A 55,271-nucleotide genomic window follows, 5' to 3' on the forward strand; every position below is an offset into this window, starting at 1 on the left:
GCGCAGTCCCTTACGGCCACCGGCAGGCTTGGACGAAAGCTTAAGCATCAAAATGATTCCCTTGGTATGGACAGCGCCACCCCCCGCCCGGCGGTCTTTCGACCCCGCATTGCGATGCGTTGCTGCCTTTGAACTGACCCGCACACTGCCAGAAGCCAGAGGCTTTGGCGAGTTACGGTTTTTTCACCTACGTTTTTCTTTCGTCCTCAGACCAGAGCCTGCGTCGGCACAGAGGCGCCGCTTCATGGCTTTCCTTTTTTGTAAGGCCTTATATTTTTCAAAAAACAGAGCGCCCTTTTCCGCATGAGGCTCGAAAAAAGGGCTGCGGTTGAGTACCGCAGCCCTTTGAAATTCGGGTCAGAACCGGAACGGCCTCAGAAAACGAAGGCCGGGGCCTTGGTAAATCCGGGCAGGACGGCGGTGGCGGCATTGAAGACAAAGGCTTCCGAAACGCCGCTTTTCAGGCGGGTATAGACGCGGGCCTCACCGAGAGCCCCATTGCGCACCACGACACCCAGACGGCCATGCAGTTTCAGGGCGGCGAACCATTCGGCCGGAATGTCCTCTACGGCGCCTTCGCTGACGACGATGTCGTATTCCCCGGCGACCGGGGTCTTGAGGTCCTGCACGACCAGCGAGATGCCGAGCATTTTGAGATAGGGCTCGACCACGGTCTGGACGCGGGCATCGGCTTCCTGCACCGTGACATTGAGGCCGGCGTGCCTGAGAACGGCGGCGGCATAGGGCGCGCCGATGGCCAGCACCGTCTGCCCAGCCACGGGCTTGAGCGCGTGCAGCAGCTTGGCGAGGTCGCGCGGCAGCATCAGGGCGCGGCCCGGCGCGATCTGCGGCTCAACATCGCCGTAGGCGGCGAAGCCCTGCCCCGGCGCAACCAGACGCTCGCGCTCAATATGCCGCATGGCCTTTTGCAGCGCAGGATCGGTGACGTCGTTCACCCGCACCTGAGATTCAACCATGTTCTGACGGGCGGCGAAGTAATCCATCTGAGCCTCGAAGCATATAGACGACAGGAGTCGTGTCCTTATCCCGCGCTTATAGGCGTTTGCGCGACGCGCTTCAATGCACCGCACACCCCGGTTTTGCATTTTTCAGGAAAAGTGACAGCGTTCGCGGCCGGGGCGCGCCGACCGCAAGCCCTGCGCAACCCTTGCGGTCCCAAATCCAAAAATTCTGTATATAAACCGTGACAATCCCATTGCAGCCGCAAGGCCGATCTGATAGCTGACCCTACCGCTATTTTAGTGAGGCCTGATGGCGGAGCGGTTACGCAGCGGATTGCAAATCCGTGTAGGCCGGTTCGACTCCGGCTCAGGCCTCCAAATCTCCCCAAAATCAAACTACGCCGCGCGCAGTGAGCGGATAAAGGCTTCGATTTCGCCCTTCAGGTCGCCCGCCACCGCCTGAACCGAGCGCGATTCGAGCGATACCGTGCCCGCCGCCTGATCCGTGGCGGCGGCGACGTGGCGCACGGCGACGATATCGCGGCCCACGCTCTGCGCGCCGGAGGCCAGGGCATCGACCGTGCTGGCGATGTCGCGGGTGGCCGATTGCTGGGCGCTGACCGCCTCGGCAATGCCGTCGGCCGAAGCGCGCAGTTCCTGAATGACGCCGACGATATGGCCGATGGCCTCGACGGCCTGAGAGGTGTCCGACTGGATGTGCGTCACCTTGTCCGTGATGTCACGGGTAGCCTTTTCGGTCTGCTGCGCCAGCGTCTTGACCTCGGAGGCGACGACCGCGAAGCCCGCCCCCGCTTCACCGGCGCGCGCCGCTTCGATGGTGGCATTGAGCGCCAGCAGGTTGGTCTGACGCGCAATGCCCGAAATAATGTCCACCACGGCGCTGATTTCCTCGGCGCTGCGATTGAGTCGCCCCATGATCTCGGAGGTTGCTTCGCTTTGGCCCACGGCCTGCGCCGACACTTCGGACGAGGCGACGGCGGCCTGAGCGATGTCTGAGGCGCTGATCGACAGGCTTTGCACGGTTTCTGCGACGTGGTGCGCCTGCCGCGAGGTCGCCTCGGCGGTGGCGGTGACGTTTTCAATACGCGACACAGCCCCTCTGGCCTGCGCGCTCATGGTTTCCGCCGAATCGGTCATGGCCTCGGACGAGCGGCCCAGGCCCTCGATCAGCGCCGACACCTGCACGTGCAGGCGTTCGCCCATGTCCTGAAGCGCCTTCTGACGCGCCTGCGCCAGCACCTCGGCGCGGCGGGCGTTTTCGGCCTCCAGCGCGATCAGTTCGAGGCCATTGCCCCGGAAGATTTGTAAGGCCCGCGCCATGGCCCCGATTTCGTCGGAACGCTGCGTCCCTTCGACCTCGGCTGCGAAATCGCGCTCGGCAAAGCGCGACATCAGGCGGCTCATGCGCTCCAGCGCGCTGAACACTTCGCGGTCGAAATAGATGGCGGCGATCAGGCCGGCCACGCCGATGGCGATGGCCACGCCCCAGATACCGGCGCGGAAGGCCTCTGCGGTCGCCAGCAATGGCTGCAATTGCGCCTGCCCTTGAGGGGCGGTGCCTATGGCCGCCTCAAGGCCGCGGATAACCGCCTCCTGATGCCCGAGGGTGAGCGCCGTCAGCGAAGCCAGCACCAGCAGAAACAGGGCGAAAAGGCCGCGGATACGGGCCTTGATGGGCGGCAGGGTCACGGCAATGACTTTCAACGCAAAGGGGAGATGGCGCCATGCAAGCGGATAGCGGTTAACAAGCCGTTGCGAACCGGGGGAAAAACCGCCAAAATCGGCATAACGCGAGTCTTTATATTAACCCTTCATTAAGGCAAATCGGGTCATCTCAGTCTGTCTTTGCTTTTTTGAAGACACCCACCATCACCAAACTTTTCAACCCGGTCTTCTGGCCGGGTTTTTTCTTGGCGTCAGCCGGGCGCAAGACATAAAGAAGGCCCTGCGCGCGGGGCGGCAGGGCCTTGTCTTTTTAGCTGGCTCCCCGGGCAGGATTCGAACCTGCGACCAATCGATTAACAGTCGATTGCTCTACCGCTGAGCTACCGAGGAATGTTTCACCAGCGAGGAGGCGGCGTATAGCAAGGCTTTGGGGACAATGGCAAGCCTAAAGCTGAAATTTATCCACGACATTGCGCAATAACCGCTGTGGCGGCTCAGGCGGCACGCAGGATCACGCGGTTGCGCCCGGCCTGCTTGGCCTCATAGACGGCTTCGTCGGCGCGTTTGATAAAGGCTTCCAGCGTGTCGCCAAGCCCCAGCAGGGACGACACCCCGACCGACACCGTGACATCCAGCGTGCGGCCGTCGGGCAGGTCAAAGGGGGCTTCGGCGACCGCCTGACGCACCCGCTCGGCTATGGTCTGGGCCGCCTCACCGGTCGTGTCGGGCATCAGCACCACGAACTCTTCGCCCCCCAGACGGCAGGGCATGTCGATGGCCCGGACATTCTGGCTGACGCGGCGGGCAAATTCCTTCAGCACCTCGTCGCCGGCATCGTGACCAAAGCCGTCATTGACGCGCTTGAAGTGGTCGATATCAAGCAGGAGCAGCGAGACCGGGTCTTCGCTTTTCAGATGGCGGCGCATCAGTTGCGTCAGTTGCAGGTCCATAAAGCGGCGATTGTTCAGGCCGGTTAGCGGATCCGTGACCGCCAGTTCCAGCGAGCGGTCCAGACTGGCGCGCAGAAAATCCGCATAGCGTTTGCGGCGGATCTGCCCCCTCGCCCGCGCCAGCAGTTCCTGCAGGTCCACCGGTCGCGGCAGGACATCGCTGACGCCCAGTTCCAGCCCCTTGAGCAGGGTTGGGCGTTCGTCCGGATTGAACAGACCCAGCACCGGCAATGGGCGCGTCAGTTCGGAGGAGCGCAAATGCGCCACGAACCGTAAGGGGTCAAATTCGCGCGCCGCCAGGTTCAGCACCAGCAGGTCCACGCGCCCCGAGGCGATTTTAAGGGCCGCCTTGGGATCCGTCTCATAGGCGCAACGGTGCTGTTCCCCCAGCGCCACCATCAGGCGTTCGGCCTGACGCACCTGATCGTCCAGAATCAGCACATTGCCGGGGGCCGCCATCTGACGCTGCAACTGGGTTGCGTCGATCAGGCCCATACGGCGCGACGACTGCTCGCGCTGACGCAGTTCGTCAGACAGGTGTTTGAGCCGCACCAGCGCCTTCAGACGCGCAAACAGGATGACGTCTTCGACGGGCTTGGTCAGAAAATCATCGGCCCCGGCTTCGAGCCCGGACAGGCGATCATCACGTCCATCCAGTGCGGTGATCAGGATGATAGGGATATGGCGCGTTTCCGCCAGTTCTTTAAGCTGACGGGTGACTTCGTAGCCATCGACACCCGGCATCATAACGTCGAGCAGGATGATGTCCGGCTGTTCCAAAATGGCCATGTCAATGGCTTCGGCCCCCGAATGGGCGGTCACCACATCGTAATAGTCGGCTTCCAGCTTGGCCTGCAACAGGCGGACATTGGCCGGAATATCATCAACGACCAGAACCTTGGCTGTCATGCCGCCTATCCCAGATAGCGGCGGACGGTGTCGAGAAAGTGCGAAACCGAGATGGGCTTCGAGATATAGGCCTCGCAGCCGCCTTCGCGAATACGCTCCTCATCGCCCTTCATGGCAAAGGCCGTCACGGCCACGACCGGAATATGCGACAGCTCATCGTCTTCCTTTAGCCACTTGGTGACTTCGAGGCCGGAAATCTCAGGCAACTGAATATCCATCAGGATCAGGTCCGGACGGTGCTTGCGTGCCAGCGACAGGGCCGACAGCCCTTCACCGGTTTGCAGCGTCTCATAGCCCTGCGCATCGAGCAGGTCATGAAACAGCTTCATATTCAGTTCGTTGTCCTCGACGATGAGAACCTTTTTCGCACTCATAAATCTTGTTCCCGTCTGTGGGTCACGATTCGCGGCCCCCGCCGTGGTCTGAGTACGGAGCCTAGCTCAACTGTCTTAAGCCGAGGTGAAAGGGATGGAAACAAAGTGTAAATGCCACCTATCGACGCCTCGCGCCGGAATGCCTATAAGCGAGGCCTTATACGCAGGGTCATTGAAAATGACTCTGGGTATGCCTTTCGAGACTGTCTCATGTCGCTGATACACCTAAGCCAGTCTCGTGTCTTCAACGGCCGGATGCGGTCAGCATCTTCGGCCGTTGGTATTATTTTGCAGGAGACCGAATCCATGTCGAAGATCGAAGCCCGCCTCCAGGAACTGGGGATCACCCTGCCCGTCCCGGCTGCCCCTGTCGCCAACTACGTGCCCTTCGTGCGCAGCGGCAACCTGATCCACATTTCGGGTCAGATTTCCAACGACGGCACCGGCCGCTACAAGGGCACGGTCGGCGTGGATGTCTCGCTGGAGGAAGCCACCGAAGCGGCGCGCGTCTGCGGCATCAACCTGCTGGCCCAGATGAAGGCCGCCGTGGGTGACCTCGACACTGTGGTACGCGTGGTCAAGCTGGGGGCCTTTGTGCAAGCCGGTCCGGACTTTTATGACGTGCCGCAGGTGGTCAATGGCTGCTCGAACCTGATGGTCGAGGTGCTGGGCGAAGCCGGCAAGCACGCCCGCTCGGCGGTTGGTGTGTACAAGATTCCGCTGGGCTTTGCCGTCGAAGTCGATGCCGTGATCGAAGTGGCGGATCGTCTATAAAGGATTTCACCACGAACGGCACGAACCACACGAACGCTACACTTCATCGGTTCGTGTGGTTCGTGCCGTTCGTGGTTTTAAGTGACTTGCCTGCGGCTTTTCCTACGTCGTAAGGTGAAAACCATGCCCGTGCCCGCCCTGACCGCTGCCCTGCACCGCTCGATCAGCGAGATCGACCCCGCCGTCTGGGATGGATTAAAGGGCGACGATAACCCGTTAAACAGCCATGCCTTTCTGGAAACGCTCGAACAGACGGGCTGCGTCGGCGAAGACAGCGGCTGGGTGCCGCATCACCTTAGCCTGAGCGATGAGGCGGGCGCGGTCCGCGGCGTGATGCCGCTTTATCTCAAATACCATTCGATGGGCGAATACGTCTTCGACCATAGCTGGGCGCAGGCCTATGAACGCGCGGGCGGGCGCTACTATCCCAAACTCCTGTCGGCCTCCCCCTTTACGCCGGTGACGGGGACTCGGCTGTTGTCGCCGGCCCCCGAGGTGCGCGCGGCTTTGATCCGTACGGCGGTGCAACTCTGCGATACCAACGGCCTGTCGTCGTTTCACGTCAACTTCCCCACATCGGATGAATGGAGGCTGATGGGCGAAAACGGCCTATTGCTGCGGCAGGATCAGCAATTCTGGTGGACCAATGCGGGTTATCAGAGCTTTGACGATTTCCTCACCGCCCTGTCGGCCAATCGCCGCAAGGTTATCCGCCGGGAACGCCGCGATGTACAGGCGGCGCTGACGCTGAAAATCCACAGCGGTAGCGACATCACCGAAGCGCACCTCGATTATCTGCACGCCTTTATCGAGGATACCTACGACCGCAAATGGGGCTCGCCCTATCTGACGCGCGACTTCTTTTCAGTGATTGCCGAGCGGATGCGCGATCAGATCGTTTTGGTGTTCGCCTATGACGGCGATCAGCCGGTGGCCGGGGCCATCAATTATCGCGGCGGCGACACCCTCTATGGCCGTCAGTGGGGCGCACGCGTCGATGTCCCCTTCCTGCATTTCGAAGTCTGCTATTATCAGGCCATCGACTACGCCATCACACACGGGCTGAGCCGCGTCGAGGCCGGCACGCAGGGCGAGCACAAGATTTCGCGCGGCTACCTGCCCCACCCCGTCTATTCGGCCCACCATATCCGCGACCGTGCCCTGCGCGAACCCGTAGCCCGCTTTCTGACGCAGGAACGTGCGGCCGTCGCAGCGCAGATGGCTGAGTACGAGGCGGAACTGTCGCCATTCCGCAAACGCGATCAGGCATGAAAAAACCGCCGGTGAGAATACCGGCGGTGTTTTTTAGATAGGCGTGTCGCAGACGATCAGGCGATCGGCAGGCGGTGGGCACGGGCCCAGGCGACAACCAGTTGCGACGCAAAATTTACCAGGAATTTCATAGGGGTACTCTCTTTAGTTCGACGCCGAGCCGGGGGCGAAACCCAGGGCCAGAAGGGCATTCATAAAGCGTTCGATCAGCTTTTCCATTGTCAGTCCTCACACACAAAAAGTTATGACAGCGCTGTCATTAGCACTTTTTGCACCTGCGAACAAGAGGCCTGTCGTCACATTTGAAATTAAGGTCTGTAACGCTTCGTGTGAGAGGCGAAAATGAGATATAATGCTCATAAAACAGACAGGGAAACACAGACAGGGCCGTATCTCATGGCGCGTTACACCAGCTATTCAGCCTTTTTCGACTTCTATCTGAGCGAACATAGCCAGCCCCGCACGCGCGCCCTGCACTATATCGGCTCCAGCCTTGGCATAGCGGCGCTGATCATGGCCGTGGCCCAGCGCCAGCCCCTGTGGCTGCTGGCGGGTGTGATAGCCGGTTATGGCTGCGCGTGGATCGGGCATTTCTTTGTAGAAAAGAACCGCCCGGCGACCTTCACCTACCCCCTGTGGTCGTTTGTGGGCGACTATCACATGTTCACCCTGTGGCTTGGCGGACGGCTGGCCAAACGGCGGGCAGCGGCAGAGCAACGCCTCACAAGGCCCTGAACCACGCCTCCAGATGCGTCAGATCATGACGCATGGCCGCCTCACGCTTCATCGCTTCGGCGTCATCGCCCCAGGTTTCTTTCTGGAAGGTTTCGCCAACACGCGATGCGGCAAAGGCCTCTTCGGCGCTCAGACGGCCCTTGTACAGCGCCAGAGCCAGCGCCACCGATCCCAGCAGCGGAATGGCGGCCATCAGACCGGCACGTGCATAGATCGACGCTGTGCTGAGGAGCGTTTTGACGCCTGCGATCGTCGCCACCGGCTGTCCGCGCGCCATGATCGAGGTCTGCGGCACGAATTCAAGCGCCAGCTCGCTTTTTAGCCAGTCGATGACCGGACCCCACGCCGCCTGTTCGCGGGCAATCAGGGCCTGCGGATAGTCGGACGGGTAGCAGACGAGATCGGTTTCGGCAAAACGCGCCGCTTCGGCCAGCGCGGCTTCAAGGCCGCTGTCCATGTGGTCGAGCGCCGCAAACCCCAGCCGCGTCAGGGGCATGGCGGTGAAATCAACCGTCTCTTCGACCGCTTCCCACTCGCGCCCGACCCGCGCCGCCAGCGCGAAATTGGGCAGCACCAGCGTGGCGCCCTTCGGCGTTTTCACCGCACGGCCGTCCAGAGTCACGCCGTAGCCCGGTCCGTCGGCCTTGATCTCGACGATCTTCCAGAAGCGTTTCGGCTTTGAGCCGATCTGATCACTGCGCTTTGACGGCGCTTCGGCCTTGTAGGTCATATGTAGCCTCTAAGCATACTCGCTTGAAATAAGGGAGGATGTTTTACATCAACTCCGGTACGAACCGGTCAAGAACCGCGCCCAGTTCGCTGAAATCGTGGACAATCTGCTGCGCGCCGGCGGCCTCAAGCTCATCGACCGTGTGGAAGCCCCACGACACGCCAATGGCCTGCACCTGTGCGGCGCGCGCCATGCGCATATCGTGCGTTGCGTCGCCGATCATCACCGCCTGATGCGTACCGACGCCCAGCGCCGTCAGATTGCACTGAAGCATGTGCGGATGCGGCTTGGACGGGCCGTCATCGGCGCAGAAGGTGACGTCAAACAGGTCGCCCCAGCCGTGCTTTTCGACAATCCGCGTCACGCCACGCCGCGAATTGCCCGTCGCCATGCCGATCAGCCAGTTGTCGTTTTTCAGCCGCTCCAGCGTTTCCTGCGCCCCCAGATACAGGGCCTCGCTAAAGTCCGGATCGGCATGGAAGGTCAGAAAGGCGTTCTGAAACTCGCGCATATAGGCGGCCACGGTTTCCGGATCGAGGTCCGGGCGCATCGCCTGCAAGGCTTCGAACAGCGACATCCCGACAATGGCACGCACCTCATCATAGGTGGGCGGGGTGAGGTTCAGCACCTTGGCCGCCTCGACCGCCGCACGATGGATCGAGGCGCGGCTGTCGATCAGGGTGCCATCGACATCGAATACAGCGAGTCTCATCTTACCGTCTGGAGGCGCGGGTGGCTTTGCGGAAGGGTTCGGGGCTGGCCTCGTGCTCATCGAAGCCATAGCGGTCGAAACCGGCCTGAATGACCGGGTCAAGCGGCGCTTCGACGATCAGCGTCCCGTGCGTCGGGTGTGGGATTTCGATGCGCCGGTGGTGCAACTGAAGCCCCAAACCCTCTGACAGGGCTATGGATTTTTCATCCTTGTACTTGGGATCGCCCAGGATGCAGTGCCCGATGGCCTGCATGTGGGCACGTAGCTGGTGCGTGCGGCCCGTATGCGGGCGCAGCGCCATCCACGCCAGACGGTGCGCGGCGCGGGATATGGTCACATATTCGGTTTCCGCCGCCTCGGCACCCGGCTCCTTGGGGTCAGCGGGCATGACCATCTCACGGTCATTGATGCCCTTCTTGACCAGAGGCACGTCGATCACCCCCTCCTTGGGGTCGGGCGTTCCGGCGACGAGCGCCCAGTAGGTCTTATAGGCCTTGCGCTTGGCAAAGGCCCCGGCCAGACGCGCCGCCGCCGACGGCGACTTGCCCAGCAGCAGCACGCCGGAGGTGTCGCGGTCGAGGCGGTGAACCAGACGCGGCCGCTCCAGCCCCTCGCCCCAGGCCGACAACAGCCGGTCGATATGGTTTTTTGTCTTGGTGCCGCCCTGCACGGCCAGACCTGAGGGCTTGTTGATGGCGATGACGTCCTCGTCCTCATAGAGGACCAGCGACTTGGCGTAACGCACCTCCTGCGGGCTCAGCTCGGCGCGCTCGCGCTTTTGCTGTTCCTCGGACGGCGCGTCGGGCAGTGGCGGCACGCGCACGCTCTGACCGGTGCTCAGCCGCGTGTCGGCCTTGGCGCGCGCACCATCGACGCGCACCTGTCCCGACCGCAGCAGCTTGTTGAGCTGAATATGGTTGAGGTGCGGCCAGCGCCGCTTGAAAAACTTGTCGATACGCACCCCGTCTTCGCCCTCGGCGACATACAGGATCTTCACTTCCCTACTCATCCGGCCACTTTCCGAAACACAAACAGACCGATCATGACGGCCAAAATCGCCAGCGCGGCCGAGGACACGGCATAAAGCCCCGCCAGCCCGTAGTCTCGCCGCTCCAGCATATGCACCACTTCCAGCGAATAGGTGGAAAAGGTCGTAAAGCCGCCCAGAACGCCGACGCCCAGCAGAAGCCTCAGGCGCTCATCGCCCCCCCTGGCCAGCAACCACCCGGCCAGAAGCCCCATCATGAGCCCCCCCAGCAGGTTGGCCACAAAGGTGCCGATGGGCCAACCGAAGGGCATGGCCGCCGCCGGCCACAGACGGGCCAGTCCATAGCGCGCCGCGGAACCGAGGGCTCCACCGATCATGACCAGCATTAAATTGAACATAGCAGGGCTCATACCCCTCTTGGCCCTCAAATCATAGTGTTTTAAGGATGGGACCGGACAAATACCAGCAAGGGACCATGCCATGAGCCTGTACGGGGACTACGATCCCAAGAACATCTTCGCCAGGATTCTGGCCGGAGACATCCCCTGCGCCAAGGTCTATGAGGACGCGCGGGTCTTAAGCTTCATGGACGCCTTCCCGCAGACGAGGGGCCATACGCTGGTCATCCCCAAGGTGGCGGCGCGTAACCTGTTCGACATTTCGTCCGAGCACCTGCAAAACCTCATCCACCACACGCAACGCATCGGCCGCGCCGTGCGCGACGCGCTGGAACCGGAGGGCGTGCGCATCGCGCAGTTCAATGGCGAGGTCGGCGGCCAGACGGTGTTTCACCTGCATTTTCACATCATCCCCTGCTACGCCAATGGAGCGGTGAAGCACCATGCGTCGGGTCAGATGGCCGATCTGAAAGATCTTCAGGACATGGCGGCGCGTATCAAGGCCAAGCTGTAATGGTCTTCGGTCTTCGCCATGGCCAAACCGACTGGCCCGTCCCGGCAGCGTAGCGACGGGACAAAACTAAAGAAACGGATACGCACCCTGATGTTCTTTGTTCTTCGCCATGGCCAAACCGACTGGAACGCCCAGATGCGGCTTCAGGGCTCGACCGACATCCCGCTCAACGACACCGGGCGTGAGCAGGCGCGCGTCGCCGCCCGCTTTCTGGCCGATCAGGGCATTACGCGCATTGTCGCCAGTCCGCTGATCCGCGCCTATGAAACCGCCAATATCGTCGGGCGGGCACTGGATTTGCCCGTCATCACCGACGGGCGGCTGACCGAGCGGCATTTCGGCATCTTTGAGGGCCTGACCATTGATGAGGTCGAAGGCCACCGGCGTGAGATGCTGGCGCACATGAACCCCGACCTCGACATCGACGGCAAGCATTACCCGCACAATGCCGAGCGCCTGCCCGCCGTCATCGAGCGTGTGCGCGCCGCCGTTGAAGACCATGCGTCCGGCGAGACCATCCCCCTCTTCGTCTGCCATGGCATCCCCTTCCGCGCCATCGCCCGCGTCTATCTGGGGGAGATGTATTCCAGCCCCAATGCCTGCCCGGTGCGTTATGCGCGTCAGGGCGACACCTGGACCATGACCGGCCTCGACCCCGACAATCCGCCGCTGCACGGGGCCTTCTTCAAGGGGCCGACGACCATGGGCCGCATTTGAGGCCAACCATAACGACGTTCCAAATTTTGTCATAATAGTCACGTTTCATCTGTGAACGGACATAAGTATAGCGCAAGTATATTTTTTCACCTGTTAAACCGAAATTCAGACACCTTCCCTATTATGTGACAAAACGCCCAGAAAAGGCGTGTGAGTTGAGTTTTGTGAAGGTTTTATGACGAACTGGACCTCGGTTATGCAGAAAGCAGCACACGTTTCGGATATTACGGACCAGGTAGCCCCCGTCTCACCGCAGACGACCAATTCGCAGGTCTATGACGCCTTCCGCGACAATTCCGAACTGCTGGTGCTGGCCGTGGTCGATACGTGCGGTTGCGTCCTGGGCCTGATCGAACGCCACAGCTTCAACCTCAAAATGGCCTCGGAATACGGTCGCGCCCTGTTCGGCAACAAATCGGTGACCACCATGATGGACACCCGCCCTCTGACCGTCGAAGCCGAGACCCCGCTGCGCGACTTCATGCAGGCGACCCTGGCCGAACGCGCTTCGGAATTGCTGCGCGGCTTTATCGTCACGCGCTGCGGGGCCTATGCCGGGGTCGGCACCACCCTGTCGATCCTGAAAGCCATGAATGACGACCTTCAGGACAGTCTGCTGCAACAGCGCGAAATGGTGACCGACCTGATCCGCCTCAGCGCCGAGTCGCAGCGCCAGCAGTCCTTCCTCAATACCATTATCGACAATATTCCGGCCATGGTGCTGGTCAAGGACGCCCATTCGCGCGTCAGGCTGATCAATCCGGCGGGCGAAGACATGCTGGGTATCAAGCGCAGCGAAGTCGTCGGCAAGACCAGCCACGACATCTTCCCGACCGAGCAGGCCGACATCTTCGCGCGCTCCGACCGCCGCGTTCTGGCCAGCGGCGAAGCGGTGATGATCGAGGAAGAAGCCATCTATAATGGCGAGCGCCAGCGCACCGTGCAGCTCAAAAAGACCGTGCTGCGCGGCCCGGATGGTTCCCCCGACAGCATATTGACTCTGGGTATAGACCTGACCGAGCAGAAGGCGGCCGAGGCGCGCATTGCGCAACTGGCGCATTATGATCCGCTGACGGGCCTGGGCAACCGCACCCTCTATACCCACGAAATCGAGCAGGCCCTCAGCCGCGTGCAGCGTCATGGCCACCATATCGCCCTGCATTGTCTGGACCTTGACCGCTTCAAGACGGTCAACGATTCCTTCGGCCATCTTGCGGGGGACGCCCTGCTCAGTCAGGTGGGCGAACGCCTGCGGCTGTGCGTGCGCAAAGGGGACTTCATTGCGCGCATGGGCGGTGACGAATTTGCCATCATCCAGAACATCGAACGCCCCGAAGACGCTCGCTGTCTGGCCGAGCGCGTCATCGAGATCATGAAGACGCCCTTCGACATCAGCGGCATCCGCCTCGAAGCGGGCGTCAGCGTCGGGATCGCGCTGGCCCCCGAAGACGCCAGCGATGCCAACAACCTTTTGTCGCGCGCCGATCTGGCGCTTTATCGCGTCAAATCCGAAGGCCGCAACGACTGGTGCTTTTATCACGCTGAAATGGATGCTGTGGTGCAGCAGCGCCTCGAAATGGAGCACGAGCTGCGCTCCGCCCTGGCCGACCAGCAGTTCGAGCTGCATTTTCAGCCCCTGCTCAATCTCGACAGCGGCGAGGTGGTGTCGTTTGAGGCGCTCCTGCGCTGGAAACACCCGCATCGCGGCATGGTTTCCCCCGGTGAGTTCATCCCGGTGGCCGAAGACAGCGGCCTGATCGGCCCGATCGGCGACTGGGTGCTGCGCGAAGCCTGCCGTCAGGCGGCGCAGTGGCCGTCGCCGTGGCGTGTCGCCGTCAATATCTCGCCGCTGCAATTCCGCCACGGCTCGCTGCCGCGACTGGTCAAGGAGGCGCTGAAGGCTACCGGCCTCGACCCGCGCCGTCTGGAGCTGGAAATCACCGAAAGCGTGCTGCTGGCCGATGAAAAGCACAATCTGAAGGTGCTCAACACCTTGCGCGACATGGGCGTGCGTATCGCCATGGACGATTTCGGCACCGGCTATTCCTCGCTGAGCTATCTGCGCGCCTTCCCCTTCGACAAGATCAAGATAGATCAGTCGTTCGTGCGCGACCTGCCGCACGATCAGAACGCCCTGTCGATCATCCGCGCCATCACCGACATGGCCGAGGCGCTGGGCGTACATATCACCGCCGAAGGCGTCGAGACCGAAGCCCAGATGGACGCGCTGAAAGCCATGAACTGCCGCGAGGCGCAGGGCTATCTGATCGGCCGTCCCGCCGCCGCCATCGAAGCCTATGCCGAACCGAAGGCCGCCCGAGCCCGCGCCTGATACTAAGGGTCATTGAAAATGACGCTTGATATGCCTTTCGATACGGTCTCATGTCGCTGATACAAGTGAGACCGTATCGACTATTCAACGGCCGGATGCAGTCAGCATCTTCGGCCGCTGGTATAACGTCTTTATTTTTCAGCAGCCAAGCGGACATTCAAACCTGAGCCGTGCGCAGACATGATGTTTCCATAGCGAGGGAACTAACCCTCACGCTGAAAAGGAAACCCGCATGTCCCTTCTGTCTCTGGTCGCTGTCCTGATCGTCGTCGGTGTGCTCTTGTGGCTCGTCAACACCTACATTCCCATGGACCCCAAGATCAAAAACATCCTCAACGCCGTGGTGGTGATCGGCGTGGTGATCTGGCTGCTTCAGGTGTTTGGCCTGCTGGGCTCGCTCAGCAACATCCGCGTGGGCTAGCAGGGTCGCAGACCCTGCACCCGTAAATTGGAGCGCGGTTCAACGCTTGCGCTTACTTGTCCGCATTATCGCCTCTCCTCCCCATTCCATGGGGAGGTGGCTGTGAGCGCAAGTGAACTGACGGAGGGGTATGCCCCTGCCCCCTAACCCGCCGGCTCCCACAACTCAATCGCATTACCCTCCAGATCGTGAATACGCGCAAAGCGCCCCACCCCCGGCATATCCCAATCCGGCTGAGTGATCACCTCAATCCCTGCCGCGCGAAGGGCCGCACACAGATCATCCAGCCCTTCGACCCGCAGATTGAGCATCCACTGACGATCCGCTGCGAAATAGTCGGTATCCGCCGCAAAGGGCGAAAAGACGCTCGGCCCGGCCTGCGTATCCCAATGGCCGTAAGGCCCGGCCCCGACCCCCAGATGCTCGGCATACCACGCCGCCAGGGCCTTCGGGTCCTTGGCCCGGAAGAAGAAACCGCCGATTCCCGTCACACCCATAGCCGCCTCCTGCTTAATGCGTTAAGCCGTATCAGGCTGCCCGTGCGTGCACAAGTTAACTCACACGCTGCATCAGCGACGACTGGCTGAAGATCTCAACCGAGCGCAGGCGCGCTTCAATATCGTGGATCGGCATGGAGATAATCAGCTCATCGGCCTCGGTCGCCGCCAGGAAGTTTTCCAGCTTGCGCTCTATGGTCTGTGGTGAGCCGACCACAGCATATTGCAGCATATGATCAACCATCTGCGTCTCTTCGGGACTGAGCTGAAGCCCGCGCACCGGGGCGGGGAACGGCTTGCGCTCATTACGCCTCAGCGCCGCAAAGGCCTGCCGCATCGAGGTGAACAGATAGTGCGCCTCTTCGTCCGTATCGGCGGCCACGCCCATAATGCCGACCATGGCCTTCGGGTGCGGATGATCAACCGAGGGGCGGTACTGCTGACGATAAAGACGCAGCGCCTGATGCAGCAGATCGGGCGCAAAGTGCGAGGCGAAGGCATAGGGCAGGCCCATCTGCGCCGCCAGTTGCGCGCCATAGGTGCTCGACCCCAGCACCCAGATCGGCACCTTGGCCCCAAAGCCCGGTACGGCCAGGATCGGCTCAGTGCCATCCGGATCGTCCATCAGCCGGCGCAGCTCCGCCACATCATAGGGGAAGCTGTCCACCCCGCTGTCCATATTCCGCCGCAGCGCCCGCGCCGTGCGCATATCCGTACCCGGCGCGCGCCCCAGTCCCAGATCGACCCGCCCCGGAAACAGCGCTTCGAGCGTCCCGAACTGCTCGGCAATCACCAACGGCGCATGATTAGGCAGCATGATGCCGCCCGAACCGATACGGATGGTCGAGGTATGATGCCCGACATGGGCAATCGCCACCGCCGTCGCCGATGAGGCCACGCCGGGCATCCCGTGGTGCTCGGCCAGCCAGTAGCGATGATAGCCCAGCGCCTCCGCCTGACGCGCCATGCGCGCCGTATTGGCAAAGGCATCGGCCACGCGGCTCCCTTCCCCGACCTGCGACAAATCCAGAATGGAAAAGGGGATCATTTCGCGCTTTCCGAAAAGTGGAACGCACTTTTCCGATGAAAAAGCGCGTTGAACAAAAATTTAGAGCGCAATTTCGCTTTCGTGAACGAAATGCGCTCTTTCGCCTCATAGAGCGTGCTGAGGGCTTATGTAGGTGGTCCGGTTACGATTACCAGAGGGCGTGCCTCGGCAGAGATGTCAGGGCCGACATAAAACGCCTGCGCCGTGTAACAAAAATATGACTAGCCCGACAGGCGAGCCCTGTGGACGGACTGCGTCTCTTATGACAACACTGTCAAAACAACAAAAAAGTACAGGTAAAGTGGAAAGCGTAATGATAACTCTCATCGTGGCCGGCATCGGCCTTTACGGCGTCGCCGTCATTCTTTCGGTCATCGCCAGCGAATTCTGGGGACATAATTGACATAAGTGTCAATTATCGGATTTCGCTCGGAAAGCCCTCTCAAAAGCAAACGACCTGTTCACCCGGCGTCCTGTGGCGTCCGGGTGAACAGGTGTTGCCGGAGGATGACGATGGGATTGGCTGCGCTGCGCTCCGCCGAAACCTACGCTTCGCTCCGGTTTTCGAACCCAGGGTTCGAAGTCCCGGACACCGGCCACTAAAAAAGCCAGCCCTTTTGGGCTGGCTTTTTTAGTGGCGGAGACGATGGGATTCGAACCCATGGTACCCTTTTAGGGGTACGCTCATTTAGCAAACGAGTGCCTTCAGCCTCTCGGCCACGTCTCCGCACTAAGGGTTCACTTAGCCTGACTTGTCCCAAATGGCAACGGGCAATCAAAGCCCGCCTCCCGAAAAGTGTGAACATCACGCCCGGCGGCAAAAATCGCGATTTGCCTTATAGAAAAAGGGCTTGCGTTAACGGTTATATAAACGCCGTGTGGCAGGGTGTCGGCGAAACCGCCCCAGACGATCCAGAACGCCTCCCCCTCTTACCTCATGACAAACGCACGCCAAGGCGCCCCCACCCCCGTCCGCACCCCCGATGCTGCGCCCGAAGGGATGGCTGAGGCGCCGGCCTTGCGCGCACAGGGTCTGAGCCGGGGACGCCCCGCGGAGAGCCCCGGTCCGGCCGACCATCGCCGCGGCCCCTTCCGCCCCGAACGTCTGGTGTCGCTGCGCGAACGCCGCGCCAACGAAGCCTACGCCTACCTCTTCCGGTTCAGCGACCTGTGGCTGATCGCGGGCGTCAGCCTGTTCGTGGCGCAGGGTCTGTCACCGCGCGGCTGGCAAGGCGCGCTGGCCGCCGATATCCTGCCGCTGCTGGTCGCCGCCATCACTCTAGCCTGGAGCCTCAAAAGTTTTGACCTTTATGTCTACCGCCGTCAGGAGCGGCTGAGCGGGCACCTGCTGCGCGTCTTCGCCGCCGTGGCCCTGAGCGGCGTGGCCGGTCTGGCCGTCGCCGGGCTCAGCGGTCGCGCCGATGTGCTGCCCCCCGTGTTCGGCCTGTGGGCAACCGGTGTCCTTCTGGGTCTGGAGGCGCTGCACGGTGCCGCCTTCGCTCTGGTGGCCCGCTGGCGGCGCAAAGGGCTTCTGACCCCCAATATCGTGATCGTGGGGGCGACCCGTGATGCCGAAACCCTGATCGCAGCCGCGTTGCAACGCCGCAATGTCAATATTCTGGGCATTTTCGATGACCGCCTGTCGCGCGCGCCCCACGCCGTAAGTGGCGTGCCGGTGCTGGGCGATACCGAAGCCCTGCTGACGCACAAGATCACCCCCTATGTGGATCGCGTCATCGTCGCCGTCGATCCGGCGGCGCGGGCCCGCGTCGAAGGCCTGATCCGCCGCCTGAGCCTCTTGCCCAACGCTGTCTCGCTGCTGGTCGATGTCGATAGCGAGGCCGGTCGCGAAGCCGCCCTGTCGCGCCTGTCGGAACAGCCGCTCACCCGCGCCAATCCCTCGCCCTCGGACGCACAGCGGGCGTTGCAAAAGCGCGTTCAGGACCTGATTATCGGTACGGTGGCCCTCATCATCTTTGCGCCGGTTATGGCCGTGGTGGCCCTGATGATCCGCCTCGACAGCCCCGGCCCGGTCTTTTTCCGTCAGCGCCGCCATGGCCTGAACAACGAAGCCATCCATGTGTGGAAGTTCCGTTCGATGCGCGCCGAAGCCGCCGATGCCACCGCCGCGCGTCAGGTGTCGCGCGACGACGACCGCGTGACCCGCGTCGGCCGCTTTATCCGCAAGACCAGTCTGGATGAGCTGCCGCAACTGTTCAACGTGCTGAAAGGCGACATGTCGCTGGTCGGGCCGCGACCGCACGCTATCGGCATGAAGACCGGCGACGAAGATTCCGCCAAGCTGGTGGCCGAATACGCCTGGCGGCACCGCATGAAGCCCGGCATGACCGGCTGGGCGGCCATCAAGGGCTCACGCGGGGCGCTGGTCACCGCAGAGGACGTGCGCCGCCGCGTCCAGCTCGATATCGACTATATCGAGCGTCAGTCCTTCTGGCTCGATCTCTACATCATGGCCATGACGGTGGCCTGCATCCTTGGCGACCGCCACGCCATCCGGTAAGATCGCAGGGCGCAGGGACAGACGCTGATGTTCTGGAAAGGGCTATGGGGGTATCTCCCCGCCAATGTGTTGCAGGGGCTGATCGGGTTCGCAACCCTGATCACCTTTACCCGCCTCCTGTCGCCGGACGACTATGGCCGCTACGCGCTGGCCTTCGGCGTGTCGAGTCTGGCCCAGACCCTGTGCTTTACGTGGATCGAAGCGGCGATGGCGCGCTTCTATCCGTCGGAGTCGCGCGAAGACCGCGAAGCCCTGACGCTCTATGGCACCCTCTATCGCCTGTTTGCCGCGGTGACGGTCGTATTTGCGGTCGTCTGCGCCGCCGGTCTGTGGCTGTGGCCCGCGCCGGATGCCCACACGCAGGCGCTCAAACTGGCCATCGGCTGCGGGCTGGGCGTCGTCGTCTTCCGCAGTCTGATCAAGATGGTGCAGGAACAACGCCGCTCCGAAGGGCGCGTCGGCACCGCCTCGACGCTGGACATGATCCAGACCGCCGGCGGGTTTGGTCTGGGGGCGCTCCTGGCCTGGGCCGGCTTAGGGGGCGGCGCGCCGCTGCTGGCCGCCGGACTCGTGGCGGCCGCCTGCCTGCCCTTCGTGGCCCGCGAAGACTGGGGCCGCGCCCTGAAAGGCCGCTTTGACGCAACGCGCGCCCGGCAGTATGCCCATTACGGCCTGCCCGTCTCGGCCAGCCTTATCCTCACCCTGGCTCTTTATACGGTGGATCGCTTTCTGATCGCGGGCTTTCTGTCCGAAGCCGATGCCGGGGCCTATCATGCGGGCTACAGCCTCGCCTCGCGCATCCTCGACGTGTTGTTTTTGTGGTTCGGCGCGGCGGGGGGGCCGGCTCTGGTCCACGCGCTGGAAAGCGGCGGGACCGAGGCGCTGAAAGCCCACGCCCGCGATCAGTTCCGCGTCATGGCGCTGGTGCTGTTTCCAGCGGTGGGCGGGCTGATCGCCGTCGAAGCGCCATTGGCTCAACTGTTGATTGGCGAAGGCCTGCGCGCGCAGGCGCTGAGCGTCACCGCCCTGATCAGCGTCGGTGCCCTGCTGTCGGGCTTTAACACCTATTATTTCCTTCAGGCCTTTACCCTGTCGAAAAAAACCAGGCTGCTGACCGTGGCCATGGCCATTCCGGCTATCGCCAATGTCGGGCTGAACCTGTGGCTGATCCCGCTCTATGGCCTGTGGGGGGCGGGTCTGGCGACGGCGCTGAGCTTTGCCATCGGTCTGATCGGCTCGTGGATACTGGGCCGTCAGGCCCTCCCTTTGCCCGTTCCGTGGCGTGATCTGGGGCTAACCGCCCTCGCAACCCTGATCATGGTCGCCGTCGTGTGTCTGATACCGCCGCTGGGCGGTGTCATCGAGCTGGCGCTGAAAGGCGTTGCGGGCGTCCTCGTCTATGCCGCTCTGGCTCTGGCCCTGAACCTCAATGAGGTGCGCGCCCATGGCCAACGCTTCCTTAAGCGCCTGGGTGTAGGGTCTGCCGCATGACCGCCCCTGCCGCCCCGCCTTCCGTCATCACCAATGCCGCCCATGACGGTGCCCCAAAGCCACGTCTGTCGGTGCTGATCCCCTTCTACAAGGAAAGCCCGTCCACCCTGCTGCGCGCTCTGAGGCCGGTCGCAGGCGTGGAGGTCGTGGTGCTGGACGACGGCTCGAACCAGAGCGAGCTGACGCAGGACGTGTTATCAACGATTGATGCTATTGCCCTGCCCGTTACCTTCATCAGCCTTTCGCGCAATGAAGGCCGCGCGCGCGGACGCAACCGCCTGACTCAGGCGGCACGTGGCGACTATTTCCTGTGTCTCGATGCCGACATGCTGCCCGACGCGCCCGACTTCCTGACGCGCTGGCTGGCGGTAATGGACAGCGATCCGGCCGTCGTCTTCGGCGGCTTTTCGCTGCAACAGGCCCCGACCGACAAACGCTTTGCCATTCACCGCCTGATGGCCGCCAAAAGCGATTGCCTCGACGCCGCAACGCGCCGCCAGACTCCGGAAAAATACGTCTTCACTTCGAACCTGCTGATCCGCCGCGACGTCTTCGCGGCGCAGGATTTCGACGGCACCTTTACCGGCTGGGGCTGGGAAGACGTCGAATGGGCGATGCGGGTAGCGCAAACCTTCGGCGTGCAGCATATCGACAATACCGCCACCCATCTGGGGCTCGATCCGGCAGACATCCTGATCCGCAAGTACGAGCAGTCGGTCGGCAACTTCGCCCGCGTGGTGCAGAAGCATCCGGAGGTGGTCGCCACCTACCCCAGCTACCGCGTCGCGCGCCTGATCCGCAAACTGCCCCTGCGCGGAGCCTTGCGCACGGCTTTGCGCACGGTGGTGCGCAGCGAGGCCGCCCCGGTCCGTGCCCGCGCCTTTGCCTTGCGCCTTTATCGCGCCGCCCTTTATTCTGAGGTCGTCTGATGAGCTATGCCGAAGCCTATGCCGCCGATCGCTCCCTGTATGGCAAGCTGCGCCGCCGGGCCTCAAAACTGCTGTTTCGCAAACCGGCACAGTTGCGGGGGCTGACGAAGCCCCTGCTGACCTTTTCGTTCGATGACGCCCCGCAGTCGGCGGCCATTGCGGGGGCGGGCATACTGGAGCGCCACGGCTTTCACGCCACCTATTTCATCTCCGCCGGCCTGATGGGGCAGGACAGCCATTTCGGCCCCTACACTACCGCCGCCCAGATCGCCGCCCTGAATGCGCGCGGTCATGAGATCGCCTGCCACACCCTGATGCATATCGACTGCGGTCAGGCCAAGGCGGCGGACATTGCTTTAAGCGTGGACGAAAACCAGACGCTTATTCAATCGCTTGGCGTACCCACTTCAACCACCTTCGCCTATCCCTATGGCGATGTATCCCCTCAGGCCAAGGCCGTGCTGGGCGACCGCTACCGCTCCTCGCGCGCCCTGCACCACGGCCTGATCCGCACCGGCACCGACCTCAATCAGGCCCCGGCCATCGGTATCGAAGGCGACGGCGGTGAGCGGCTGGCGCTGCAATGGATGGCGCAGGCGATCCGCACGCCACAGTGCTGGCTGGTCCTGTACACCCACGATGTGCGTGAAAACCCGTCGCCGTGGGGCTGCACGCCGGAGACGCTGGAAACCCTGGCGACCGCCGCCCGGACCTTCGGTTTCGACGTCGTCACCTATGCCGAAGGGGCCCGCCGCGCGGGCGGTTGAGGCGTTCCACGAATGCCTCTTTTGATGATAAGTTTCGGAAAACCACAGATTACACAGATGGCACAGATTTGGCGCTTCGCGCCCTTGGGTTATGCGCCTGCGGAACATGTAGGGGCTGGAGTATAATCTGTGTAATCTGTGGTTGCTCTTCAAACGCCGACCACACAAAGAAATCCGGTTTGTGATTTGGGCAATCTTAATCGTACAGCCCGCGCCGTGATCTGACCGGACCGACCGCAGCCGCGACCACCGGCCCGTCGCCCGGCAGGGCCAGCTTGACGACGATCAGCACGATCAGGCACCAGCGGATGTCATTCCACCCGATCGCGATACTTTCGGTCAGGCTCATCAGCGAATAGACAGTGATAAACGGCAGGGCGAAATAGCCCCCATCGCCGCGATAGGTGCGGTAAAAGGCCTTAAGCCACGTCTCGATAAACAGGATCGCCCACACGGTCAGGCCGACATAGCCGAGCGCCAGCCACACCTCGTACCAGCAGGAATGGGCGTGATAGGCGCGAAAGCCCGCCACCTCGGTGATCCAGCGCAGCGGGGTCCAGTCGCCTTCGGTGGACCACACGACGCCATACCCGTAGCCGGTCATCGGGTGTTTGCGCATCACGTGGTCGATCCCGGCCCAGATATTGGTGCGCCCGGTCAGGGTCGCGTCCTTGCCCAGGAGATGAAACAGCGCCTCCGGCATCAGCAGGACCACGCTGCCGACCGCCAGCAGCACGCACACCGCCAGCCAGGTGAGGACCACCCCCAGTATCGGCCCGCGCCGTGACAGCCATACGAAGGCCATCATGCCTGCCCCCAGAATGAGCGCCAGAAGCGACGTCTTGGAGGTGGACATCAGGACCAGAAACGCCGCCCCGGCCGCCGCCGCAAACCACAGCCAGCGGCGTTTGGGCACCTGAATCCCGGCCGCCAGACAGGCCAGAAAGCCGACATCCATCACCGCGCCCAGATTGTTCTTTTCGGCAAAGACCCCGCGCCAGGCCCCGACGAACAGCTCGGTCATTCGCCCCTTGTCCGGAAACAGCAGGGCCATGACAAACGATCCGGCGATGAGGATCAGATAGGTGACGGCGATGACCTCGATCAGGCGGCGCCACGAAAAGCGGGCGGCGATGACATAGCCGGCCAGACAGGTCATGGCGAAGGCGACGAAGCGGCGCAGCGTGGCCGAGGGGTCGATCGACCACACATAGGAGACGGCGCACAAAAGGATCAGGACCAGCAGCACGGGCGTGCGGATCACCCCGGCCAGCACCTGTTTCCACGTCAGGAACAAAAGGGCAAGCGCGCCGAGATAGACGGGGTAATAGATGTTGCGGATAATGGCCCCGGCCATGGGCGACTGTTCGGTCGAATAGCCGAAGATGGGCGACAGCCAGCCCTGCGAGAACATGAACAGGATGCCGACCGACAGGCCGAAAGACAGCCACTGTCCGTCCCAGTCCTCCCGGATACCACGGAGAATCGCGCCGCCCATCAGCCGTGCGCGGACTTGCGCCCCGCCAGCGGGACCGTGGCGCGCGACTTGTTATAGACCATGCCGAGCAGCCGCCCCCCGGCCTGTTCGATCTGGGTCTTCAGCGCGACGCGGGCGTCGATCTCGCCCTCCCCTTCGCTGACGACCAGCACCACGCCGTCCACCAGCGGGGCCAGCCGCAGGACGGCGTCGGAGCGGTCGAAGGCCGGTGCATCGACCAGAATGGCCTGAGCATGGGTGCGCAGGGCCTGCCAGTAGGAGGACTGTTCGAACAGGCGCGTCTTCTGCCCCGGCAGCAGCAGGTGATCGCGCAGGCGCGTCACCCACAAGCGCTTGTCGAGGAAGGACCGCGCGATCAGATACTGGCTGTCGGGGACCGGCTGGCCCTGAGCGTCCAGCGCCTTGGGTTCCAGAGCGAAGAAGACCGATCCGTCCGGCGTGGCTGACGACACAGGCCCCGGTGGTCCGAAACGGGCGGGCTCGTCCAGCACGGCCTCAAGCTGCGTCTGCTGGCGCAGGTCGGCGTCGATCAGCCAGACAGGGCGTCTGGCGAAGGCGGCTTCGCAGCGGGCATATTCGCGCACCACGGTCGATACGCCCTCACCGCCGCAGGCCGCCGCGAACAGGATGACCCGTCCCCGGCCGCTGTCGGCGGCGCGTGCCCCGCCCTTCAGCGCCGCCATCAGATCGGCCATTTCCCGCGTCAGATCGACCATAAATTCCAATACGCCATGTCATGCGTGGACGAATCGCGTCCGCGCGTATTCGCAGATACCATAAGCCGCTTTGCCTTGGAGCGGAATGATTTCTCGTGGACTCATTCCGCTTAAGCCGCCATTGAGGCGGCGGCCAGGGTGGCGCAGCCCGTACCCGGCGAGGGGCAAAACCAAAATCTGGATCGTTGTGTTTCTACCCAAAATCATAATGATTCAGAAACCTATGGGTTGAAAATGACGCTTTTCAGGCGAAGGCGCGAGCGCGTGATGGCGTAACGTAAACCCGCTGTCGTGGTTCGCCTGTGGTTCTTATTTCGCCCGGGCCTGAGCCAGTACCGGCAGGCCCAGCGTCTTGGACGCCATATCGGCGCTGAGGAAGCCCCGGCGCAGAAAGACCCGCAGCAGGCCGGCGCACAGGGCCGTGAAGCCGCCGAACAGGAAGGCGAGGATCAGCACCGGCTTCTGAAGGCTCTTGGCCTTGTCCGGCGGGCGGGCCCGGTTGACGACGCGCACCGTATCCTGCGCCTTTTCGGCGATTTCACGGGCGGCCTGCGTTTCCTGAATACGCTGGGTGAAGCTGGCAATATTGGTTTGCAGGGCGCTGCGCTCGGTCGAGAGGCTGTTATATTCGGCCTCCATACCGACCAGAGACTGAAGCTTGTGCGTCACCTGATCCGCCTGGGCCTGAAGCTGTGCCCGGCGGCCGGAGGTGGCGGCAATTTCAGCCTCCAGATTGAGCTTGTCGGTCAGGAGTTGCTGATAGATCGGGTTGACCCCGATGCGGTGTTCCTTTTCGCCAATGGCGCGGCCCGACGCCTGAAGCGTCTCCAGCGCCTTGATCTGCTCATCGAGGTCACGCACCGCCGGGGCCGCCGGGGTGTAGCGCGTCAGAAGCTCGGCACGCTGCTGTTTCAGCGCCAGCAGTTTCGACGGCACGCTGAGATCCAGTTGCCGCTCGGTGCTCATCTCCGGGGCCTGCTGCCCCAGCCGCGACGTAATGGCCTGAAGACGGGCGCGCGCCGTGGCAATGCCGGCATCGGCGACGTAGATTTCCGACATCACCGTGTCATAGAGCTTGGTATAGGTGGCCTTGGCGGCCTGAAAATCCCCGACCCCATTGCGCAGCAGGAAATCCTCATAGGACTTGTCGGCCTGACGCAGACGGCGGTCGAAGGCGGCCTTCTGGTTTTCCAGCAACGGCGCGGTGACGTCCATAAACACTTCGTGGCGATAGGTCTGATAGAGGTCGATAAAGGTATTGAGGATCAGGGCGGCGGCGCGCGGGTCCTTGTGCGTGAAGCTGAGGCGCACGATATTGCTTTGCGGGGCCGTCTCGGTCTTGAGGCCGCTCAGCGTCTTCATCACCCGCGCATCGGCCTGATCGCGTTCCGTCTCGGTGCGCGGCGCATAGGTCTTGGGGAAGCTGGAATCTATGGCATTATAGCCCAGTTTCTCGATCACCCGGTGCTTAAGCTCGGCGGAGTTGAGGATTTCGACTTCCGACTGCACCACTTCGTCGATCGTGGCAATGGCACCGCGCGCCGCATCCCCGGCGGCGGGCACATAGACGTAGTCCTGACCGAGCTGCATCAGCAGGGAGGCATCGGCGGTGTAGCTTTTTTTGAGCGTCAGCGCAAAGCCCGCACCCACCCCGAAGATGGCGGCGAAGATCAGCAGCATCAACCACCATTCGCGCAGCAAAAGGCGCAGAATATCGTCGGCCTCATAGGCATAGCGGCGGCGCGCAGGGGTACGGGCGGCGCCACGGCGATCCGTGGCTCTCGTGCCCGTTTCTTCGCTGTAAACGCCTTGCGCGCGCACCCGAAACACACCCCTTTACATCACGCCGTTCTTTGTATGGCAAGGAACGCAACGATTCGGAAGCTGAACTTCCATTATTTGTCCGGATAGTCCCTCTGAGGCATTAACCAACCGTTACCCATTTTCAACCATGGTTAAGAAGGACTGAATTTTATGGACGCCGCCATGCTGAGCAAGCGCGCTTTGATGAAGGGAGTGACCGGAATGGGCCTTCTGGCCCTGTGCATCGCCCCGGCGGCGCACGCCGGGCGGGCACCCGAAGCGGCGCCCATTCGCTTTTCGGAATGGACGGACGAAGACCCGCCCTATCTGTTCTATCCGTCGGACAAGCTGGAAATACAGGTGCCGAGTGCGCCGGAACTCAGTCGGACGACGCAGGTCGGTCAGGACGGCCGTATCACCCTGCCGCTGGTCGGACAGGTCATGGCCGCGTTTAAAAGCGTAACGGACCTTCAGACGGAGATTACCGAACTCTATCGCCCCTATCTGCGCCACCCCGAAGTGACCGTCTTCCCCGGAGACACGGGCAATACGCGCGTGCTGGTCGGCGGCGAGGTGCGCAATCCCGGCTGGGTCGAGATGCCGGGCGATTTCGATGCCCTGTCGGCAGCGCTGGCGGCCGGGGGCTTTACCAATGCCGCCAAGTCACAGCAGGTGCTGATCCTGCGGCGCGGTCCGGACGGGAAGATCATGCAGAGGCTGATCGACCTCAAAAGCCCGCTGAACGGCAAGGCTTCGGTGGCCGTGGCCCTGCGCCGTCACGACATCGTCTTTGTGCCCAAGACCCGCATCGCCAAGGCTGGCGTCTGGGTCGAACAGAACATCAACAACATAGTCCCGGCGGGGATTATGAGCTGGCTGCTCTACAGCCAGAACAAGTAAATCAGGCGGCGTAACGCGTGTGGCCCTGATCCAGCCAGCGGCGGGCGGCCTTCTGGGCTTCGGCCACGTCTTCGCGGTCCATTTCCTTCGACAGCTCGCGACGGTAAAGCGTCGCTTCCATTGACCCGCGCATCGAGGCGAGGTTGAACATCATGTGCGCCGAGATCAGATCGACGGGCGCGCCGTTCTGACCGGTCGAATACATCATGCCGAGCTTGAACAGATCGTCGCCGCTCATGTCCGGCGTCGGCAGAGGCAGGGTTTCGTTCGTCATCATCATCGTTTCCGCGCCTTTTGCGCGGCCCCCGAAAGCAAGTGGTCGATGAGCCAACTTTTTCACCGCCAAGTGAAATTAAAGTTAACAGCGATATTTACTGTGAATTTTTTATGTAAAATTTGAATTAACATTAATTTCTCTATTAACAATTGAAATAATAATCGTTACTTTTTTCAAAAAATCAGAGTTAAATTCCATAATATTTTATAAAATAATGGATGTATACATAAATTCGACGCCGAAATCCCGTTAATATTTAAATTCAGACTCAGTGAATCCGCAGGCACAGCTTGATACCCCCCACCGCAAAACGGCCGTGATAACTGCCCGCTCTCGTTCAGTTTCAGTTCAGCCAGCGCGGCGCATAGTCAAGACAATCGGAGAAAATCGTCTCCGTCCATGCCTAGGGCGGTCAAAAAAATCACCGCCATCGAGGAAACCATGACCCACCGGTCCTTTCCGTGCCATCGACTGACCGCCACAGCCCTGAGCGCGGTCATCGCCTTGTCCCTTCCCCTGGTCGCAGCGCCGGCCTCCGCGGGCAGCTATGCGCAGCTTCAGCGCAAACCCGACCAGCGCTCGGAGGCCCCGCCAACGCCTCAGCCGCGCCCGGAGATCAGCGAGCCGCGTGGCGAACGCGGCGGTGACAGAGGGGGTGACAGGGGCGGCGATCGCGGCCCGCGCGGGGGCGACCGCGGTACGGGCGGCGGCTGGAACCGTGGCGATAATGGCAATGCGGGCACCGTCAGGGACGGGGGCTGGAACCGCCAGCCCGGTCAGGACGGGGTCTTTGGCCGCCCGGATCGCACGCCCGGCACCCCAAACAGTGCCACGCCCGGCGGATGGCAGGGGCGTCCCGACCGTAATGACAGCCGTCCCGACGGTCGTCCTGGTAAACGGTCCAATAACGGCGCAGATACCCGGCCGGATAATCGTCCCGACACGCGACCCAATGACCGCCCCGATAACCGTCCCGGTAATGACGGACGCTGGAACGGCGGGCGCAACCCGACGCCCGGCGGCTGGACCGGCAATCGCGACACGGATCATCGCGGGGGTGACTGGGGGCGTAATGACCGCGACTGGGATCGGAATGATCGCAATGATCGTGACCGCAACGGCCGTGACCGTGGCGGCTGGGATCAGCGCGGTTGGGGGCAAGGTGGCTGGGACCATGACGGCGACCGCAACGGCTGGTCTTCGCGCCACAGCTATAACTGGCGCACGCATCGCGATTTCCGTTCCTACACGGGCGTGCGCATAGGCTTCTATTTCGCCCCGCGTTACGGCTATTACCGCGTGCCGAGCGAGTATTACGGCTATCGCTACGATTATGGCGACTACCTGCCGCGCTACTTCTACAGCTATCGCGTCTATGACCCGGACTTCTACTTCCTGCCACCCAAGCCCTATGGCTGCGAATACTATTTCGTCGGCAACGACATTGTTCTGGTCGATCTGCGCACCGGCCGTATCATCGACGTCTTCTACGACGTGTTCTGATAGGGTTGCGGATGCAGGCCAAAACCCCTCCGGTTCTGCCGGAGGGGTTTTTTATGCGGGGCTTATGCGGCGGCTTAGGCCTTCCGTTTCCGGGCTTATCTTTCCGGCACATTTCAGCCCGAAAACCGGCGTTTCCTGACGGGGTGGTACAACCCTTAATGAGGAAACCCAAATGAAACGCGCACTTGTTCTTTCCGTATCCCTCATGGCCGCAGCGACCGCCCTTCCCGCCTCGGCCCAGCTTCTGGGCGGTCAAGGGGGCGTCACCGGCGGCCTGACCGGTCAGGTGGACCGCACGCAGTCCACCGTCGGCGGCAGCCTGGGGGCGCAGGGTCAGGTCGGCGTTGATCCGTCTTCGACGATCGACAGCGCCACGGGCACGGCTCAGGACGCCGCCACCCGCGCCCGCTCCGGCGTCGAAACCACCGCCAACTCGGCCTACAACGCCGCGCACAAGGCCAAGCATAAGGCGCAGGCCACCACGCAGTCGGCTCTCGACACCGCCGCGCAGGCCGCGCCTTCGACCGAGGCCAATGCCAACCTCTCCGGCAATGCCAGTGTCAGCAGCGACGGCGCCTCGGCTCAGGTCGGCGCGCAAAGCGACGCCAAGGTCGAGAAGTAACCTCCCGATTATTCTGATGAAAACGCCTCCAGTCGTGACGCTGGGGGCGTTTTTGCGTCAGGCCTTCGACAGCCCCATCAGCGCCTTCCAGCTAAACTTGCCGCCGCCCAGCGCCCCCTGCTTGAAGGCGCGGGCCCCCAGCCGGATCATCAGCCACGCCATGGCCCCCATGCCGGCCAGCGTCGCCAGAATCTCCCACCACGGCGCGCCACCCAGAACCCGCAGCGGCATCAGGAAGGGCGTAAACAGCGGCAGCCACGAGAGATACCGGATCAGCGGCAGGTCGGGCGACATCAGCGCCGCCTGAAGGCTCATCATCGGGATCATCAGCACCACCACGATCGGCCCCATGATCGCCTGCGCTTCTTTCTGCGTCTCGCAGAAGGAGCCGATGGCGATGAAGGTGATGCCGTACATCAGATAGCCACCGACAAAGAACAGCAGCATGGGCACGATGGTTTCCACCTTGAACACCGCCCCGGCCAGCACGTGCACATTGTTCATCATATCCGGCGGCATAAAGGCCAGTCCGTAGCCCATAATGCCGGCGGCCACCGCGCTCCACAGCCCGGCGACCGTCAGCAGGACCATAAATACGCCCAGCACCTTGCCGACCAGCAGGCTGCTGGCCGGGGCCGAGGTCAGAAGCACCTCCAGCACCCGCGACGACTTCTCTTCGATCACCCCCGACAGCAGGATGACCGAGGACGAGAAGATCGACATCCAGGTGAGGTAACTCAGGACGATCCCGACAAAGTGCGGGCCGTTTTCCCGCAAGGTTTCGGTGAACGAGGCCTTTTCATCCGCCCCCGCGGCGGCAATGGCCGGGGTCAGGCTGCGGATATCGGCCCGCGTCTCGCGCAAGGCGGTGGCCACCTGCGGGTCCACCCCCTTCTGCTTGGCCAGATAGGCCGATTGCAGGGCGTGCAGGTCCCCGCGCAGATAATCCTCCAGCGACTTGCCCTTGGTTTGCGACGACCACAGATCGAAGGCCAGATGCGGTTCAGGTGTCTTTTCGACATAGGCGACGATCACCTGATCGACGCTGCGGGTTTCCGTCTGCATCAGTTGCGACAGGCGTGCCTCGGCGGCCTCGCGCGTCATGTCCGGTGTCAGACCGGCGGGTAAGGCGACCACCTGATAATCGCGGCGACTGGCCATCTGGCGCAGGGCCTGACGCGCCGAAACGCTGGGGGCCGCCTCGTGCAGGGCGGAAACGGCGGGATCGGGACGATCCAGCCGGGCCTGCAAGGACGGGGTCAGGTTCTCGCCGCTGAGGTCGAGTATGGCGACGCGACTGGCCTCTTCGCCGCCGCTGCGGCTCATCAGGATAGGGATAAACACCGACCCCGCCATCAGAACCGGCAGGACCAGCAGGGACAGCCAGAAACCGACCGTCTTGACGAAGGCGAGATATTCGCGGCGCGCAATCAGAAGCGTCTTCATGCCGGTTCTCCGCCATTGGTCAGGACGATAAAGGCGTCGTGCAGGGTCGGCTCATGCGCTTCGAAGCGGCGCACATCCAGCCCGCCGACCAGCACCGTCTTCAGCGCCTCATTGGGTGTCACGCCGGGCAGGAAGCGCAGACGCCAGCGGTGGGTGCCCTCTTCGCCCGCACCGCCGTCGATCACTTCGGACACGCCGGGCAGACCCGTGACCTGCTCACGGTTCAGCACGCCCTCCAGCTCCAGATAGCGCGGTGCGCGTTCGCGCGCCTGACGCAGCGTGCCTTCGAACACCTTGCGCCCCTTGGTCAGCATGACGACGTTTTCGCACAGGCGCTCGGCATGGGCCATGACGTGGGTAGAAAACAGCACGGTCGCGCCCCGCTTCGCCAGATCGCGGATCATGTCCTCCAGCCCCTGCTGATTGACCGGATCGAGCCCGGAAAAGGGTTCATCGAGAATGACCAGCTCCGGATCATGGACCAGACAGCCGATCAGTTGCACCTTTTGCGACATGCCCTTCGACAGGGACTTGATCGGCTTGTACATAAATTCGCCGAGGCCCTGCGCCGTCAGAAGTTCGATGGCCCGCTTGCGCGCCGCCGACGCCTTCATGCCCTTCAGACCGGCCAGAAAGACGATCATGTCCACCGGCGACATCTTGCGATACAGGCCGCGTTCTTCGGGCAGGAAGCCGATGCGGTCGAGCACCTTGGCGCCGTCACCGCCCAGCACGGTGATGGTGCCCGCGCTCGGTTGCGACAAACCCAGCATCATGCGCACGCTCGACGTCTTACCCGCTCCGTTCGGCCCCAGAAAGCCGCAGATCGAGCCGCGCGGCACGCGGAAACTCAGATCCCTCACCGCAGCGAAGTCGCCGTAATATTTGCTCACCCCATCGAGACTTAGGGCATAGTCGGACGCCATACGGTCCCCCTTTTGTTTCAGGGCAATCTCTCACGCGGCGGTCGAGGGCGCAAGGCCAGGCTGGGGATAAGGCGCCTAGGGCGTTGGAAAAGCATAAGACACATTGCGGACACGTCAGGACGGCCTCAGACGCCCGAACATTTCCGTAAACGCGGGATGCGGTGGCATGGGCGTAAACCGGCAAAATCCGCTCAGATTGAGCGTCCTTTTATGACCTCCGTAAAGAAGATAAGCCGCCCCTAAAACAGGCGTTCGGCTTTGCAAGGACCGCAAAATTGAGGAGCCTGCGCGTTGGTGAGAGACTTGGCTCAGAGTTTCAACCCCTACCCCTGAGGATCATCATGACCCGCCTTCTCACCACCGCCGCTACCGCCGCCTTCCTGCTCGTCGCTCCGACGGCCTTCGCGCAGGATATGTCCGGTCAGACGAATGCCATGCCGCAAACCGGCGCGACGCAAGACCCCGCGACGCAAGACCCGATGACGGCCAAAAGCGAAAAGCAGGCCCCGACGGCCAGGCAGGACCGCAAGTCGCAAAACGCCGCAACCGCTGAACTGAACGCTCAGTCCCTGCGCGCCGCTCAGGCCGCTGATGTCTCGACCGAGGCCAGCACCACGACCAGCGCCCCGGCTCCGGACACCAGCGCCACGCCGACGATGGGCGATCCGGCTCAGCCGACGCAACCGGCCACCGATCCGATGCAGGCCCCGGCCAACCCGGCCCCGACGACCAATCAACGTCAGGCGGGCGACCCCAATGCCCCGGTGCCGCCCCTGCCGCAAACCGAAGAGCCGGTCACCAAGGACCAGCCGACCACAAATCAATAACAAAAAAAGCCCCGCCAACCGGCGTAATGCGGTTCACTTAAGAATCATTCAGTAAAATATATGAGCCAGGATGGTGATTCGTTCATCATTCTGGCTTTACTTTCATGCGCGCTCGCATTGGACATCATGTTGATTTAACGGCTCTTTCCCGCTCGGTCGATGTGGGGTGGATCTCGCAGGCCTTAGCGGCGACAGGCAAGGCGAGTGTACGGCGCCGTAAACTTCCTGCGGAGCAGGTGGTGTGGCTGGTGATAGCGCTCGCTCTTTATCGCCATCAGTCGATTGCGGATGTGGCTGCCCATCTTAGCCTTGCTTTGCCCGACGAGGTGAATCCCGATATTGCCAAGAGTGCCCTGACCCAGGCCCGGCAACGCTTGGGTCAAGCCCCTTTGGCGCAGCTCTTTGCCATATGCGCCGCCTGCTGGGACGAGCGGCATCAAAACGGTCGAGCCTGGCGCGGACTTACGCGTTACGCCGTGGATGGAAGCACGTTGCGGACGTCCGACAGCGAGGAGAACCGTGCACATTTTGGCGCTCAAAGCTACACGTCGGGCGTTGTTGCCAGTTATCCGCAGTTACGCCTGCTGACGTTGACGGCCCTTGCTACACATCTGGTGCGCGACGCGGTGTTTGGCGCCTACGATACAAACGAGATGCTCTACGCTAAATCCCTTGTTGACCAGGTGCCGGACCATTCTCTGACAGTCTTCGACAAGGGATTCTTTAGTGCTAGTCTTTTGCTGCGGTTGCAGACGCAAGGCACGCAGCGCCATTGGTTGATCCCGGCCAAAGCAAACTGCGTGTGGGAGCGCCTCGATCAAACCCCGGGTGACTATCGGGTGCGTATGAAGGTGTCACCGCAGGCCCGCCAGGCTGAACCGGGATTACCCGCCTCATGGGAGGCCAGGGCGATCGAGACGACCACGCGACATGGCAAAAAGCGCATCCTGCTGACATCCCTGATGGATACCAAGGCCTATCCGGCCAAGGACATCGTCCATCAGTACGAGGAACGCTGGCGCATCGAAACCAGCTATCGCGAACTCAAGCAGGAGCTTCTTGGCAGTGAACTTACCCTGCGTAGCGGAACCCCCGAAACCGTCTGCCAAGAGGTCTGGGGGGCATTGCTGGCCTACAATCTGGTCCGATTGGAAATGGCCGAAATCGCCGTCGAAGCCGAAGTTCCGCCAACTCAGCTCAGCTTTACCGCCACATTGCATTATCTGCGTCAGGAATGGGGATGGATGGCGATCGAAGCGCCCGGAAAAATCCCAGCACATCTCGTCAGGCTGCGAAACAGACTCGGCGATTTGTTACTCTCAACAAAACGGGGGCGATCATGCCCCCGTGTCGTCAAAACTCTGCCCAGAAAATACGACCAGAGAACTGTATCGGCCCTTAAGTGAACTGCATTACGCCAACCGGCGGGGCTTTTTCCTTGGGAATTAAAGACCCAGCTTGCTTTTCAGAAGATCATTGACCGCCGCCGGATTGGCCTTGCCGCCCGTGGCCTTCATGACCTGACCGACGAACCAGCCGATGGCCTGCGGCTTTTCCTTCGCCGCCTCGGCCTTGTCGGGGTTGGCGGCGATGATTTCGTCAATGGCCTTCTCAATCGCGCCGGTATCCGTCACCTGCTTGAGACCGTGTGTTTCGACGATCTCGGCCGGGGTGATGCTGCCCTTGCCTTCCCACATGTGCTCGAACACCGTCTTGGCGATCTTCGAGGAAATGACATGGGTTTCGATCAGTTCGACCAGCCCGGCAATGTGCGCCGGCGGCAGCGGGCTCTGTTCAATCTCCAGCCCGTCCTTGGTCAGACGCGCCAGAAGCTCGTTGGTCACCCAGTTGGCGACCAGCTTGGCGTCACGGCCTTTCGCCGCGGCCTCGTAATAGTCGGCGCGCGCCTGCTCGGTGACCAGCACGGTAGCGTCGTACTGGCTGAGGCCATATTGCGTCATCAGACGCTGACGCTTCTCGTCCGGCAGTTCCGGCAGGGACTTCTTAATGTCTTCGATCCAGGCCAGCTCCAGCTCCAACGGCAGCAGGTCGGGATCGGGGAAGTAGCGATAATCGTGCGCCTCTTCCTTGGAACGCAGCGAGCGCGTCTCGACCTTCACCGAGTCAAACAGGCGGGTTTCCTGCGTGATGGTGCCGCCGTCTTCGATAATTTCGATCTGACGCCGTGCTTCGTATTCAATCGCCTGCTGCATGAAGCGGAACGAGTTGACGTTCTTGATTTCGCAGCGCGTGCCAAACTCCGCGCCGGGCTTACGCACCGAAACGTTGACGTCGGCGCGCATATTGCCCTTTTCCATGTCGCCATCGGACGTGCCGAGATAGACGAGGATGGTGCGGATCTTCTTGAAATAGGCCACGGCCTCTTCGGCCGAGCGTATATCCGGCTTGGAGACGATCTCCATCAGCGCCGTGCCCGCCCGGTTCAGATCGACATAGGTGTTGTTGGGATCGATGTCGTGGATCGACTTGCCCGCATCCTGTTCCAGATGCAGACGTTCGATCCGCACCGTCTTCTGCGTGCCGTCCGACAGGTCGATCAGCACCTCGCCCTCACCTACGATGGGGTAAAAGAGCTGCGAAATCTGATAGCCCTGCGGCAGGTCGGGATAGAAGTAGTTTTTGCGGTCAAAGCGCGAATGCGGGTTGATCTGCGCCTTCAGGCCCAGACCCGTCTTCACCGCCTGCTCGACGCAAAAGCGGTTCAGGACCGGCAACATGCCGGGGAAGCCCGCGTCCACAAGGCTCACCTGTTCGTTGGGGCCAGCACCGAAGCCTACGGCGGCACCCGAAAACAGTTTGGAGGTCGAGGCGACCTGAGCGTGAATCTCAAGGCCGATAACGAGTTCCCACGGGCCGGTGCGGCCCTGGATATATCTGGAGGCAGAGTCGGTCATTCTTTCCCTATAGCGAGATGGGCTTTCACAGGGAAGAGGCAGACGCCTCGAAATAGCGCAATACCTGCGGATCGACGCTGATCAGCTTTACGCCTTCATACAGGGCCTGCGCCACCAACAGGCGGTCAAACGGGTCTTTGTGGATAGGCGGCAGGGTATCGACCATCACCGTATGGGCGCTCACGATCGGCAGTTCGACATAACCATTATCCAGAAGCCCGCGCCGCAACAGACGCGGATCGGCCTGAAAATCATCGCGCCCCAGCCCACGCTTGATAGCGACCTCCCACAGGCTGGCGGCGCTGAACAGCAGCGTGTTTTCCGGGTCTTCGAGTGGGCGCCTTATCTCTGGCGGCAGTTTTTCCGGCTCCCCCGCCGCCCACAGCAGAATATGGGTATCGAGCAGCAGTTTCATGCGCCACCGAACAGGCGCGCGACCTCCTCTTCGCCCAGGCGGTCAAAATCGTACGGCGTGCGGATATGACCGCTCAGGAACCCCAGACGGCGCACCTGCGCCCGATCAGGCGCGTCAATGGCGCTCACGCGCGCCACCGGCTTGCCTGCCTTGGCGATGATGAAGCTTTCGCCTTTGGCTGCCTGTTCCACCAGCCGCGACAGGTGGGTTTTGGCCTCGTGTATATTGACCGTGGTCATAGCCACCTCGCTAAACTAAGTCAGATTAGTCTAGTTTAATCTGGCCGCAATATCAAGATGCGGATGACGGCGGCGGCACGTAGAGGCGGATCGTCGTCCCGCTGCCCGGAGCCGACACGATGTCGATGCGGCCACCGATCATCTGGGCGCGGCGGCGCAGGTGGCTCAAGCCTCGCCCGGCCGAGGCGCGCTCATCGGTGGCAAAGCCCACCCCGTCGTCGCTGAGCGTCAGGATCAGCCCGCCCGGCTGGTCCGGGTCGGCGCGCAGGCTGAGGTCGATGGTTTTCGGCTGCGCGTGTTTGAGCGCATTGGTAACCCCTTCCTGCAAAATGCGGTAAATATTGAGAATTTCGTTTGGCCGATACCCGCGCGGCTCCACATCCAGCGCATTGCGCCAGTTCAGTTCCACCCCCACCACCTGAAGGCGCGGGCGCATCCGTTCGCGGAAGATGGCCAGCCCGACCTCCAGCGAATCCCCCATCGAATCCATCGAGTCGATGATCAGGCGCAGATCATCGACGGCGGCCTGAATATTGACCCGCATCGTCTCCGCCGGCACCGCCCCCAGCTTGAGCTGCATCAGCAGGCTGACCAGATGCCCGCCGACCCCGTCGTGCATGTCGCGGATGAGGCGCTGGCGCTCGGCATTGACGGCGTTGAGCTGTTCCTGCTCCTGAAGTTTAATATAGGACTCGCGGATTTCGGCCTCGCGATCCTGTACCTGCCGCGCCAGATCGGCGCGCTGTTCCTCCGCCGTGCGGTATAGCTCAAACCCGCGCGTCACCAGGTCGATGGCCACCCCGGCGATGATCACGAAGGGGAAGTAGAGGCCCGCCGTCAGCGGTCGCGGCAAGCCAAACAGACCGTGATAGAGATCATAAAGGGTCGTCACCAGCCCGATCGACAGAAAGGGAAAGGAGCGCAACAGCAGTTGCGGCTGCGACTGCGCCAGTTTCCACATGCGATGCAGGAAATAGCCTGAGCACACCAAAATCAGCGTCGTCTCGGTCACGGTCGGCAGCCAGCTCTGCTGCGTCACCCACCCGGTGAGCAGGGCCGCGATGTCGGCGGACATCACACCAACGATGATCGGCGTGTGACGATCGGGGGCCAGAGTCCAGTTTTTGAGGAAATAGGCCGTCGCCCCGATGGTGAGGCCGGATACAATCGACAAAAGCGTATCGTGCAGGCTATCTTCCAGCACATCGCCGTGCCACATGAAGCTGGCCCCGCGTATGGCCAAAGCCGCCATGAACAGGGTAACGCTGAGGAACAGGCGGTTATAGCCGCTGATGGGCAGCAGGGCCGCGGCGATCATGCTCAGCAGGGTGGCCGCAATCACCGTGATCAGCGGCATACCGATAGCCGTCGTCAACCGATGATCCTCAATGCGGCGCAGATCGGTCTGCGGCCCGAACAGCGCGCCCTTCATGTGCGGCCGACAGCCATTGGCGACGGCCACAATGTCGAAACGGTTTTCGCCGGGGCGCAGCGTATCGGGCGTCAGGCTGAACAGTTGCGGCCGCATACCGTCGTGGCTGGACGGAAAGCCGAACTGCCCGCGCGGCGCTGTCAGCAGGCGGCCATTGAGGTAAACGGTGTAATTGTCCTTGATCATCGGCAGGTACAGGGCTTCGAAGCCCCGGCCCGGTTGCGGCGTGACCAAAAACGAAAACTGCTGCGCTGGGAAACGGGCACCGCGCACGCAGATATTCGCGAAATCGTCCGGCATGGGCGTCCGGCCCGCCGACAACAGGGTCATGGTGCTGAGCGGAAAAGCCTGCGGCGTCAGACCGTCCAAAGGCCGGGTATAGACGGCCTTGACGCGATAGGCATCGACCTTTTCCGGCGGCAGGGGCGTGCGGGCGAAGGCGAACAGCACGCCCCAGAAAACGATCTGAGCCAGCAGCGCCCAGAACAGGGCGCGACTCAGGCTGGTCCAGGGCTCAGAGGTCGGAAGGCGAAACATGCCGCACCATAACCGCAGGAGTGCAATCCCCACAAGCGGCGTGCGGCTTTACAGGCGGATCAGGCCACTGCGCACGGCTTCAAACACGGCTTCGGAGCGCGAATTGACCGCCAGCTTGCGATAGATGGCCTTGACGTGCGTGCCGACCGTATGGTGCGAAATGTCGAGCACCCCTGCGGCTTCCTTATAGCTCAGCCCCTTGGCCAGCAGCGACAGAAGCTCGATTTCGCGCGGTGTGATGCCGGGCGCATCCTCGGCCAGTTCGGGCCCGGCCGTCAGGGCCAGCGAGGCGTCTTTGCGGATATGGCGCAGCAGATAGGCCGCCACCGGGGCGGAAATCGGCGACCCGCCGTTCAGGGTGTGGCGGATGCTGCCGATCAGTTCGCTTTCGGCGCTGTCTTTAAGGACATAGCCGTCCGCCCCCGCCGTCAGGGCCGAAATGACAGAGGTTTCATCACCAAACACCGTCAGTATAAGGATGCGGGTCGGCAGGTCGCGCTGCCGCGCCGCCTTGATGATCTCAAGGCCGCTGCCGTCGCTCAGGCCCAGATCCAGCACGATCAGATCCGGGGCCGTATCCAGAAGGCCCAGCCCCTCCGACACGCTCCCCGCCTCCCCCGTCAGGCGCATGTCCGGCGCCGCCTCGATGAGAGTGGCGATATGACGGCGGACGAAGGGATCGTCCTCGATAAGGACCAGACGGGACTCGGACATGTAAACGCAACGTACCTGCGGGTTTAGGAATTACCTTGGTATCCGGTGTAACATGGGCGTCCCGGGCCGACAATCGGGGTCACGGGTTTATGGGGGGCCCTCCCATATAGGCGGTATAGCCACCGACAATTGTCTGTGTTTCTCTGGTGGACTGTGGCCCCTCCGGAAGAAGGTCCACGGCGCGCTCTTACAGATCGCGTTCGAGTTATTCTCGTTTCAATTTGCCCCTTATTCTTAAGTGGGCCGGTGTCCCCGCCGGCCCCTTTTTTTGTCTTTCCGCCAGAACGCAAAAACGCCCGGCGCAGGGCCGGGCGTTTGCCTGTAACCGAAACCCGTCCGCTTAGCGGCGGCGCGGCGTCCACAACACGACGCGACCGTTACGGTGCGTATAATAGGTGCTGTAGTAAGGACGCTGCGTATAGTAGGCCACCGTATAGCCCTTGGGGGCGGGCGGCGGCGCGTATTCACGGCCGGCGAAAACGAAATACTGGTCGTTCAGGCACTTTTCGATCTTGTTTTCCTTCACTTCTTCGCCGACCTGATTGCCGATGGCGCCACCAACGACGGCGCCCAGCACCGTGCCTTCGGTCTTATTGCCCTTACCGGCGACCACATTGCCGAGCGCGGCCCCGGCCACGGCCCCGATGACCGTGCCCTTGGTCTTGGTGTTTTGCTGCTTGTGATAGCAGAAACCGTCATAGTTTTGCGCAGCGGCCGGCAGGGCCATGCCCAGGGCCAGAGCGGCGGCGAAACCCCCGGCGATCAGTTTTGCGGACGTAGAGATCATGACATACTCCCTTGCATGAACAGGTTGTGGCTCCACACTGACACCGCCCGCCTGAACCGGGACTGAACGGTATCGTTCAGGTGCGTTCAAAAACTTCCCGGAATATCGAACAAAGCTGTGACGCAATTACGTCAGAAATCAGGGGTGGGGCCAAACAAAAAACCCGGCGCACAGGGCACCGGGTTCTTTTGCACAGGAAATAAATGGCTATCAACGGCGATAGCGATAATCCTCGCCGTCGCGCTTGACCCAGTACGAACTGTAATAGGGGCGCTGGGTGAAATAGGCGATGCGATAGCCGTCGGGGGGTGACGGCGGCTCGTAATAACCGCGGTCATAGACGTAATAACGGCTATTGAGGCAATTGGCCGAGGCGGTTTCCTTTTCATTGTTCTTCTTGGCGACCTGATTGCCGATGACCCCACCTACAACGGCCCCCAGAATCGTGCCTTCGGTCTTGTTGCCCTTACCGGCCACGACATTGCCGAGCACGCCCCCGGCGGCGGCCCCGATCACCGTGCCCTTGGTGCGGGCCGAACTGCCCTTCTGATAGCACCAGCCGTCATAGCTCTGAGCGGCGGCCGGCAAGGCCAGCCCCAGGGTGGCCGCGCTGAGCAATGCGCCACAGGTGAATTTAAGCGATCTGTTCATCATGCACCTCACTTTCTGACCGGAGGGTCGCGCGGGTCGGCTAAGGTTTCGATGCGCGGCCGCGTCAGCCCGATAAGAAAGCCGACAAAGAAAACCTGACGTAAGGGCATGGCCAAAAAGCCATAGTTGGTATCAATGTTACATGTCCGTCACGCATCCGTTGCAAAAGCGACATGCTGTGCTAGCGTTAACCCGACTCCGGGGGAACACGGGGCTACAGGGAATTAACGTAGGGGAAGGGGCAAGATATTGCTCCGAGGACCGTCATGCACCCAATGAAACCGCGCACCACGCGCCACCTGTCCGCCCGTCTGGGCGGCATCTCTCTGCTGGCTCTGGCCGCTCTTACCGGCGTGGCTCACGCCGAAGACGCGCCGCCCAAAGCCGAGGACAGCGCCACGACCGAAGTCGTCGTGACCGCTTCGCGTCGTCTTGAAAAGGCCAGAGACGTGCCCGTCGCCGTCTCCTCCCTGTCGGGCACCAAGCTCGACGTCATCAATTCGTCGGGCCTCGACATCCGCGTTCTGGCGTCGCGCACCCCGTCGCTGAACGTCGAATCGTCGTTTGGCCGTACCTTCCCGCGTTTCTACATCCGCGGTCTCGGCAATACCGACTTCGATCCCAACGCCTCTCAGCCCGTGTCGGTCGTCTATGACGACGTGGCGCTGGAAAACCCGATGCTGAAGTCCTTCCCGATCTTCGATCTGGCCAATGTCGAAGTGCTGCGCGGCCCGCAGGGCACCCTGTTCGGCCGCAACACGCCGTCGGGCGTCGTCAAGCTGACCTCGGCCAAGCCGTCGGAGGTGTTTGGCGGTTATTACAGCGTCGCCGCCGGTAATCTCGGCACGGTCAATGCCGAAGGCGCGGTCACGGGCTCGCTGGGCAATGGCTTCTCCGGTCGTCTGTCGGGCATCGTACAGCGCCGCGACGACTGGGTCACCAACCTCTATAACGGCAAGAAGCTGGAAGGTTACGAAGACTATGCTCTGCGTGGTCAGCTGCGTTACGTCAGCGGCAATTTCGAAGCCCTGCTCAATGTCCACGGCCGTAAGCTGGACGGCACGCCGCGTCTGTTCCGCGCCAGCGCTATCAAGCCGGGCACCAACGACTTCAATACCGGCTTTGATATCAAGAAGGTCCGCCTCGACAGCCCCTTCATCAGCCAGTCGCTCGATTCGATCGGCTCCAGCCTGCAACTGAGCTACACCTTCGACGGTCTGGGCACGCTGCACTCGATCACCGCCTATGAGCGCGCCAAGACCGAAAGCTCGGGCGATATCGACGGTGGCGTCTCGACCATCGTTGCCCCGACGCTCTACGGCACCTTCTTCCCGGTCGCTACCGGCGGCACGACGGAGCCGGAAGAGTTCTCGCAGGAGCTGCGTTTCGAAACCGCGCAGTTCGGTCAATGGCGCGGTCAGTTCGGCCTCTACTACTTCGACCAGATTCTGAAGTATAACGAGCTGGACTACCTCAATAATGGCGACGTGCGCCACAAGAACCACGGCACCAGCTTCGCCGTCTTCGGTTCGGCCGAATATAAGGCCACCGACGCCCTGACCCTGCGCGCCGGCCTGCGCTACACCTCGGACGAAAAGAAGGACATCGTCTGGGGCCGCGCGGTCTTCCCCGGCACCACCCTGCCCGTCACCACCAAGGTCGATGGCGACAATGTTTCCGGCGACCTCAGTGCCACCTACGTCATTTCACCGAACCTCAACTGGTACGCCCGCTTCGCCACCGGCTATCTGGCCCCGGCGATTCAGGATCGTGTGAATTTCGGCGGCGTGCCGACCACGGCCGGTGAGCAGACCACGACCTCCTATGAAACCGGCTTCAAAGGCTATGCCTTCGACAAGATGCTGCGTTACGACCTGTCGGCCTACTATTTCAAGACCAAGGACCTTCAGATCACGGCGGTCGGCGGCGCGGTCAATTCGGCCAAGCTGATCAATGCCAAGGAAGCCATCGGCAAAGGCTTCGAAGCCGACCTGTCGCTCAAGCCGACCGACAACCTGCTGCTGACGGCCAGCGCCAGCTATAACGGCACCGAAATCCAGGACCCGGTCACCGCCGTGGCCACCTGCGGGTCGGGCCTGTGTACGCCTCTGGACCGCACCTATGTGTCGGGTGGCACGCGCTATGCCTATATCGACGGCAACCCCCTGCCCCAGGCACCGGAATGGGTGGCCAACCTGACGGCCCAGTACGTCTGGCCTATGGGCGACGGCAGCCGCTTCTTCGTCTACGGCGACGTGGCCTACCGCTCGAAGATCAACTTCTTCCTGTATGAGGCCACCGAGTTCACCGGCAAGGCCTTCACCCAGACAGGTCTGCGCGGCGGTTACGTCACCAAGGGGGGGCTGGAAATCGCCGCCTATGTGCGCAACCTCGAAGACAATATCGTGGCTGAAAGCGGCATCGACTTCAACAACCTGACGGTCATGGTGTCGGAACCCCGCACCTATGGTCTCTCGCTGAAGAAGGCGTTCTAAGGCGTTGTGAATAAACGAGAAAAGGCCGGTGTTCGCACCGGCCTTTTTTAATGGTCTGCCCCTCGGCCTAACCGCCGTGCGGCACGTAGGCCTGAAACTCCAGTTCGACCTCCGCTCCATAGGCCAGATCGCTGACGCCAAAGGCGGTCCGCACCGGCAGACGGGTCGGATGGAAATAGGGCTTATACAGACGGTTGAAGGCGCTCCAGTTGGCCATGTCCTTCATCATCACCGTCGTCTTGAACACGTGCTCCAGCCCCAGCCCGTAACGACGCAGTATGGCTTGCGAATTGGACATGATCTGACGCACCTGTGGCTCAAAGCCGTCCACCAGCCGCCCCTGCCCATCCAGACCGATCATGGCCGACAGGTACAGGACGCCGCCGACCTGAACGGCCTCGGAAAAGGGTGAACGCGGATGCGGGTGCATATAGTAGGTGACGCCGTCCGCATGGACCGGCTTCACAGGGATTTCGGGCAGGCTCATCGCTAAACTCCGGTAATACCCGGCAATGAGGTGCCGGGACGGTTATGGAGGGCGATTTTGATGATCCGTGAGGCGGCTGACAAGCCCCGCACCGACTTTTGATGTGCCTCTTTTACGTTGCCGCAGGGGCAAAAATAAAACGCCCTGCCGGGACTGGACAGGGCGTCGATCCGAAAAAAGAGATAATCGAAATGCTCACATCATAGATAGGGTTGCAGAGTGATCCCCGCGCCGTATCGCCGCCTCCGTAGCCCAAAATAGCTAAGGGGACAACCTAAATTTCACAGTTTCCACCTATTTGTGCAATTTCAGCAGCCGCACGCTGTCACGCGTCGAGGTAACCATACAGGATGGCCCGCGTAATGCGCCGATACTGCCCCGTCAGATGCTCCAGAGGCAGGAGTGGATAGACCGCGTTAACGCCGCGCGCCGCATCCGCCAGCATCTGCGCCAGTTCGGCGGCGCTGTAATCGCCCTTGAGGCGCAGCGCCCCCGCCTGCGTCAGGGTGTCGATAAAGGCGGCCAGATCGCTCTGAAACACCGTCGCCAGTTCGATCATGATATCGGTACAGATGCGAAAGACGGTCCCCTTGATTTCGAGGGCATGCGGCGACGGCTGGATCAGCCGCCAGGTATCTCCGTAACGGATATCGATCAGGGCGGTAAACACGTCGAGCACCTCTGCCCCCGCCGCCTGCTCGCGTCGCGCCACCTCAAAAGCCCGGTGCATCAGCTCAAGATTATGCTGACGGAACATGGCCCGAAAGGCCGCGTCCTTGTTTTCAAAGTAGTTATACAGCGTGCGGCGGGTAAAGCCGCAGGCCTCGGCCAGGGCTTCCATGGTCAGTTTCTGGAAGCCCCGGCTGAGGAAAGCGGTTTGCACGCGGTTGAGAAGCTCGGGCCCTGGGGTCATCACCGGAGGTAGCGCTTTCGAACAGGTTGCAGATCGGTGAATATTAGCCCTGGACCTTTTTCGCTGCCCCGATGCACCAGCGATAAAGCCCCGCCACGCCCGAAACGGCCAGAATGAGGGCGATAATCATGGCGGTGTGTTCGCCATAGGGGATCGGCAGGACCGCCAGCGGGGCCTTGGAACCGGTAAAGGTAATCACCCCGGCCAGCACGACCTTGAACAGGCTTTCGCCGACGATAAAGCCGGAGGCAATCAGCACGCCCAGACGCGAGGCGGGTTCCGCCCACGGCTTACCGCGCACCAGCCGCTCAAACAGCCAGCCGCCAAAGGCCCCGACGACCACCGGTGCCGTCACCGACGACGGCAGGTAGATGGCCAGTCCAACCCCCAGGGGCGGCAGGCTGTACTTATCGTTTGTGACCTTGCGCAGGAACAGGTCAAAGGCGACAAGCCCCGCCCCGATCAGCGCCCCGGCCCCCAGCAGACCCCACGGCAGGCTGCCGCCAATGGCCCCCTTGGCCAGAGTCGAGATCAATGTCGCCTGCGGCGCACCCAGCGGTTCGCCAGTGATGCCGCGATAGTTGGGATCGCCCGCAAAACCGAAGGCATTGTTGAGCAGGTTGAGCACCAGCGGAATGACCACGGCTCCGGCGACGACGCCGATCACCAGCGCCACCTGCTGCTTCCACGGGGTCGCCCCGACCAGTTGCCCGGTCTTGAGGTCCTGAAGGTTGTCGTTACCGACCACCGCCACGGCGAGAACAAAGGTGGTGGCGAACAGGGCAAAGGCCGTCAGGGCCTGCGCCGCATCCGGGCCGGTAACGCTATGGCCCACCGCACCGATCAGCAAGGCCGCCCCCAGCACGCTGAGGATACCCACACCCGACACGGGTGAATTGGACGAACCGATCAGACCGGCCATATAGCCGCACACCGCCGCCGCCAGAAGACCCGCAACAGCGAGGTAGAGCACGCCAAGCGCCACCAGAGGCAGGCTGAGGCTGGCAATGGCCGTCCCGTTCAGGAAGCTCGCCATCAGGAAGCCGGCAGGCACCAGCAGAAGCACCGAGATCAGACCGACCAGAGCGATGGGCAGGTCCTGCTCCTCGCGGGGCAGGTCTTCCCCACCCGACTGCCGCCTGCGATTGGCCTCAAGCGCCGACATCAGACCCGACCAGACGGGCCCCAGCAGCTTGCCGATCGTCCAGATGGCGGCGGCCCCGATAGCCCCGGCCCCCAGATAACGCACCTGCGTGGACCAGATGGCCCCGGCATGGTCGGCGGCACTGGCCTCCGGCATGGGCGTCATAGACGTCAGGATCGGCACGGCAATGCCCCAGGCGATCACCAGACCGATCAGCATGGCGATGCCGACCGTAATCCCCATCAGGTGACCGGCGCCGATCAGGGCCAGCGAACTTTCCCCGGCAATCCCTGTCGCCGCAACCTTACCGCCGACCTTAACCTTGAAGAAGGCCGCCAGTTCGCCCGCCAGCGCCTTGGCCGCCGCCAGCGCCGAATAGGCCGCCGACGCCACGCTGCCCAGCATGACCGCGACCAGACCGGCCTGACCTTCCTGCGCCCCTTCGCGGGTATTGGTGCCGACCTTCAGCACCTCGGCGGCGGCGACGCCTTCGGGATAGGGCAATGGCGAATTGGACACCAGCGCGCGCCGCAGCGGAATGGTGTACATGACGCCCAGTATGCCGCCGATGGCACAGGCGGCAAAGGTGACGAAGAAGGGCACATCGCGCCACCAGCCGATAATGATCAGGCCGGGCAGGACGAAGATGACCGAGGCCAGCGTCCCCGCCGCCGACGCGATCGTCTGAACGATATTGTTTTCCTGAATCGTCGCCGATTTGAACGCGCTCAACAGCGCCATCGAAATAACGGCCGCCGGGATCGAGGTGGCGAAGGTCAGGCCAACCTGAAGCCCCAGATAGACCTGCGCAGCGGTAAAGACGAGCGTGATGATGATACCAAGCAATACCCCGCGCAGGGTGATTTCGGTTTGGGGTTTGGGCGGCATGGGCACTCCGGAAGCCGAACGCAAAAGCTGTATCTTGCGCAACGGATTGCGTCTGACAACGGTTTTTTACGGCCGCTGACCGCCCACGCCCCCTTTTGCGCTTCACAAACCCGAAAAGCGATCATTTTCACGCACGAAACGGAGGGCAAAGGCGCAATTATGGTCAATATAATTCATTTATCACATATTTACGTCTTGCCGATGCGCCCAAAAAGCGTAATCTGATACCCTACCGAGCCAAATCGGCAACTTTGCGCATTTTCGATGCTCAAAGATCATAAAGTGGCTCAAACCCCACATCAAAACAGGAACGCGCCGCCGCTCAGGCCGGTGCTAAGAAAAAGAGGAAACCGATGCACTCCACGATTCCGTCGCCGCGGAAGGCGACACTTTTGCGCACCTCTGCTCTGGTCGGGCTTTCGCTGCTGATGACCGCCCCGGCCTTTGCGCAGGACGCGGCGCCAGCCACGGGCGACGAGGTCCAGACCGTCGTCGTCACCGGCTTCCGCAACAGCCTTCAGACGGCCCTTCAGGACAAGAAGAAAAGCAATGGCGTCGTGGATGTCATTCGCGCCGAAGATATTGCCAAATTCCCCGACGCCAATCTGGCGGAATCGCTCCAGCGGGTGCCGGGCGTTTCGATTTCGCGGGTCGCGGGCGAAGGACGCTCGATCACGGTGCGGGGGCTGCCGCCGGCCTTCACGCGCGTGCGCATCAACGGCATGGAAGCGCAATCCGTTTCGGGGGCCACCACGTCTGACCGGGGGATCGGTACGGGCCGCGGCTTCGACTTCAACACCTTTTCCTCCGACCTCTTTTCCAATCTGACGGTGCGCAAGACCGCCTCGCCCGAAACGCTCGAAGGTTCGCTGGGCGCGACCGTCGATCTGCACACCTCGCGCCCCTTCGATTACAAGGGCTTCACCGCCGCCATAAACGGTCAGGTCGGCTATAACAGCCTGTCGAAAGAGATGAAGGACCGTAAGGTATCCGGCGTTATCTCCAACCGCTGGGATACGGAACTGGGCCAGTTCGGCGCCCTCGCCTCCATCGCCTACACCCAGCGTCATTATTACGAGGACCAGTTCGGGTCCGGCGGCTGGAACCCCGGCTCTGTGGACGGCGGTTTCTGTAGCCCGGTCGGCGTTACCCCGCAGGTTCCGGCCACGGACGCCGCCAAGGGGACCGATGCGCTCAACTGCGCCACCGGCGTGCCGCGTCCGGCCGCCGGGGACACCCTCTATTCGCAGGCCAGCGCCTCCACCACCTTCTTCCCGCGTCTGCCGCGCTACGGTCGCTTCGAACACGATCAGAAGCGTCTGGGGGCCAGCCTGTCGCTGCAATGGCGGCCGCAAGCCGGAACCACTGTCAATTTCGACGCTCTTTACTCCAATTACGATGTCACCCGTGAGGAAAGCTGGCTGGAAGGCTTCTCGTTTGCCCGCGCCATCAGCCAGAACGGCAAGCCGCAGACCGCCGTGCGCGAACTGATCCTCTTCCCCGCCGGGACCAGCCAGACCGCCGGAGCCAATTTCGGAAAGGCCGTATCGGATGTGGCCTATGCCCGTTTTGACGGCGTGGATGTGCGTTCGGACACGCAATATGACGCGTTTGAAAACACCTTTACCCAGTACACCCTGTCGGGCAGCCACGATTTCAGCGATACTCTGAGCGTCAGCGGGCTGATTGGTATCTCAGAGTCCGATTTCAACCAGAAGGCCCAGACCACCCTGATGTTCCAGCGTCAGAACGCAGGTATGACGGTCGATTTCAGACGCAATCGCGATCAGCCGATCATCACGCACAATTTCGACGTCACGAACCCCGACAACTATACGTTCGGCGCACCGGACGGCACAGCGAGCACGGCCAATGCGGAAATTCGCCTGAATCCGTCGCGCGTGAATAACCGTTATGAAACCGCCGAACTCAATCTGGAATATCGCCCGATCGATATGCTGACGGTCAAAACCGGCCTGCACTTTAACACGTTCAGCTTCGACATCGCCGCCTGGCAACGCGCCAACACCTTCCTTGTCCCCAACCTGACCTCCGCTCAGTTGCGCGACGTGACCCGCTCCGTCAGCTTCCCCGGCAATGGCCTTGATGACGGCGTGTTCCCGAAGGCCTGGGCCACGATCGACTACGACAAGTTCGTGGCGTCTCAGAATATCTACAGCAATTCAGGGATTTATGCCCTGATCCCTAACGCCGGCAATACCCGCGGCGTGGAAGAAAAGATCACGTCCGGCTATGTGCAGACCGATCTGACGACGCAGGTCGCCGGAATGACCCTGCGTACAGAGGCAGGCTTCCGCTTTGCCAAAACCCAGCTTACCGCGCGCGGGATTATCGTGGGTCAGACCAACCCGGTCTTCGTTCAGCACGAATACAGCGACTTCCTGCCTTCGTTTAACGCCACTCTGGAGGTCACGCCGGACGTCTTCCTGAGGGGGTCGGCCGCCCGGGTCGTGTCGCGTCCGGATCTGGGATTCCTGACCCCCGGCGGCAACCTGTCCCTGACCGGTACCCCGTCGCTGTCGTCCGGCAATCCCTTCCTTGAGCCCATCCGGGCCGACACTTACGACCTGTCGGCCGAATGGTACTTTGGTCGCGCTTCGCTGCTGTCGGTCGGGGCCTTCTACAAGGACATCAAGTCCTATGTGCAGAACGCCTCGCGCCAGTCGTCCTTCCGCGAAACGGGCCTGCCCCTGTCTCTGCTGGGCAGCTCAGGGGTGGACCCGGACGCAACGCCCATCACCATCACCCAGCCGGTCAACACGCCGGGCGGACCGCTCAAGGGCTTCGAAGTCAATTATCAGCAGGGCTTCAGCTTCCTTCCGGGCTGGCTGAGCCACACCGGCGCCCTGTTCAACTACACCTATGTGGATTCCGAAATTACGTACAATCTGGCGGGCGGCGGCACCACGACCAAGAGCCTGATCGGTCTGTCGAAAAATGCGTACAACGGCACGCTGTACTACGAAGACGAGACGATCAGCCTGCGTCTGTCCACCTCGTATCGCTCGAAATACATCATCGCCCTGCCCGCCAATAACCCGTTGCAAGACCTTGAAGGGGTTGACGATCTTCAGGTTTTCGACCTTTCGGCCTCCTACCAGATCACACCCAAGCTGCGGGTGACGCTGGAAGGGCTCAATATCCTGGACGAATTTAACCGCCAGTATATCGACTCCACGCGCAACTCGACCTTTGTGTATAACCACCTCGGCGCGCAGTGGAATCTGGGTCTCCAGTACAAGTTCTAAAGCCAAAAAAACGACCCGCGTCAGCACTGGCGCGGGTTTTCTGGTTTATCTTCAGCCGCTTTTGGAGACGTCCTTAAGCTCGGTTTCTAGGGCCGCCGCCTGCCCCTCTTCACGCACCTTGCCGTCGTCGAAGATGCGGCCAATGATGTGACGATACTCTTTATAATGTCGCAACTCATAGGCGGCGGCCATCTTCTCGGCCCACGAGGTGTCATCGCGCGCCAGATGCCGCAGCACCGCCTGAAACCGCACATAGCGCTCGTGACGGTTACGCTCGGACGTCTGTTCGGCCAGCCAGATCACCGCCCAGGCGATCACAATCAGCGGCAGCACCAGAAGTCCCCACCCGATCATGTCCTGAACCGTCACCAGCATATGCACCTCTGTTTCGGATTGAGCCCTATCATAGCCCGATCCGACACGGTTCCAATCCCTTGCGCCTGAAAGACGAACGGAAACCGGGCAAAAGGGGCGTGAATCCGCTGGACGCGTCTCCGGCCCGGCCTATACTCTCTCCATGACACCGCTCTTTTCGTCATATCGCATCCACAGCTATGGCCCAAATGAAGAGATGGGGATGCACGCGCATGACGATTTCAGCTTTTCTCTTATCATGGCCGGACAGTACGAAGAGACGATCCGGGGGCGTCAGGATACGTTTTTTCCCGGCTCTTTGCTGGTCTGCCCGCCGGGAGAGCCCCACGCGCAACGTTTTGGCCCGAAGGGTCTTTATAAGCTCGTCCTGCTGCCGACCTGTAACGGCGTGGAGCGTTTCGACGCGCTGACACCGCTGCGAAAGGCCCCCGTCCTGCGAACGTCCGAGGTGATGGACATTGCCCGGCGGCTCCACAGGGAATTGCGCCGCGACGATCCGTTTTCGTCCCTGTTTATCGAAGGTCTGTCCTACGAACTGACAGGTGTCTTTGCGCGCGGGCATAGCGGGTCAGGCGGGGTATGGCCCGGCTATCTGCGCCGGGCGCTGGCCTATCTGGCCGAAAGTGAGGGTTCTGTGCCCAGACTGACTGAGGTCGCTTCGGCTATTGACTGCGACCCTGACAAGCTCTCCGGCGCGTTTCGGACCTATCTGGGGTGCAGCCTGGGGGAATACCACCGCCACTGCCGCATCGAAAAGGCGGCGCAGATGCTGGTTGAGAGCCGCCTGCCGCTCAGCGAGATCTCCCTGACCTGCGGCTTCAGCGATCAGCCGCATTTCAATCGGACGTTCAAGGCGCAACTGGGACTAACGCCGGCGGCCTACAGGCGCGAAAAATCCTGATCAGGGTTCAATAATCACCCCGAACATTCAATACAGAGACATACCCATCGCTCAGGATGCGAAGACGACCGGTGGCGCCCTCCTTTAAGCGGCATCGTCATTTGGCTTTGAGTCTTCGTTTTTATCGCGCAATTCTACGGAAAAGTGGCGCTGCCTTATCGGATTACGCGGCTGGGGACACCTTATGAAGAAAACCTTTGCGGCAACACTTGCCCTGCTGGCGGTGATAATGACGGCGTCGCCCGTTTCGGCCTACGACCGGGCTGCCTGGCGCGCCGATTACGCCCAGCTCAAACGTCTGATGCAACAGGACTATGCCAATCTGGCGTGGGCAGCGTCACCGGAAAGCGGCATTGACCTGCCGCGCCTTGATCAGCGCACACGGGCTGCCCTGAGCGCCGCCCGCACAGACGCCGAGGCCCAGAACGCGCTCGAAGCGTTTGTGGCCGGCTTTCACGACGGTCACCTGAAACTGGTGCGCCCGGCGGCGGCACCTCTCGCGCAAAAGGCCGCCGAAGTCCCCCGCCCCGACTTTGAAGCTACGGATGCGGCTGGGAGCTGTGCCGCTCTGGGGTTTAATCCGGGCAGCAGCCCGCTCAGCTTTTCCCTGCCTGTGGAAAGTCTGCCCGGCTTTCAGATGCGTTCCGACGGCCTGAACAGCGTGTATCGCTCAGGCGTCTATACCGTAAACGGTGTGCGGATCGGCCTCATCCGCATTCCGCATTTTACCATGCGCGCCTTGCCGGCCACCTGTCGGCTGGGGTGGGAAAGGCTGGTGGCCACGCATCAGCCCCTGACCAGCCGCTCGGTGCGCGAAGCCGCCTACGCCGTGTGGCTTTCGGCCTTCCGCGACACGATCACCGACCTGGGTCAGGCCGGAGCCACCCGCCTGCTGATTGATGTCGGCAACAATTCCGGAGGCGATGACAGCGGCGATCTCTTCCCGCGGTTTCTGACCGACCGGGCCGTGCGTTCGGCCCCTCTGCTGATGGTGGCCTCCGCAACAGGGGCGCGCTATTTTGACGAGCAGATATCCGACCTCAACGCACTGATCGACAGCCATCCCGGCACCGAGGCCGAAAACGCGCTCACCGCTGCCCGCGACGATTTTGTGGCGGGCAAGGCGCAAACCGCGACGCCCTGCGATCTGTCCTGGGTGTGGCACGAACAGCGGTCGTGGGCGGGCGCCCAGTGCAAACGGCTGGTTCCCGCAGGCTTTGCCGGCGGCTACGCACCCGGCCTGCCGCGCGGCGCTTTCGCGGGCAATACGGAGGTGTCCGGGCAATTGTCCCTGCCTTCGGCACAGGAGGCTTTGTGGGCCGCCTGGGTCGGTCCCGTCTATGTCCTTACCGACGGCCAGACCTATTCTTCCGCCGAAATGTTCGCCGCCGTCATGCAGGACAATGCTATTGGCAAGACTGTCGGTGTGACCACCGGCGGCGATGGTTGCGGCTTCATGGTCGATGCCGTCCCACCTATGCTTACACACTCGCGGATGAGCCTGCGTATGCCCAACTGCGTGCGCCTGCGCAGGGATGGCCGTAATGAGGTCAGCGGCATAGTCCCGGATATTCCGGCCCTGCCCACGCAGGGCGAGGACAGCCGTCAGCGCGCCGTGCGTTTACTGGGCTTGTTGGCCACGGATAATACCCCCTCCCGATAAAAAGCCCCCGGTAGCGGACCGGGGGCTCTTTTTATATTTACAGTCAGAAGATTACCACCACTGAGACGGCTTATGCGTAAAGCCCGCGGCCTTTTCCAGCACCGCACCGACGGCCAAGGTCGTGCCTTCGTCCAGCGCCTTGCCGATCACCTGAAGGCCCAGCGGCAGGCCCTTCGAGTCGAGCCCCGCCGGAACCGCCATGCCGGGCAAGCCCGCCAGGTTGGTGGTCACGGTAAAGACGTCGTTGAGATACATCTGCACCGGATCGGCCGCCTTTTCGGTGTCGCCCAACTGGAAGGCGGCGGACGGCGTGGCCGGGGTCAGGATCACATCACAGCTATTCCAGGCATTGACGAAGTCTTCGGCGATACGGCGACGCACCTTCAAAGCCTTGACGTAATAGGCGTCATAGAAGCCCGCCGACAGCACATAGGTGCCGATCATGATGCGGCGCTTCACCTCGGCCCCGAAGCCTTCGGAGCGCGACAGCTCATAGGTATCGGTCAGGCTGCTGGCCGCCTCGGTGCGGTGGCCAAAGCGCATCCCGTCATAGCGGGCGAGATTGGACGAGGCTTCCGCCGGGGCCACAATATAGTAGCACGGCAGGGCGTATTTGGTGTTGGGCAGCGAGATGCGCACGATCTCCGCGCCGGCGTCCTTCAGCCACTGAATGCCCTGCTCCCACAGGGCGTCGATCTCGCCCGGAATGCCGTCGAGGCGGTATTCATCAGGGATGCCGACGCGCAGGCCCTTGATCGACTTACCGACAAAGCTCGAAAAATCCGGCAGGGCGTTGGGCAGGCTGGTGGAGTCTTTGGCGTCGTGCGAGCACATGGATTGCAGCATGATCGCCGCGTCTTCGACCGTCTTGGTGATCGGACCGGCCTGATCGAGCGACGAGGCAAAGGCCACCATGCCGTAGCGCGAGGCGCGGCCATAGGTCGGCTTGATCCCGACCGTGCCGGTGAAGGCGGCCGGCTGACGGATCGAACCGCCGGTGTCCGAGGCCGTGGCGGCTAGGCACAGGTCCGCGGCTACCGCCGAAGCCGACCCACCGGACGAGCCGCCGGGGGTCAGGGGGGCGTTGGAGGCGTTCGACTTCCACGGATTGGTCACCGGGCCCCAGTGCGAGGTTTCGTTGGACGAGCCCATGGCGAATTCGTCCATGTTCAGCTTGCCCAGCATGACCGCGCCATCGTCCCACAGGTTCTGGGTGACGGTCGATTCATAGGGCGGCACGAAGGTGTCGAGGATACCCGAACAGGCCGTGGTGCGTACCCCCTTGGTGCAGAACAGGTCCTTGATGCCCAGCGGCGCGCCTTCGAGTGCGCGGGCCTCACCGGCCTTCAGGCGACGATCGGACTCACCGGCCATCTCACGCGCCTTGTCAAAGGTGGTCAGCACATAGGCGTTCAGCGCGGGATTGGCCTTTTCGATGGCGCCGATAAAGGCCTCGGTCAGTTCGGTCGAGGAGAATTGCTTCGCCTTCAGGCCGTCGAGCGCGCCTTTGAGTGTCAGTTTAGTGAGATCACTCATAACTATTCCACCACCTTCGGCACGATAAAGAAGCCGTCGAGGCTTTTGGGGGCGTTCGACACGACATCGGCCACCTTGCCGCCATCGGTCACGACGTCGTCGCGCAGGGGCTGGGTCATTTCCACGCAGGAGGTCATGGGCTGCACGCCGCTGACATCGACCTCATTGAGCTGCTCGATCCAGCCCAGAATGCCGTTCAGCTGACCGGCCAGGCTTTCCAGACGTTCATCGCTTTCACGCAGGCGCGACAGGCTCGCCACCTTGCGCACAGTTGCCACATCAATGGCCATGCGGAGACTCCTATATCTATGGAGTCCCGGTTAGCGAGGGCGCGCCCAAATGGCAAGGCCGGATGCGAAAACGATCCGGAAAAGGGCATGAAAAAAACGGTGCGCCGCTGAATGCGTCCGCACCGTCTTGTCAACCTGACTATAAGTATAGTTTCAGCGATTACTTGCTGGCCAGCGTCTGCCCGTCACGACGATCGGCATAGACCGAAGGCGCCTGGCCCGTCTTTTCCGCGTGCAGTTGCGACAGGGCGGGCTGGTTCAGATCGGCCACGGCGTTGTTGAGGGCTTCGCGGGCACAGGCGCGATCACTCTCTTCGATATCGCGATCATTGAACACGCCAGAGTCGCAGGCCTTGCGGGCCGTTTTTTCAAGTTGGGCATAAATCGTCTTAAGCCCGCTGGCCGACTGAAGGTCGGCATCGTTGATCTGCACCACCTTGTGCGTGGCTTCGCGGCCCATAAGGTTTTGAGCCTGAACCGTACCGGCAGCGCCGAACAGGACGATAACCGAAAGGGCGGGGAGGATGATCTTGGTGAACATGATGTGGGTTTCCTTAGAGAATGGGGATGCATCGGAACGCAGTGAACTTGTAAAATTCAAATACACTTTGATAATTTTGAAATCCATGCTTTTATTATTAAATCTTCGCCATCTATTAATTTCAGTTCATGAACTTTTGTTAGTTTATTTTGTGACAGATTGTTGAATAGTTTATTTTGAAATGAAAACGCACCAGCTCTTGGGGACCGGTGCGCGCTTCAATTATTACATTTTGTACAGAAAATTACTTTTGAGTCATTTGCGGTGCTGATCTTCGCGAATCGTCGCGCCAGTGCGTCCTGTCCGACGTCGCCGCGGCCATAAGCCCCGGATGCCCGACCTTTTGAACCGCCTCATTAAGCGCGATACGCTCGCACTGACGATCGGTAATGACCCAGCCATTGGGCGAGCTGAGCCCCTCGGCGCAGACCTCTTTGGCGGCCGTGCGGATCTGTCTCAGCACCTGTTTCGCCTGCGCCGGATCATTCAGGTCAGCAACGGCAAAGCGGACGGTGGTTTGCGGCACGTCCTCCGCCGCCATGGCTGAACCCGCCGTCAGCAGCATGACACCCGCGACAAACATCAGTATGTTTTTCGGCATTTTGTTATCTCCCGTTGCTTTGGATAGACAACCAAATCCCGCAATAGGAAGTAAAAATCCAGAATTTTATTATTAAATATGCGCAATAGATTACATTCAATTCATTAATTACATGGCCGTAATTCATAATCGCGCCACATTCGGCGCTACGCCGCTGCATTTGCGATTGACTCGCTTACGCCCGCGCGCCACACCGCGTCGCATGGCCATACTCGACATCACCGAACTGAAAG

At 61.8% G+C, this 55,271-nt stretch carries 53 protein-coding genes and 3 tRNA genes (2 of these 56 running past the window's edge); 22 read left to right on the forward strand and 34 right to left on the reverse strand.

Annotated elements, in window-relative coordinates; genetic code table 11:
- On the reverse strand, window positions 1–48 hold the start of the coding sequence (locus AACH73_RS16045; protein ID WP_272741902.1) for a TolC family outer membrane protein. The gene continues 1,395 nt to the left of window position 1, outside the view; 48 of the gene's 1,443 nt are visible here — the first part of the coding sequence; its start codon is at window positions 46–48; its stop codon lies beyond the left edge, outside the window.
- A 326-nt stretch (window positions 49–374) separates the two neighbouring features.
- Window positions 375–1,004 (reverse strand): protein-L-isoaspartate O-methyltransferase, encoded by a 630-nt coding sequence (locus AACH73_RS16050; RefSeq protein ID WP_272741901.1) that lies wholly within the window; start codon window positions 1,002–1,004, stop codon window positions 375–377.
- 262 nt (window positions 1,005–1,266) lie between these two features.
- Between AACH73_RS16050 and AACH73_RS16055 the strand changes: the two genes are divergently transcribed.
- Window positions 1,267–1,340: transfer RNA gene (locus AACH73_RS16055), tRNA-Cys, on the forward strand.
- A gap of 18 nt (window positions 1,341–1,358) precedes the next feature.
- Here AACH73_RS16055 and AACH73_RS16060 read toward each other — a convergent pair.
- The 4 genes from AACH73_RS16060 to AACH73_RS16075 form a co-directional block, all read right to left on the reverse strand.
- Entirely contained in the window at window positions 1,359–2,672 is a 1,314-nt protein-coding gene (locus AACH73_RS16060; RefSeq protein WP_272741900.1) for a methyl-accepting chemotaxis protein, read from the reverse strand.
- 291 nt (window positions 2,673–2,963) lie between these two features.
- Window positions 2,964–3,038, reverse strand: a tRNA-Asn gene (locus AACH73_RS16065).
- Between the two features lie 104 nt (window positions 3,039–3,142).
- Window positions 3,143–4,507, reverse strand: coding sequence for a PleD family two-component system response regulator (locus AACH73_RS16070; RefSeq protein ID WP_272741899.1), 1,365 nt, complete (start codon window positions 4,505–4,507; stop codon window positions 3,143–3,145).
- 5 nt (window positions 4,508–4,512) lie between these two features.
- A complete protein-coding gene (locus tag AACH73_RS16075) occupies window positions 4,513–4,881 on the reverse strand; it encodes a response regulator (protein WP_013480598.1) in 369 nt (122 codons plus the stop codon).
- 306 nt (window positions 4,882–5,187) lie between these two features.
- Here AACH73_RS16075 and AACH73_RS16080 point away from each other — a divergent pair, with 306 nt between their 5' ends.
- The 3 genes from AACH73_RS16080 (at window position 5,188) to AACH73_RS16090 (ending at window position 7,662) form a co-directional block, all read left to right on the forward strand.
- Window positions 5,188–5,655 (forward strand): RidA family protein, encoded by a 468-nt coding sequence (locus AACH73_RS16080; protein WP_272741898.1) that lies wholly within the window; start codon window positions 5,188–5,190, stop codon window positions 5,653–5,655.
- 123 nt (window positions 5,656–5,778) lie between these two features.
- The gene (locus AACH73_RS16085) at window positions 5,779–6,927 is read left to right on the forward strand and encodes a GNAT family N-acetyltransferase (RefSeq protein ID WP_338735863.1); all 1,149 of its coding nucleotides are present in this window, start codon (window positions 5,779–5,781) and stop codon (window positions 6,925–6,927) included.
- Window positions 6,928–7,323: 396 nt separating this feature from the next.
- On the forward strand, window positions 7,324–7,662 hold the full coding sequence (locus AACH73_RS16090; protein WP_272741896.1) for a DUF962 domain-containing protein: 339 nt from the start codon (window positions 7,324–7,326) through the stop codon (window positions 7,660–7,662).
- Here AACH73_RS16090 and AACH73_RS16095 read toward each other — a convergent pair.
- Genes AACH73_RS16095 through crcB form a run of 4 tightly spaced genes read right to left on the reverse strand, consistent with a single transcriptional unit; the run spans window position 7,649 to window position 10,490 of the window.
- Complete coding sequence (locus tag AACH73_RS16095) at window positions 7,649–8,392, reverse strand: ATP12 family protein (protein WP_272741895.1); 744 nt, start codon at window positions 8,390–8,392, stop codon at window positions 7,649–7,651. The two genes, AACH73_RS16090 and AACH73_RS16095, sit on opposite strands and share 14 nt — an antisense overlap.
- A gap of 43 nt (window positions 8,393–8,435) precedes the next feature.
- Complete coding sequence (locus tag AACH73_RS16100; protein WP_272741894.1) at window positions 8,436–9,104, reverse strand: HAD-IA family hydrolase; 669 nt, start codon at window positions 9,102–9,104, stop codon at window positions 8,436–8,438.
- Window position 9,105: 1 nt separating this feature from the next.
- Window positions 9,106–10,113: an RluA family pseudouridine synthase gene (locus tag AACH73_RS16105; protein WP_013480603.1), complete on the reverse strand. Its 1,008-nt coding sequence runs from the start codon at window positions 10,111–10,113 to the stop codon at window positions 9,106–9,108.
- Window positions 10,110–10,490, reverse strand: coding sequence for a fluoride efflux transporter CrcB (gene crcB, locus AACH73_RS16110; protein ID WP_272741893.1), 381 nt, complete (start codon window positions 10,488–10,490; stop codon window positions 10,110–10,112). Before crcB ends, AACH73_RS16105 begins: the two co-directional genes overlap by 4 nt.
- Window positions 10,491–10,572: 82 nt before the next feature.
- Here crcB and AACH73_RS16115 point away from each other — a divergent pair, with 82 nt between their 5' ends.
- The 4 genes from AACH73_RS16115 (at window position 10,573) to AACH73_RS16130 (ending at window position 14,474) form a co-directional block, all read left to right on the forward strand.
- Entirely contained in the window at window positions 10,573–11,004 is a 432-nt protein-coding gene (locus AACH73_RS16115; RefSeq protein WP_272741892.1) for an HIT family protein, read from the forward strand.
- Window positions 11,005–11,094: 90 nt separating this feature from the next.
- Window positions 11,095–11,721, forward strand: a complete 627-nt coding sequence (locus AACH73_RS16120; protein ID WP_272741891.1) for a histidine phosphatase family protein — start codon at window positions 11,095–11,097, stop codon at window positions 11,719–11,721.
- A gap of 196 nt (window positions 11,722–11,917) precedes the next feature.
- Window positions 11,918–14,053: an EAL domain-containing protein gene (locus AACH73_RS16125; RefSeq protein WP_338735864.1), complete on the forward strand. Its 2,136-nt coding sequence runs from the start codon at window positions 11,918–11,920 to the stop codon at window positions 14,051–14,053.
- A gap of 232 nt (window positions 14,054–14,285) precedes the next feature.
- Window positions 14,286–14,474 carry a Thivi_2564 family membrane protein gene (locus tag AACH73_RS16130; RefSeq protein WP_013480608.1) on the forward strand — a complete coding sequence of 63 codons (189 nt, stop codon included), beginning with the start codon at window positions 14,286–14,288 and terminating at the stop codon, window positions 14,472–14,474.
- 143 nt (window positions 14,475–14,617) lie between these two features.
- Here the strand turns inward: AACH73_RS16130 and AACH73_RS16135 are convergent, their stop codons facing one another.
- From AACH73_RS16135 to AACH73_RS16145, 3 genes are all read right to left on the reverse strand, one after another.
- Window positions 14,618–14,971 carry a VOC family protein gene (locus tag AACH73_RS16135; RefSeq protein WP_272741889.1) on the reverse strand — a complete coding sequence of 118 codons (354 nt, stop codon included), beginning with the start codon at window positions 14,969–14,971 and terminating at the stop codon, window positions 14,618–14,620.
- Window positions 14,972–15,026: 55 nt separating this feature from the next.
- Window positions 15,027–16,019 carry an LLM class flavin-dependent oxidoreductase gene (locus AACH73_RS16140; RefSeq protein ID WP_272741888.1) on the reverse strand — a complete coding sequence of 331 codons (993 nt, stop codon included), beginning with the start codon at window positions 16,017–16,019 and terminating at the stop codon, window positions 15,027–15,029.
- A gap of 635 nt (window positions 16,020–16,654) precedes the next feature.
- Window positions 16,655–16,746: transfer RNA gene (locus AACH73_RS16145), tRNA-Ser, on the reverse strand.
- Between the two features lie 273 nt (window positions 16,747–17,019).
- On the opposite strand from AACH73_RS16145, the gene AACH73_RS16150 reads away from it, so the two are divergent.
- From AACH73_RS16150 to AACH73_RS16165, 4 genes are read left to right on the forward strand one after another with little or no spacing between them, the layout of a single operon-like run.
- Window positions 17,020–18,540: an exopolysaccharide biosynthesis polyprenyl glycosylphosphotransferase gene (locus AACH73_RS16150; protein ID WP_272741887.1), complete on the forward strand. Its 1,521-nt coding sequence runs from the start codon at window positions 17,020–17,022 to the stop codon at window positions 18,538–18,540.
- A gap of 27 nt (window positions 18,541–18,567) precedes the next feature.
- Entirely contained in the window at window positions 18,568–20,031 is a 1,464-nt protein-coding gene (locus tag AACH73_RS16155; protein ID WP_272741886.1) for a lipopolysaccharide biosynthesis protein, read from the forward strand.
- Window positions 20,028–20,960, forward strand: a complete 933-nt coding sequence (locus AACH73_RS16160) for a glycosyltransferase family 2 protein (RefSeq protein WP_338735865.1) — start codon at window positions 20,028–20,030, stop codon at window positions 20,958–20,960. Before AACH73_RS16155 ends, AACH73_RS16160 begins: the two co-directional genes overlap by 4 nt.
- The gene (locus tag AACH73_RS16165) at window positions 20,960–21,727 is read left to right on the forward strand and encodes a polysaccharide deacetylase family protein (RefSeq protein ID WP_338735866.1); all 768 of its coding nucleotides are present in this window, start codon (window positions 20,960–20,962) and stop codon (window positions 21,725–21,727) included. Before AACH73_RS16160 ends, AACH73_RS16165 begins: the two co-directional genes overlap by 1 nt.
- Before the next feature lie 196 nt (window positions 21,728–21,923).
- Here AACH73_RS16165 and AACH73_RS16170 read toward each other — a convergent pair whose 3' ends face one another.
- The 3 genes from AACH73_RS16170 to AACH73_RS16180 all read right to left on the reverse strand — a co-directional run bounded on the left by AACH73_RS16170 (window position 21,924) and on the right by AACH73_RS16180 (window position 25,762).
- The gene (locus AACH73_RS16170; RefSeq protein WP_272741883.1) at window positions 21,924–23,225 is read right to left on the reverse strand and encodes an O-antigen ligase; all 1,302 of its coding nucleotides are present in this window, start codon (window positions 23,223–23,225) and stop codon (window positions 21,924–21,926) included.
- Window positions 23,225–23,941, reverse strand: coding sequence for a transcriptional regulator (locus tag AACH73_RS16175; protein ID WP_272741882.1), 717 nt, complete (start codon window positions 23,939–23,941; stop codon window positions 23,225–23,227). The genes AACH73_RS16170 and AACH73_RS16175 overlap by 1 nt, the downstream gene beginning before the upstream one ends.
- A 309-nt stretch (window positions 23,942–24,250) precedes the next feature.
- Window positions 24,251–25,762, reverse strand: coding sequence for a Wzz/FepE/Etk N-terminal domain-containing protein (locus AACH73_RS16180; protein ID WP_338735867.1), 1,512 nt, complete (start codon window positions 25,760–25,762; stop codon window positions 24,251–24,253).
- A gap of 153 nt (window positions 25,763–25,915) precedes the next feature.
- Here AACH73_RS16180 and AACH73_RS16185 point away from each other — a divergent pair, with 153 nt between their 5' ends.
- On the forward strand, window positions 25,916–26,644 hold the full coding sequence (locus tag AACH73_RS16185; protein ID WP_272741880.1) for a polysaccharide biosynthesis/export family protein: 729 nt from the start codon (window positions 25,916–25,918) through the stop codon (window positions 26,642–26,644).
- Between the two features lies 1 nt (window position 26,645).
- Here AACH73_RS16185 and AACH73_RS16190 read toward each other — a convergent pair whose 3' ends face one another.
- Window positions 26,646–26,924: a sel1 repeat family protein gene (locus AACH73_RS16190; RefSeq protein ID WP_272741879.1), complete on the reverse strand. Its 279-nt coding sequence runs from the start codon at window positions 26,922–26,924 to the stop codon at window positions 26,646–26,648.
- A 438-nt stretch (window positions 26,925–27,362) separates the two neighbouring features.
- On the opposite strand from AACH73_RS16190, the gene AACH73_RS16195 reads away from it, so the two are divergent.
- On the forward strand, window positions 27,363–28,424 hold the full coding sequence (locus AACH73_RS16195) for an RcnB family protein (protein WP_338735868.1): 1,062 nt from the start codon (window positions 27,363–27,365) through the stop codon (window positions 28,422–28,424).
- Between the two features lie 172 nt (window positions 28,425–28,596).
- Window positions 28,597–29,046: a hypothetical protein gene (locus tag AACH73_RS16200; RefSeq protein WP_272741877.1), complete on the forward strand. Its 450-nt coding sequence runs from the start codon at window positions 28,597–28,599 to the stop codon at window positions 29,044–29,046.
- A 57-nt stretch (window positions 29,047–29,103) separates the two neighbouring features.
- Here the strand turns inward: AACH73_RS16200 and AACH73_RS16205 are convergent, their stop codons facing one another.
- Both AACH73_RS16205 and AACH73_RS16210 read right to left on the reverse strand, forming a co-directional pair.
- A complete protein-coding gene (locus AACH73_RS16205; RefSeq protein ID WP_338735869.1) occupies window positions 29,104–30,492 on the reverse strand; it encodes an ABC transporter permease in 1,389 nt (462 codons plus the stop codon).
- On the reverse strand, window positions 30,489–31,418 hold the full coding sequence (locus tag AACH73_RS16210; RefSeq protein WP_338735870.1) for an ATP-binding cassette domain-containing protein: 930 nt from the start codon (window positions 31,416–31,418) through the stop codon (window positions 30,489–30,491). The genes AACH73_RS16205 and AACH73_RS16210 overlap by 4 nt, the downstream gene beginning before the upstream one ends.
- A 341-nt stretch (window positions 31,419–31,759) precedes the next feature.
- On the opposite strand from AACH73_RS16210, the gene AACH73_RS16215 reads away from it, so the two are divergent.
- Both AACH73_RS16215 and AACH73_RS16220 read left to right on the forward strand, forming a co-directional pair.
- Window positions 31,760–32,245, forward strand: a complete 486-nt coding sequence (locus tag AACH73_RS16215) for a hypothetical protein (RefSeq protein ID WP_338735871.1) — start codon at window positions 31,760–31,762, stop codon at window positions 32,243–32,245.
- Window positions 32,246–32,349: 104 nt separating this feature from the next.
- A complete protein-coding gene (locus AACH73_RS16220; protein WP_338735271.1) occupies window positions 32,350–33,651 on the forward strand; it encodes an IS4 family transposase in 1,302 nt (433 codons plus the stop codon).
- Window positions 33,652–33,690: 39 nt separating this feature from the next.
- Here the strand turns inward: AACH73_RS16220 and gatB are convergent, their stop codons facing one another.
- The 7 genes from gatB to AACH73_RS16255 form a co-directional block, all read right to left on the reverse strand.
- Complete coding sequence (gene gatB, locus AACH73_RS16225; protein WP_338735872.1) at window positions 33,691–35,160, reverse strand: Asp-tRNA(Asn)/Glu-tRNA(Gln) amidotransferase subunit GatB; 1,470 nt, start codon at window positions 35,158–35,160, stop codon at window positions 33,691–33,693.
- A gap of 25 nt (window positions 35,161–35,185) precedes the next feature.
- Entirely contained in the window at window positions 35,186–35,575 is a 390-nt protein-coding gene (locus AACH73_RS16230) for a type II toxin-antitoxin system VapC family toxin (RefSeq protein ID WP_338735873.1), read from the reverse strand.
- Complete coding sequence (locus AACH73_RS16235) at window positions 35,572–35,814, reverse strand: type II toxin-antitoxin system prevent-host-death family antitoxin (protein WP_338735874.1); 243 nt, start codon at window positions 35,812–35,814, stop codon at window positions 35,572–35,574. Before AACH73_RS16235 ends, AACH73_RS16230 begins: the two co-directional genes overlap by 4 nt.
- 52 nt (window positions 35,815–35,866) lie before the next feature.
- Window positions 35,867–37,783, reverse strand: a complete 1,917-nt coding sequence (locus tag AACH73_RS16240) for an ATP-binding protein (protein ID WP_338735875.1) — start codon at window positions 37,781–37,783, stop codon at window positions 35,867–35,869.
- Window positions 37,784–37,831: 48 nt separating this feature from the next.
- On the reverse strand, window positions 37,832–38,497 hold the full coding sequence (locus AACH73_RS16245; protein ID WP_338735876.1) for a response regulator transcription factor: 666 nt from the start codon (window positions 38,495–38,497) through the stop codon (window positions 37,832–37,834).
- Between the two features lie 340 nt (window positions 38,498–38,837).
- On the reverse strand, window positions 38,838–39,284 hold the full coding sequence (locus tag AACH73_RS16250; RefSeq protein WP_338735877.1) for a glycine zipper 2TM domain-containing protein: 447 nt from the start codon (window positions 39,282–39,284) through the stop codon (window positions 38,838–38,840).
- A gap of 210 nt (window positions 39,285–39,494) precedes the next feature.
- Window positions 39,495–39,938 carry a glycine zipper 2TM domain-containing protein gene (locus AACH73_RS16255; protein ID WP_338735878.1) on the reverse strand — a complete coding sequence of 148 codons (444 nt, stop codon included), beginning with the start codon at window positions 39,936–39,938 and terminating at the stop codon, window positions 39,495–39,497.
- Between the two features lie 263 nt (window positions 39,939–40,201).
- Here AACH73_RS16255 and AACH73_RS16260 point away from each other — a divergent pair, with 263 nt between their 5' ends.
- On the forward strand, window positions 40,202–42,430 hold the full coding sequence (locus AACH73_RS16260; RefSeq protein ID WP_338735879.1) for a TonB-dependent receptor: 2,229 nt from the start codon (window positions 40,202–40,204) through the stop codon (window positions 42,428–42,430).
- A gap of 67 nt (window positions 42,431–42,497) precedes the next feature.
- On the opposite strand, the gene AACH73_RS16265 is transcribed toward AACH73_RS16260, so the two are convergent.
- The 3 genes from AACH73_RS16265 to AACH73_RS16275 form a co-directional block, all read right to left on the reverse strand.
- Window positions 42,498–42,917, reverse strand: a complete 420-nt coding sequence (locus AACH73_RS16265) for a RidA family protein (protein ID WP_272741867.1) — start codon at window positions 42,915–42,917, stop codon at window positions 42,498–42,500.
- A 325-nt stretch (window positions 42,918–43,242) separates the two neighbouring features.
- Entirely contained in the window at window positions 43,243–43,830 is a 588-nt protein-coding gene (locus tag AACH73_RS16270) for a helix-turn-helix domain-containing protein (RefSeq protein ID WP_338735880.1), read from the reverse strand.
- Window positions 43,831–43,873: 43 nt separating this feature from the next.
- The gene (locus AACH73_RS16275; protein ID WP_272741865.1) at window positions 43,874–45,862 is read right to left on the reverse strand and encodes an oligopeptide transporter, OPT family; all 1,989 of its coding nucleotides are present in this window, start codon (window positions 45,860–45,862) and stop codon (window positions 43,874–43,876) included.
- 353 nt (window positions 45,863–46,215) lie between these two features.
- On the opposite strand from AACH73_RS16275, the gene AACH73_RS16280 reads away from it, so the two are divergent.
- Window positions 46,216–49,131 (forward strand): TonB-dependent receptor, encoded by a 2,916-nt coding sequence (locus AACH73_RS16280; protein WP_338735881.1) that lies wholly within the window; start codon window positions 46,216–46,218, stop codon window positions 49,129–49,131.
- A 51-nt stretch (window positions 49,132–49,182) separates the two neighbouring features.
- Here AACH73_RS16280 and AACH73_RS16285 read toward each other — a convergent pair whose 3' ends face one another.
- On the reverse strand, window positions 49,183–49,506 hold the full coding sequence (locus tag AACH73_RS16285; protein WP_338735882.1) for a hypothetical protein: 324 nt from the start codon (window positions 49,504–49,506) through the stop codon (window positions 49,183–49,185).
- A gap of 142 nt (window positions 49,507–49,648) precedes the next feature.
- On the opposite strand from AACH73_RS16285, the gene AACH73_RS16290 reads away from it, so the two are divergent.
- Both AACH73_RS16290 and AACH73_RS16295 read left to right on the forward strand, forming a co-directional pair.
- Complete coding sequence (locus AACH73_RS16290) at window positions 49,649–50,407, forward strand: AraC family transcriptional regulator (RefSeq protein WP_338735883.1); 759 nt, start codon at window positions 49,649–49,651, stop codon at window positions 50,405–50,407.
- A gap of 184 nt (window positions 50,408–50,591) precedes the next feature.
- A complete protein-coding gene (locus tag AACH73_RS16295; RefSeq protein ID WP_338735884.1) occupies window positions 50,592–52,070 on the forward strand; it encodes a S41 family peptidase in 1,479 nt (492 codons plus the stop codon).
- Between the two features lie 51 nt (window positions 52,071–52,121).
- Here the strand turns inward: AACH73_RS16295 and gatA are convergent, their stop codons facing one another.
- From gatA to AACH73_RS16315, 4 genes are all read right to left on the reverse strand, one after another.
- Window positions 52,122–53,606: an Asp-tRNA(Asn)/Glu-tRNA(Gln) amidotransferase subunit GatA gene (gatA, locus tag AACH73_RS16300; protein ID WP_272741860.1), complete on the reverse strand. Its 1,485-nt coding sequence runs from the start codon at window positions 53,604–53,606 to the stop codon at window positions 52,122–52,124.
- 2 nt (window positions 53,607–53,608) lie between these two features.
- On the reverse strand, window positions 53,609–53,896 hold the full coding sequence (gene gatC / locus AACH73_RS16305; protein WP_272741859.1) for an Asp-tRNA(Asn)/Glu-tRNA(Gln) amidotransferase subunit GatC: 288 nt from the start codon (window positions 53,894–53,896) through the stop codon (window positions 53,609–53,611).
- A gap of 160 nt (window positions 53,897–54,056) precedes the next feature.
- Window positions 54,057–54,437, reverse strand: coding sequence for a UrcA family protein (locus AACH73_RS16310; RefSeq protein ID WP_338735885.1), 381 nt, complete (start codon window positions 54,435–54,437; stop codon window positions 54,057–54,059).
- Between the two features lie 244 nt (window positions 54,438–54,681).
- Complete coding sequence (locus AACH73_RS16315; protein WP_338735886.1) at window positions 54,682–55,038, reverse strand: UrcA family protein; 357 nt, start codon at window positions 55,036–55,038, stop codon at window positions 54,682–54,684.
- A gap of 202 nt (window positions 55,039–55,240) precedes the next feature.
- Between AACH73_RS16315 and ruvX the strand changes: the two genes are divergently transcribed.
- Window positions 55,241–55,271, forward strand: the 5' end (the start) of a protein-coding gene (gene ruvX / locus AACH73_RS16320; protein WP_126424139.1) for a Holliday junction resolvase RuvX. The gene runs 473 nt beyond the window's last position; 31 of the gene's 504 nt are visible here — the first part of the coding sequence; its start codon is at window positions 55,241–55,243; its stop codon lies off the right edge, out of view.

This window comes from Asticcacaulis sp. DW145, assembly GCF_037101385.1.
Lineage (GTDB): Bacteria > Pseudomonadota > Alphaproteobacteria > Caulobacterales > Caulobacteraceae > Asticcacaulis > Asticcacaulis currens.

What these genes read in the sequence shown, in the direction of transcription:
- AACH73_RS16050 (WP_272741901.1), bottom strand. Translation starts at nt 1,004, where the DNA reads ATGGATTACTTCGCCGCCCGTCAGAACATGGTTGAATCTCAGGTGCGG.
- AACH73_RS16070 (WP_272741899.1), bottom strand. Translation starts at nt 4,507, where the DNA reads ATGACAGCCAAGGTTCTGGTCGTTGATGATATTCCGGCCAATGTCCGC.
- AACH73_RS16075 (WP_013480598.1), bottom strand. Translation starts at nt 4,881, where the DNA reads ATGAGTGCGAAAAAGGTTCTCATCGTCGAGGACAACGAACTGAATATG.
- AACH73_RS16080 (WP_272741898.1), top strand. Translation starts at nt 5,188, where the DNA reads ATGTCGAAGATCGAAGCCCGCCTCCAGGAACTGGGGATCACCCTGCCC.
- AACH73_RS16085 (WP_338735863.1), top strand. Translation starts at nt 5,779, where the DNA reads ATGCCCGTGCCCGCCCTGACCGCTGCCCTGCACCGCTCGATCAGCGAG.
- AACH73_RS16090 (WP_272741896.1), top strand. Translation starts at nt 7,324, where the DNA reads ATGGCGCGTTACACCAGCTATTCAGCCTTTTTCGACTTCTATCTGAGC.
- AACH73_RS16095 (WP_272741895.1), bottom strand. Translation starts at nt 8,392, where the DNA reads ATGACCTACAAGGCCGAAGCGCCGTCAAAGCGCAGTGATCAGATCGGC.
- AACH73_RS16100 (WP_272741894.1), bottom strand. Translation starts at nt 9,104, where the DNA reads ATGAGACTCGCTGTATTCGATGTCGATGGCACCCTGATCGACAGCCGC.
- AACH73_RS16105 (WP_013480603.1), bottom strand. Translation starts at nt 10,113, where the DNA reads ATGAGTAGGGAAGTGAAGATCCTGTATGTCGCCGAGGGCGAAGACGGG.
- crcB (WP_272741893.1), bottom strand. Translation starts at nt 10,490, where the DNA reads ATGTTCAATTTAATGCTGGTCATGATCGGTGGAGCCCTCGGTTCCGCG.
- AACH73_RS16115 (WP_272741892.1), top strand. Translation starts at nt 10,573, where the DNA reads ATGAGCCTGTACGGGGACTACGATCCCAAGAACATCTTCGCCAGGATT.
- AACH73_RS16120 (WP_272741891.1), top strand. Translation starts at nt 11,095, where the DNA reads ATGTTCTTTGTTCTTCGCCATGGCCAAACCGACTGGAACGCCCAGATG.
- AACH73_RS16125 (WP_338735864.1), top strand. Translation starts at nt 11,918, where the DNA reads ATGCAGAAAGCAGCACACGTTTCGGATATTACGGACCAGGTAGCCCCC.
- AACH73_RS16130 (WP_013480608.1), top strand. Translation starts at nt 14,286, where the DNA reads ATGTCCCTTCTGTCTCTGGTCGCTGTCCTGATCGTCGTCGGTGTGCTC.
- AACH73_RS16135 (WP_272741889.1), bottom strand. Translation starts at nt 14,971, where the DNA reads ATGGGTGTGACGGGAATCGGCGGTTTCTTCTTCCGGGCCAAGGACCCG.
- AACH73_RS16140 (WP_272741888.1), bottom strand. Translation starts at nt 16,019, where the DNA reads ATGATCCCCTTTTCCATTCTGGATTTGTCGCAGGTCGGGGAAGGGAGC.
- AACH73_RS16150 (WP_272741887.1), top strand. Translation starts at nt 17,020, where the DNA reads ATGGCTGAGGCGCCGGCCTTGCGCGCACAGGGTCTGAGCCGGGGACGC.
- AACH73_RS16155 (WP_272741886.1), top strand. Translation starts at nt 18,568, where the DNA reads ATGTTCTGGAAAGGGCTATGGGGGTATCTCCCCGCCAATGTGTTGCAG.
- AACH73_RS16160 (WP_338735865.1), top strand. Translation starts at nt 20,028, where the DNA reads ATGACCGCCCCTGCCGCCCCGCCTTCCGTCATCACCAATGCCGCCCAT.
- AACH73_RS16165 (WP_338735866.1), top strand. Translation starts at nt 20,960, where the DNA reads ATGAGCTATGCCGAAGCCTATGCCGCCGATCGCTCCCTGTATGGCAAG.
- AACH73_RS16170 (WP_272741883.1), bottom strand. Translation starts at nt 23,225, where the DNA reads ATGGGCGGCGCGATTCTCCGTGGTATCCGGGAGGACTGGGACGGACAG.
- AACH73_RS16175 (WP_272741882.1), bottom strand. Translation starts at nt 23,941, where the DNA reads ATGGTCGATCTGACGCGGGAAATGGCCGATCTGATGGCGGCGCTGAAG.
- AACH73_RS16185 (WP_272741880.1), top strand. Translation starts at nt 25,916, where the DNA reads ATGGACGCCGCCATGCTGAGCAAGCGCGCTTTGATGAAGGGAGTGACC.
- AACH73_RS16190 (WP_272741879.1), bottom strand. Translation starts at nt 26,924, where the DNA reads ATGATGATGACGAACGAAACCCTGCCTCTGCCGACGCCGGACATGAGC.
- AACH73_RS16195 (WP_338735868.1), top strand. Translation starts at nt 27,363, where the DNA reads ATGACCCACCGGTCCTTTCCGTGCCATCGACTGACCGCCACAGCCCTG.
- AACH73_RS16200 (WP_272741877.1), top strand. Translation starts at nt 28,597, where the DNA reads ATGAAACGCGCACTTGTTCTTTCCGTATCCCTCATGGCCGCAGCGACC.
- AACH73_RS16205 (WP_338735869.1), bottom strand. Translation starts at nt 30,492, where the DNA reads ATGAAGACGCTTCTGATTGCGCGCCGCGAATATCTCGCCTTCGTCAAG.
- AACH73_RS16210 (WP_338735870.1), bottom strand. Translation starts at nt 31,418, where the DNA reads ATGGCGTCCGACTATGCCCTAAGTCTCGATGGGGTGAGCAAATATTAC.
- AACH73_RS16215 (WP_338735871.1), top strand. Translation starts at nt 31,760, where the DNA reads ATGACCCGCCTTCTCACCACCGCCGCTACCGCCGCCTTCCTGCTCGTC.
- AACH73_RS16220 (WP_338735271.1), top strand. Translation starts at nt 32,350, where the DNA reads ATGCGCGCTCGCATTGGACATCATGTTGATTTAACGGCTCTTTCCCGC.
- gatB (WP_338735872.1), bottom strand. Translation starts at nt 35,160, where the DNA reads ATGACCGACTCTGCCTCCAGATATATCCAGGGCCGCACCGGCCCGTGG.
- AACH73_RS16230 (WP_338735873.1), bottom strand. Translation starts at nt 35,575, where the DNA reads ATGAAACTGCTGCTCGATACCCATATTCTGCTGTGGGCGGCGGGGGAG.
- AACH73_RS16235 (WP_338735874.1), bottom strand. Translation starts at nt 35,814, where the DNA reads ATGACCACGGTCAATATACACGAGGCCAAAACCCACCTGTCGCGGCTG.
- AACH73_RS16240 (WP_338735875.1), bottom strand. Translation starts at nt 37,783, where the DNA reads ATGTTTCGCCTTCCGACCTCTGAGCCCTGGACCAGCCTGAGTCGCGCC.
- AACH73_RS16245 (WP_338735876.1), bottom strand. Translation starts at nt 38,497, where the DNA reads ATGTCCGAGTCCCGTCTGGTCCTTATCGAGGACGATCCCTTCGTCCGC.
- AACH73_RS16250 (WP_338735877.1), bottom strand. Translation starts at nt 39,284, where the DNA reads ATGATCTCTACGTCCGCAAAACTGATCGCCGGGGGTTTCGCCGCCGCT.
- AACH73_RS16255 (WP_338735878.1), bottom strand. Translation starts at nt 39,938, where the DNA reads ATGATGAACAGATCGCTTAAATTCACCTGTGGCGCATTGCTCAGCGCG.
- AACH73_RS16260 (WP_338735879.1), top strand. Translation starts at nt 40,202, where the DNA reads ATGCACCCAATGAAACCGCGCACCACGCGCCACCTGTCCGCCCGTCTG.
- AACH73_RS16265 (WP_272741867.1), bottom strand. Translation starts at nt 42,917, where the DNA reads ATGAGCCTGCCCGAAATCCCTGTGAAGCCGGTCCATGCGGACGGCGTC.
- AACH73_RS16270 (WP_338735880.1), bottom strand. Translation starts at nt 43,830, where the DNA reads ATGACCCCAGGGCCCGAGCTTCTCAACCGCGTGCAAACCGCTTTCCTC.
- AACH73_RS16275 (WP_272741865.1), bottom strand. Translation starts at nt 45,862, where the DNA reads ATGCCGCCCAAACCCCAAACCGAAATCACCCTGCGCGGGGTATTGCTT.
- AACH73_RS16280 (WP_338735881.1), top strand. Translation starts at nt 46,216, where the DNA reads ATGCACTCCACGATTCCGTCGCCGCGGAAGGCGACACTTTTGCGCACC.
- AACH73_RS16285 (WP_338735882.1), bottom strand. Translation starts at nt 49,506, where the DNA reads ATGCTGGTGACGGTTCAGGACATGATCGGGTGGGGACTTCTGGTGCTG.
- AACH73_RS16290 (WP_338735883.1), top strand. Translation starts at nt 49,649, where the DNA reads ATGACACCGCTCTTTTCGTCATATCGCATCCACAGCTATGGCCCAAAT.
- AACH73_RS16295 (WP_338735884.1), top strand. Translation starts at nt 50,592, where the DNA reads ATGAAGAAAACCTTTGCGGCAACACTTGCCCTGCTGGCGGTGATAATG.
- gatA (WP_272741860.1), bottom strand. Translation starts at nt 53,606, where the DNA reads ATGAGTGATCTCACTAAACTGACACTCAAAGGCGCGCTCGACGGCCTG.
- gatC (WP_272741859.1), bottom strand. Translation starts at nt 53,896, where the DNA reads ATGGCCATTGATGTGGCAACTGTGCGCAAGGTGGCGAGCCTGTCGCGC.
- AACH73_RS16310 (WP_338735885.1), bottom strand. Translation starts at nt 54,437, where the DNA reads ATGTTCACCAAGATCATCCTCCCCGCCCTTTCGGTTATCGTCCTGTTC.
- AACH73_RS16315 (WP_338735886.1), bottom strand. Translation starts at nt 55,038, where the DNA reads ATGCCGAAAAACATACTGATGTTTGTCGCGGGTGTCATGCTGCTGACG.